Source organism: Thioclava sp. JM3, from assembly GCF_002213185.1.
In the GTDB taxonomy this organism is placed as follows: Bacteria; Pseudomonadota; Alphaproteobacteria; order Rhodobacterales; family Rhodobacteraceae; genus Thioclava; species Thioclava nitratireducens.
Window position 1 is genome coordinate 1 of sequence record NZ_NBOB01000012.1, and the last position, 54,839, is coordinate 54,839.

64 protein-coding genes (1 of these 64 running past the window's edge) are annotated in these 54,839 nt (G+C 61.3%); 36 read left to right on the forward strand and 28 right to left on the reverse strand.

Annotated features, from left to right (window positions below):
- The first annotated feature begins 741 nt into the window (after nt 1-741).
- From B6V73_RS20880 to B6V73_RS17870, 4 genes are all read left to right on the forward strand, one after another.
- On the forward strand, nt 742-918 hold the full coding sequence (locus B6V73_RS20880) for a hypothetical protein (protein ID WP_168174933.1): 177 nt from the start codon (nt 742-744) through the stop codon (nt 916-918).
- A gap of 412 nt (nt 919-1,330) precedes the next feature.
- Complete coding sequence (locus tag B6V73_RS17860; RefSeq protein ID WP_088725993.1) at nt 1,331-1,951, forward strand: helix-turn-helix domain-containing protein; 621 nt, start codon at nt 1,331-1,333, stop codon at nt 1,949-1,951.
- A complete protein-coding gene (locus B6V73_RS17865) occupies nt 1,944-3,872 on the forward strand; it encodes a relaxase/mobilization nuclease domain-containing protein (RefSeq protein WP_088725994.1) in 1,929 nt (642 codons plus the stop codon). Before B6V73_RS17860 ends, B6V73_RS17865 begins: the two co-directional genes overlap by 8 nt.
- A gap of 14 nt (nt 3,873-3,886) precedes the next feature.
- Nucleotides 3,887-5,797 (forward strand): type IV secretory system conjugative DNA transfer family protein, encoded by a 1,911-nt coding sequence (locus B6V73_RS17870; RefSeq protein WP_088726041.1) that lies wholly within the window; start codon nt 3,887-3,889, stop codon nt 5,795-5,797.
- A 104-nt stretch (nt 5,798-5,901) separates the two neighbouring features.
- On the opposite strand, the gene B6V73_RS17875 is transcribed toward B6V73_RS17870, so the two are convergent.
- Nucleotides 5,902-6,189 (reverse strand): helix-turn-helix transcriptional regulator, encoded by a 288-nt coding sequence (locus B6V73_RS17875; RefSeq protein WP_143597940.1) that lies wholly within the window; start codon nt 6,187-6,189, stop codon nt 5,902-5,904.
- A gap of 25 nt (nt 6,190-6,214) precedes the next feature.
- Here B6V73_RS17875 and B6V73_RS17880 point away from each other — a divergent pair, with 25 nt between their 5' ends.
- The 6 genes from B6V73_RS17880 (at nt 6,215) to B6V73_RS17905 (ending at nt 12,542) form a co-directional block, all read left to right on the forward strand.
- The gene (locus B6V73_RS17880) at nt 6,215-7,057 is read left to right on the forward strand and encodes an 8-oxoguanine DNA glycosylase (RefSeq protein ID WP_143597941.1); all 843 of its coding nucleotides are present in this window, start codon (nt 6,215-6,217) and stop codon (nt 7,055-7,057) included.
- Nucleotides 7,058-7,517: 460 nt separating this feature from the next.
- Complete coding sequence (locus B6V73_RS17885; RefSeq protein WP_088725997.1) at nt 7,518-8,711, forward strand: PfkB family carbohydrate kinase; 1,194 nt, start codon at nt 7,518-7,520, stop codon at nt 8,709-8,711.
- Nucleotides 8,708-9,301: a 7-cyano-7-deazaguanine synthase gene (locus B6V73_RS17890; RefSeq protein ID WP_088725998.1), complete on the forward strand. Its 594-nt coding sequence runs from the start codon at nt 8,708-8,710 to the stop codon at nt 9,299-9,301. The genes B6V73_RS17885 and B6V73_RS17890 overlap by 4 nt, the downstream gene beginning before the upstream one ends.
- Nucleotides 9,302-9,975: 674 nt before the next feature.
- A complete protein-coding gene (locus B6V73_RS17895) occupies nt 9,976-10,560 on the forward strand; it encodes a VUT family protein (protein WP_088726042.1) in 585 nt (194 codons plus the stop codon).
- 148 nt (nt 10,561-10,708) lie between these two features.
- Complete coding sequence (locus B6V73_RS17900) at nt 10,709-12,040, forward strand: AAA family ATPase (protein ID WP_088725999.1); 1,332 nt, start codon at nt 10,709-10,711, stop codon at nt 12,038-12,040.
- Nucleotides 12,018-12,542 carry a hypothetical protein gene (locus B6V73_RS17905; protein ID WP_088726000.1) on the forward strand — a complete coding sequence of 175 codons (525 nt, stop codon included), beginning with the start codon at nt 12,018-12,020 and terminating at the stop codon, nt 12,540-12,542. The genes B6V73_RS17900 and B6V73_RS17905 overlap by 23 nt, the downstream gene beginning before the upstream one ends.
- Nucleotides 12,543-12,645: 103 nt before the next feature.
- Here the strand turns inward: B6V73_RS17905 and B6V73_RS17910 are convergent, their stop codons facing one another.
- From B6V73_RS17910 to B6V73_RS17975, 14 genes are all read right to left on the reverse strand, one after another.
- Nucleotides 12,646-13,629, reverse strand: a complete 984-nt coding sequence (locus B6V73_RS17910; RefSeq protein ID WP_088726001.1) for an ATPase, T2SS/T4P/T4SS family — start codon at nt 13,627-13,629, stop codon at nt 12,646-12,648.
- Nucleotides 13,626-15,050: a TrbI/VirB10 family protein gene (locus B6V73_RS17915; protein ID WP_088726002.1), complete on the reverse strand. Its 1,425-nt coding sequence runs from the start codon at nt 15,048-15,050 to the stop codon at nt 13,626-13,628. Before B6V73_RS17915 ends, B6V73_RS17910 begins: the two co-directional genes overlap by 4 nt.
- A gap of 2 nt (nt 15,051-15,052) precedes the next feature.
- Nucleotides 15,053-15,775, reverse strand: coding sequence for a TrbG/VirB9 family P-type conjugative transfer protein (locus B6V73_RS17920; RefSeq protein WP_088726003.1), 723 nt, complete (start codon nt 15,773-15,775; stop codon nt 15,053-15,055).
- A gap of 5 nt (nt 15,776-15,780) precedes the next feature.
- Nucleotides 15,781-16,461 carry a type IV secretion system protein gene (locus B6V73_RS17925; protein WP_088726004.1) on the reverse strand — a complete coding sequence of 227 codons (681 nt, stop codon included), beginning with the start codon at nt 16,459-16,461 and terminating at the stop codon, nt 15,781-15,783.
- 17 nt (nt 16,462-16,478) lie between these two features.
- Nucleotides 16,479-17,492: a type IV secretion system protein gene (locus B6V73_RS17930; RefSeq protein WP_088726005.1), complete on the reverse strand. Its 1,014-nt coding sequence runs from the start codon at nt 17,490-17,492 to the stop codon at nt 16,479-16,481.
- The gene (locus tag B6V73_RS17935; protein ID WP_088726006.1) at nt 17,493-17,918 is read right to left on the reverse strand and encodes a hypothetical protein; all 426 of its coding nucleotides are present in this window, start codon (nt 17,916-17,918) and stop codon (nt 17,493-17,495) included.
- Nucleotides 17,919-17,926: 8 nt separating this feature from the next.
- Complete coding sequence (locus tag B6V73_RS17940; protein ID WP_088726007.1) at nt 17,927-18,694, reverse strand: type IV secretion system protein; 768 nt, start codon at nt 18,692-18,694, stop codon at nt 17,927-17,929.
- Nucleotides 18,691-19,803 (reverse strand): lytic transglycosylase domain-containing protein, encoded by a 1,113-nt coding sequence (locus tag B6V73_RS17945; protein WP_088726008.1) that lies wholly within the window; start codon nt 19,801-19,803, stop codon nt 18,691-18,693. The genes B6V73_RS17940 and B6V73_RS17945 overlap by 4 nt, the downstream gene beginning before the upstream one ends.
- Nucleotides 19,800-20,009 carry a hypothetical protein gene (locus B6V73_RS17950; RefSeq protein WP_088726009.1) on the reverse strand — a complete coding sequence of 70 codons (210 nt, stop codon included), beginning with the start codon at nt 20,007-20,009 and terminating at the stop codon, nt 19,800-19,802. Before B6V73_RS17950 ends, B6V73_RS17945 begins: the two co-directional genes overlap by 4 nt.
- Entirely contained in the window at nt 20,006-22,399 is a 2,394-nt protein-coding gene (locus B6V73_RS17955; RefSeq protein ID WP_206185606.1) for a type IV secretion system protein B4, read from the reverse strand. The genes B6V73_RS17950 and B6V73_RS17955 overlap by 4 nt, the downstream gene beginning before the upstream one ends.
- Complete coding sequence (locus B6V73_RS17960) at nt 22,374-22,652, reverse strand: VirB3 family type IV secretion system protein (RefSeq protein WP_088726011.1); 279 nt, start codon at nt 22,650-22,652, stop codon at nt 22,374-22,376. The genes B6V73_RS17955 and B6V73_RS17960 overlap by 26 nt, the downstream gene beginning before the upstream one ends.
- Nucleotides 22,653-22,763: 111 nt before the next feature.
- Entirely contained in the window at nt 22,764-23,045 is a 282-nt protein-coding gene (locus tag B6V73_RS17965; RefSeq protein WP_040181317.1) for a TrbC/VirB2 family protein, read from the reverse strand.
- 16 nt (nt 23,046-23,061) lie between these two features.
- Nucleotides 23,062-23,595, reverse strand: a complete 534-nt coding sequence (locus B6V73_RS17970; protein ID WP_168174934.1) for a lytic transglycosylase domain-containing protein — start codon at nt 23,593-23,595, stop codon at nt 23,062-23,064.
- Between the two features lie 103 nt (nt 23,596-23,698).
- Complete coding sequence (locus B6V73_RS17975; protein ID WP_007120603.1) at nt 23,699-24,013, reverse strand: hypothetical protein; 315 nt, start codon at nt 24,011-24,013, stop codon at nt 23,699-23,701.
- Nucleotides 24,014-24,145: 132 nt separating this feature from the next.
- Here B6V73_RS17975 and B6V73_RS17980 point away from each other — a divergent pair, with 132 nt between their 5' ends.
- Nucleotides 24,146-24,724, forward strand: a complete 579-nt coding sequence (locus B6V73_RS17980; protein WP_088726012.1) for a hypothetical protein — start codon at nt 24,146-24,148, stop codon at nt 24,722-24,724.
- On the opposite strand, the gene B6V73_RS17985 is transcribed toward B6V73_RS17980, so the two are convergent.
- The 4 genes from B6V73_RS17985 to B6V73_RS18000 form a co-directional block, all read right to left on the reverse strand.
- Nucleotides 24,721-24,918 carry a hypothetical protein gene (locus B6V73_RS17985; protein ID WP_088726013.1) on the reverse strand — a complete coding sequence of 66 codons (198 nt, stop codon included), beginning with the start codon at nt 24,916-24,918 and terminating at the stop codon, nt 24,721-24,723. The genes B6V73_RS17980 and B6V73_RS17985 overlap by 4 nt on opposite strands.
- Nucleotides 24,919-24,994: 76 nt before the next feature.
- Nucleotides 24,995-25,165 (reverse strand): helix-turn-helix transcriptional regulator, encoded by a 171-nt coding sequence (locus tag B6V73_RS17990; protein WP_240504174.1) that lies wholly within the window; start codon nt 25,163-25,165, stop codon nt 24,995-24,997.
- Between the two features lie 253 nt (nt 25,166-25,418).
- A complete protein-coding gene (locus B6V73_RS17995) occupies nt 25,419-26,273 on the reverse strand; it encodes a patatin-like phospholipase family protein (RefSeq protein WP_088726015.1) in 855 nt (284 codons plus the stop codon).
- 21 nt (nt 26,274-26,294) lie between these two features.
- Entirely contained in the window at nt 26,295-26,930 is a 636-nt protein-coding gene (locus B6V73_RS18000; RefSeq protein WP_088726016.1) for a hypothetical protein, read from the reverse strand.
- Nucleotides 26,931-27,217: 287 nt separating this feature from the next.
- On the opposite strand from B6V73_RS18000, the gene B6V73_RS18005 reads away from it, so the two are divergent.
- The 8 genes from B6V73_RS18005 to B6V73_RS18045 all read left to right on the forward strand — a co-directional run bounded on the left by B6V73_RS18005 (nt 27,218) and on the right by B6V73_RS18045 (nt 35,256).
- Nucleotides 27,218-28,066 carry a cytochrome ubiquinol oxidase subunit II gene (locus tag B6V73_RS18005; protein ID WP_143597942.1) on the forward strand — a complete coding sequence of 283 codons (849 nt, stop codon included), beginning with the start codon at nt 27,218-27,220 and terminating at the stop codon, nt 28,064-28,066.
- Nucleotides 28,063-30,114, forward strand: coding sequence for a cbb3-type cytochrome c oxidase subunit I (locus tag B6V73_RS18010; RefSeq protein ID WP_240504175.1), 2,052 nt, complete (start codon nt 28,063-28,065; stop codon nt 30,112-30,114). Before B6V73_RS18005 ends, B6V73_RS18010 begins: the two co-directional genes overlap by 4 nt.
- On the forward strand, nt 30,111-30,689 hold the full coding sequence (locus B6V73_RS18015; protein ID WP_088726018.1) for a cytochrome c oxidase subunit 3: 579 nt from the start codon (nt 30,111-30,113) through the stop codon (nt 30,687-30,689). Before B6V73_RS18010 ends, B6V73_RS18015 begins: the two co-directional genes overlap by 4 nt.
- Entirely contained in the window at nt 30,686-31,006 is a 321-nt protein-coding gene (gene cyoD / locus B6V73_RS18020) for a cytochrome o ubiquinol oxidase subunit IV (RefSeq protein WP_088726019.1), read from the forward strand. The genes B6V73_RS18015 and cyoD overlap by 4 nt, the downstream gene beginning before the upstream one ends.
- A gap of 99 nt (nt 31,007-31,105) precedes the next feature.
- A complete protein-coding gene (locus B6V73_RS18025; protein WP_088726020.1) occupies nt 31,106-31,510 on the forward strand; it encodes a hypothetical protein in 405 nt (134 codons plus the stop codon).
- 131 nt (nt 31,511-31,641) lie between these two features.
- Entirely contained in the window at nt 31,642-32,946 is a 1,305-nt protein-coding gene (locus B6V73_RS18030; RefSeq protein WP_346426033.1) for a phospholipase D-like domain-containing protein, read from the forward strand.
- Nucleotides 32,943-33,653, forward strand: a complete 711-nt coding sequence (locus B6V73_RS18035) for an endonuclease/exonuclease/phosphatase family protein (protein ID WP_088726022.1) — start codon at nt 32,943-32,945, stop codon at nt 33,651-33,653. The genes B6V73_RS18030 and B6V73_RS18035 overlap by 4 nt, the downstream gene beginning before the upstream one ends.
- A gap of 239 nt (nt 33,654-33,892) precedes the next feature.
- Nucleotides 33,893-35,256 (forward strand): IS3 family transposase gene (locus tag B6V73_RS18045; RefSeq protein WP_240504177.1). Its coding sequence is split into 2 segments (ribosomal slippage): nt 33,893-34,240 and nt 34,243-35,256, totalling 1,362 coding nucleotides; the frame shifts between segments, so codons are not numbered across the junction.
- A 30-nt stretch (nt 35,257-35,286) separates the two neighbouring features.
- Here B6V73_RS18045 and B6V73_RS18050 read toward each other — a convergent pair.
- The 3 genes from B6V73_RS18050 to B6V73_RS18055 all read right to left on the reverse strand — a co-directional run bounded on the left by B6V73_RS18050 (nt 35,287) and on the right by B6V73_RS18055 (nt 37,083).
- Nucleotides 35,287-36,333, reverse strand: a complete 1,047-nt coding sequence (locus B6V73_RS18050; protein ID WP_088726024.1) for a YeiH family protein — start codon at nt 36,331-36,333, stop codon at nt 35,287-35,289.
- 105 nt (nt 36,334-36,438) lie between these two features.
- Nucleotides 36,439-36,603 carry a hypothetical protein gene (locus B6V73_RS20885; RefSeq protein ID WP_168174935.1) on the reverse strand — a complete coding sequence of 55 codons (165 nt, stop codon included), beginning with the start codon at nt 36,601-36,603 and terminating at the stop codon, nt 36,439-36,441.
- A 60-nt stretch (nt 36,604-36,663) separates the two neighbouring features.
- Complete coding sequence (locus B6V73_RS18055; RefSeq protein WP_088726025.1) at nt 36,664-37,083, reverse strand: hypothetical protein; 420 nt, start codon at nt 37,081-37,083, stop codon at nt 36,664-36,666.
- Between the two features lie 188 nt (nt 37,084-37,271).
- On the opposite strand from B6V73_RS18055, the gene B6V73_RS18060 reads away from it, so the two are divergent.
- From B6V73_RS18060 to B6V73_RS18080, 5 genes are all read left to right on the forward strand, one after another.
- Nucleotides 37,272-37,772: a sigma-70 family RNA polymerase sigma factor gene (locus B6V73_RS18060; protein WP_088726026.1), complete on the forward strand. Its 501-nt coding sequence runs from the start codon at nt 37,272-37,274 to the stop codon at nt 37,770-37,772.
- Nucleotides 37,769-38,533, forward strand: a complete 765-nt coding sequence (locus B6V73_RS18065) for an anti-sigma factor (RefSeq protein ID WP_088726027.1) — start codon at nt 37,769-37,771, stop codon at nt 38,531-38,533. Before B6V73_RS18060 ends, B6V73_RS18065 begins: the two co-directional genes overlap by 4 nt.
- Nucleotides 38,534-38,645: 112 nt before the next feature.
- On the forward strand, nt 38,646-39,461 hold the full coding sequence (locus B6V73_RS18070) for an extracellular solute-binding protein (RefSeq protein ID WP_088726028.1): 816 nt from the start codon (nt 38,646-38,648) through the stop codon (nt 39,459-39,461).
- A gap of 155 nt (nt 39,462-39,616) precedes the next feature.
- Nucleotides 39,617-40,801 carry a molybdopterin-dependent oxidoreductase gene (locus tag B6V73_RS18075; protein ID WP_088726029.1) on the forward strand — a complete coding sequence of 395 codons (1,185 nt, stop codon included), beginning with the start codon at nt 39,617-39,619 and terminating at the stop codon, nt 40,799-40,801.
- Between the two features lie 58 nt (nt 40,802-40,859).
- Entirely contained in the window at nt 40,860-41,603 is a 744-nt protein-coding gene (locus tag B6V73_RS18080; RefSeq protein WP_088726030.1) for a c-type cytochrome, read from the forward strand.
- Nucleotide 41,604: 1 nt separating this feature from the next.
- Here the strand turns inward: B6V73_RS18080 and B6V73_RS18085 are convergent, their stop codons facing one another.
- The 3 genes from B6V73_RS18085 to B6V73_RS18095 form a co-directional block, all read right to left on the reverse strand.
- Entirely contained in the window at nt 41,605-42,345 is a 741-nt protein-coding gene (locus B6V73_RS18085) for a hypothetical protein (protein ID WP_088726031.1), read from the reverse strand.
- Entirely contained in the window at nt 42,342-42,845 is a 504-nt protein-coding gene (locus tag B6V73_RS18090) for an RNA polymerase sigma factor (protein ID WP_088726032.1), read from the reverse strand. Before B6V73_RS18090 ends, B6V73_RS18085 begins: the two co-directional genes overlap by 4 nt.
- 123 nt (nt 42,846-42,968) lie before the next feature.
- Nucleotides 42,969-43,901 (reverse strand): IS5 family transposase, encoded by a 933-nt coding sequence (locus tag B6V73_RS18095; protein ID WP_088726033.1) that lies wholly within the window; start codon nt 43,899-43,901, stop codon nt 42,969-42,971.
- Between the two features lie 79 nt (nt 43,902-43,980).
- On the opposite strand from B6V73_RS18095, the gene B6V73_RS20565 reads away from it, so the two are divergent.
- Complete coding sequence (locus tag B6V73_RS20565; RefSeq protein ID WP_143597943.1) at nt 43,981-44,301, forward strand: MFS transporter; 321 nt, start codon at nt 43,981-43,983, stop codon at nt 44,299-44,301.
- The gene (locus B6V73_RS18100; RefSeq protein ID WP_143597944.1) at nt 44,282-44,509 is read left to right on the forward strand and encodes a hypothetical protein; all 228 of its coding nucleotides are present in this window, start codon (nt 44,282-44,284) and stop codon (nt 44,507-44,509) included. The genes B6V73_RS20565 and B6V73_RS18100 overlap by 20 nt, the downstream gene beginning before the upstream one ends.
- 178 nt (nt 44,510-44,687) lie before the next feature.
- On the opposite strand, the gene B6V73_RS18105 is transcribed toward B6V73_RS18100, so the two are convergent.
- The gene (locus tag B6V73_RS18105) at nt 44,688-44,900 is read right to left on the reverse strand and encodes a hypothetical protein (RefSeq protein WP_088726035.1); all 213 of its coding nucleotides are present in this window, start codon (nt 44,898-44,900) and stop codon (nt 44,688-44,690) included.
- Nucleotides 44,897-45,649, reverse strand: a complete 753-nt coding sequence (locus B6V73_RS18110) for a TMEM165/GDT1 family protein (RefSeq protein WP_088726036.1) — start codon at nt 45,647-45,649, stop codon at nt 44,897-44,899. Before B6V73_RS18110 ends, B6V73_RS18105 begins: the two co-directional genes overlap by 4 nt.
- A gap of 101 nt (nt 45,650-45,750) precedes the next feature.
- Between B6V73_RS18110 and B6V73_RS18115 the strand changes: the two genes are divergently transcribed.
- Nucleotides 45,751-46,608: a MurR/RpiR family transcriptional regulator gene (locus B6V73_RS18115; RefSeq protein WP_088726037.1), complete on the forward strand. Its 858-nt coding sequence runs from the start codon at nt 45,751-45,753 to the stop codon at nt 46,606-46,608.
- Nucleotides 46,609-46,773: 165 nt separating this feature from the next.
- Here the strand turns inward: B6V73_RS18115 and B6V73_RS18120 are convergent, their stop codons facing one another.
- On the reverse strand, nt 46,774-47,841 hold the full coding sequence (locus tag B6V73_RS18120) for a hypothetical protein (RefSeq protein WP_088726038.1): 1,068 nt from the start codon (nt 47,839-47,841) through the stop codon (nt 46,774-46,776).
- A gap of 299 nt (nt 47,842-48,140) precedes the next feature.
- On the opposite strand from B6V73_RS18120, the gene B6V73_RS18125 reads away from it, so the two are divergent.
- The 9 genes from B6V73_RS18125 to B6V73_RS18165 form a co-directional block, all read left to right on the forward strand.
- Entirely contained in the window at nt 48,141-50,312 is a 2,172-nt protein-coding gene (locus B6V73_RS18125) for a ParB/RepB/Spo0J family partition protein (protein WP_008335691.1), read from the forward strand.
- Between the two features lie 126 nt (nt 50,313-50,438).
- Nucleotides 50,439-50,819, forward strand: coding sequence for a DUF3768 domain-containing protein (locus B6V73_RS18130; protein ID WP_008335689.1), 381 nt, complete (start codon nt 50,439-50,441; stop codon nt 50,817-50,819).
- A gap of 116 nt (nt 50,820-50,935) precedes the next feature.
- On the forward strand, nt 50,936-51,232 hold the full coding sequence (locus B6V73_RS18135) for a hypothetical protein (RefSeq protein WP_008335680.1): 297 nt from the start codon (nt 50,936-50,938) through the stop codon (nt 51,230-51,232).
- A gap of 77 nt (nt 51,233-51,309) precedes the next feature.
- A complete protein-coding gene (locus B6V73_RS18140) occupies nt 51,310-51,693 on the forward strand; it encodes a DUF6878 family protein (RefSeq protein WP_008335679.1) in 384 nt (127 codons plus the stop codon).
- 1 nt (nt 51,694) lies between these two features.
- Nucleotides 51,695-52,171 carry a hypothetical protein gene (locus B6V73_RS18145; protein ID WP_008335678.1) on the forward strand — a complete coding sequence of 159 codons (477 nt, stop codon included), beginning with the start codon at nt 51,695-51,697 and terminating at the stop codon, nt 52,169-52,171.
- 106 nt (nt 52,172-52,277) lie between these two features.
- Nucleotides 52,278-52,922, forward strand: a complete 645-nt coding sequence (locus tag B6V73_RS18150; protein WP_008335676.1) for a hypothetical protein — start codon at nt 52,278-52,280, stop codon at nt 52,920-52,922.
- A gap of 50 nt (nt 52,923-52,972) precedes the next feature.
- Nucleotides 52,973-53,224, forward strand: coding sequence for a type II toxin-antitoxin system ParD family antitoxin (locus B6V73_RS18155; protein WP_037207773.1), 252 nt, complete (start codon nt 52,973-52,975; stop codon nt 53,222-53,224).
- A complete protein-coding gene (locus B6V73_RS18160) occupies nt 53,217-53,516 on the forward strand; it encodes a type II toxin-antitoxin system RelE/ParE family toxin (protein WP_088726039.1) in 300 nt (99 codons plus the stop codon). The genes B6V73_RS18155 and B6V73_RS18160 overlap by 8 nt, the downstream gene beginning before the upstream one ends.
- Before the next feature lie 125 nt (nt 53,517-53,641).
- Nucleotides 53,642-54,839, forward strand: the start of a protein-coding gene (locus B6V73_RS18165; RefSeq protein WP_088726040.1) for a strawberry notch-like NTP hydrolase domain-containing protein. It continues 3,200 nt past the right edge of the window; only the first 1,198 of its 4,398 coding nucleotides appear in the window; its start codon is at nt 53,642-53,644; its stop codon lies off the right edge, out of view.

Below are 54,839 nucleotides of genomic sequence, written 5' to 3' on the forward strand. Positions count from 1 at the left end.
ACTACTACACGCTGACCATCCGCGACCACGGCTTCAACGCCAACCTCGGCAAGGCCGCGAACCAGGACGATCTGTCCATGCAGGCCGTCATCCCCTGGGGGCCCAAAGACGCCGCCTAAGCCAACGGCCAGACCGCTTCGGCGGTCTGGCTTTTTCTCGTTCTGAGGAATGGCAGCAGTTCGGGTCTGAAACCCGAGTCCGAAGGATGCCGCATATTTAGGACGCAGTTGGTCAGTCTGGATAGGTCGCAGATGCTGCCACGATCTTTCTGCTCCGCGACAGCGCGGATCGCGCGAACCCGAGTCGGAACCCAGTGTCTGCAGGGAGAGCTGGCAGCCCGCTGAACGAAGTAAGCGCACCCCTTCTCTCATTCGAGCAACCCGCGTCTGGGTCGTGTTGGCGAAGCTGCCAGGGGCGCCGAACTCACCCTGTGCCGCGAGGGTGTAAACCGCAGATCAACGTCATGCATCCCGGGGCAACGTCTCACACCAGTATCACCGCCGCGCGCCTTTCCGTCGACCTGTTGGCCTTTCAGATCGCTAGCCCGGGGTCGAGCGGTCGGCAACGCCGGGGACAGGTTTCTGGACGGCTGGCGCCTTGAGCGCTGCGGGGCATCGCTCACAACAAACCTGCCCCCGGCGTGCTCCATTTCATTCCGCCCCGTGCCGGGTGCAGCCCGCTCTCATGCCCCCGGTCTTTTCCACGATCCGTCCAACGACGATCAACGGAAAGGATCACACCATGACACTCGAACAATCCATCGACCTCGCCGAACTGCAAGCCGACATGGCCTTCGAGGACTACCTCGCCGCCTTCGACGAAGACGCCCATCCCGAGACCCTCGACAGCCTCGAGACCGAGGCGCTGATCGCCCGCAGCCGCTACGACAACCTGCGCTCTCAGGGACTGGGTCACTGACCCAGGCACCCCTGCGGGTCTTCGAATCCGCAGGGGTCTGACGCCGTCTCGCAGAAGCTTCGTGACGCCCTCAGAGGGTGTAACCCGTGCTATTTCGCGCGGGCCGTATTCGTGTTTCTGGCGCCCGATCCATAACCTGCTCGGGTGCTCGGATAGCCTGACGTCGCGTGCGTCTTGAACATAAGTTTCGGAAGACTTTTCGACCTGGTTGTCCCGCATCGATGAGGGCGGGTCCCGCTCCATGTCGTGCCGCGACGCAGGGTCTTGATGGAGTCCAATGCCAGCAAAAAGACACAACATGCAAAACGTAATATTGCGCAATGTGATGTATTGAAGTATAAGCGAAGGAGAGAAGAGAGACGTTGGCAGGATATGCCCAATGTTTGCACATTTTGTCCGAGGGGTCTGACCCGTGCCGAGGCCAGCGAAAAACCTGAAGCTTGAAGAGCGCATCGAAGTCGCGCGGCGCTTTGCGGCGGGCGAAAGCGCGAAGGACCTGGCGGTGGCGTTCGGCATCTCTCCGCGCCACGTGAACCGGCTCGCGAAAGAGGAGGCGGGCGAGGGGATTGCGGTGCGCGATCCAAGTGAGACGGTGGCGTTCCGGGCAAGCCGCTCCGAGCTGGACGCCTTCGATGCGGAGTGGCGCGAACGGGGCTATGCAAGCCGGTCGCAGGCGCTCAATGCGGTGCTGCGCGGGCGGTGCGGTTTCCTCGATGTGCCGCGTGATCTGGTCTCGGAATTCTGCGCCGCATGGCGTCAGGCGAAGGATGTGAGCGACGCCGGATTGGTGCTCGCCAAGGCGGTCCATCGCGGTCGGCTGGAGGTCTCGGAGCCGGACCGCGCGGTGCTGATCGAGTTGCTCGATCTGGCGCAATCGATGAGCCGTGAATTGGGCCGGATGAAGGATGCGGCGCAGGCGCTGCGTCGTCAGGAGTGGCCACAAAAGGAAGAAGGGCAGGGGGTGGAGAGCGCCGTTCTGGAGGATGGCCCGCGCGCGATCGGGAGCGGTCTGAGGCTGGTGCGCAATGGCTGATCCGCTCGCCCTCTACACCTCGGTCATGGGGCGGCTCTGGGAGGATGAGCGCATCCGGGGTCAGGCCGAGGCGCGGATCGACGCGCGGCTGGCAGGCCGTCGGCAGGGGCGGAGTTTCGCGCACGTTGGTTCCCTGTCGGCGCGCAACGCGCTGAAGGTGGCGTCGGGTCAGAGCCGGGCGGCGGTCTTCAAACGGATCCGGGCGGGGGGCTGCAAGACGCGGGCCTCGCTCGGGGCGCAGATCTCCTACATCAACGACAAAGCGGTCTACACCTATTCGACGATGACCAACGCGCTGACCGATGCGGCGGTGCTCAGCGAGGCGCAGAAAGAGGACATCATCGAGGATTGGGCCGGAACCTGGCGCGGCTCGACCAAGCTCGGGTTCACCTCGCACATGCTGCTCTCGTTCCCGACCGACGTGACGGTCGACCAGGTGCGCGACATCGCGATGGACTGGACGGAGCATTTCTTCGAGAGCGGCGAATATGGCGATCAGTGGGACTATGTTCTCGCGGTCCATGACGACCGGGCGCACAAGCACGCGCACATCATCCTGAACAATCGCGGCGTCGAGAAGGGCACCTGGTTTTCCTGTTGGGCCGAGGGCGTGATGTCGCCGCAGCTCATGCGCGAGAAGCAGGCTGAGATCGCGGAACGCTATGGCGTCATGCTTGATGCCACCACCCGGCTTGAGCGCGGCATCTTCGAGAAGCCCGCCGGAATCGAGGAAATCTACCGAGCGAAGGAAGAGGCGAGGCTGCCGCGCGAGATCGCCCTGACGGCCCAGGAATCCGCCATCGCGCAGGCGCAGGTGGTGGGCTTCGCCAAGGACTACAAGAACCTCGCCGACCTGCTGGACCGCATGGACCAGCGCCACATGGCCCGCGCCGTACGCGGCTTGGCGGACGGGCTTGGCTCGGGCACGCCGTGGAACTTCACCGAAGGAGAGATAGACATGAAGGACATCAAGACCGTCGGTGATGCGATCGACTACTCCGAGCGCACGATCGAGGCGCTGCGGCTCAAGGCCGAGGAGCTGGATCCGGCCGAGCGTGCCGTCTTCGAGGCGAAGGCCGCGCCGATCATCGCGGACCTTTCGCAGATGGTACCGGACCCGGAATTGCGCGCGCGGTTTGGCAAGCAGCTCGAAGAACCTTATCCACCGGGGGCGGGCAGCGAGGTGCTGATCGCCGCGCTGCAGTCCGGCAATGACGAGGGGCTGCGCGATGTGCTCGAGAGCGCAGAGGAGGCCGGAATGGACAGCGAGGAGCTGGTGGCCCGGATCGCGGCGGGTGGCACGCGGAACTACGGCATGGCACAGGACTGGGTCGAGCGGGACATGAACGCGGTGCTGTCGAAGGACGGTCTCAGCGTTGAGACCGCGAGTGACGACCAACTCGATGCCGCGCTCGAGAAGGTCGACGGCGTGATGGACGCGCTGATGGAACGCGCCAAGGAAATGGGTGTCGAGATCGGCCGGACCCTCGCGGACGAGGAACAGGATATCCTGCCGCTGATCGATGAAGACGACCGGACGCCAAATCCCTACCTGCAGGACCTCGCCGACATGTTGCGCGATGGCAAGCTCACCGAGGAGCAGGAAGACACGGTCGAGCGGACCCTGCAATCCGAGCTCTTCAAGGAACTGGGTGAGGAAGGTTTGGCCGAGCTTCGCCGTGGCAACTACGAGGTGCTGGACGCGGTCCTGCCGAGCAAGCTCGACCAGATCACGGTCACGCAGGAGTTCCTCGAGATGACCTTCGAGGAGACCGGCGACAAGGTCTTCACCGACCGCGCCGCCGGGTTGCAGCAGGACAAGGCGACCGAAGTGGCGCGGCTGCGCGGCCAGCAGGAGGCGCAGGAGTTGGGGCGTGATCTCAGTCGGGACCGCGGTCTCGACGACGAGATGGAATTCTGAGGCGGATGACCACCATGACCAAGACACTTCCCCTCTGGGCAGCACTTCTCTTCGGTGTGATCTGCGGAGCCTTCATCGGCACGATCATCGCCGCCTTCTACCTGACCCTGGCCCTGAAAACCGGGTTTCAGAGCTTCGACATGCTGGCGCTCTGGAAGGCCAGCGCCGGCACGCGCGCGGCGCATCCCGAGGCCTTCAAGGTGGGATTTGGTGCCGTCGGCTTCGGGGCCATCGGCCTCGGTGCTTTGGCGCTGGCCTGGACTTGGAAGAAAGAGCGGGACGACTACGGCTCGGCTCACTGGCAGACCAAGCCGGAACTGAAGAAGAACGACATGCTGCAGGCCCCGGGCAAGGGTTTCGTCTGTGGTAAGCTTGGTGCGCCGACCTCCAAGGCCGAGTTCATTTCCTCGACCACCATCCCCCATGTGATGATGGTCGCGCCCACCCGCGCAGGTAAGGGTGTGGGTTTCGTGATCCCGAACCTCCTGAGCTTCGCGGGCTCGGTCGTGGTGCTGGACGTCAAAGGCGAGAATTTTGAAAAGACCGCGCGGCTCCGGGCGCTCAACGGCGACGAGGTCTATCGCTTCAGCCCCTTTGATTGGGCCAATGCCACGCATCGCTACAATCCGCTTGCCCGGATCGCCAAGGCCCGGACATTCGCGCAGCGCTTCACTGAGGTCTCGATCCTGGCCGACCTCTTCCTCGATAAGGACAACAAGCAACTCGACACCTTCTCCGAGGCCGGCAAGTCGATCTTCGTCGCGGCCTGTCTGCTGGCGATCCAGCGTGGCACGCCGAACCTTGGCGAGGTGAACAAGATCGTCGCGGGCGGCGAGTACAAGAACGCGCAATACAAGACCTATGCAGACGAGGCCGAGGAAGACATCCTGCGCGAGCTCTGGACCAATGCGGCCTCTGCCTCATCGCGGCTGCTGACCTCGAACATCCAGGCGCTGATGACCGCCGGTCTCAAGCAATGGGACAACCCGGCGGTGCGCTCGGCCACGCAAGCCAGCGACTTTGATTTCTCGACCTTCCGGAAGCAACCGCAGTCGCTCTATATCGCGGTCTCTGAGGATCACATCGCAACCCTCGCGCCACTTCTGCGCCTGATGTTCGCCGACCTCATTGCCTCGATCCGACTGAACGAGCCGGGCCCGGATGAGCCCTGGCCGGTCATGATGATGATCGACGAGTTCCAGCAGATGGGGGCCATGCCCTATCTCGAGCGCGCGATCCATTCGCTGGCGAGCTACGGCGGCCGGGTTGCGATGATCGCGCAGTCACTGGCCTCGCTTGACCGGATCTACGGGCCCGAGGGCCGCGAAAGCCTCGAGAACGGGGCAGGGCTGAAGCTCTACATCACGCCACGTGATCAGCGGACGGTGAAGGAGGTCTCCGCCGCCGTTGGCAGCACCACCCGCGAGGCAGTGACCCGGATGTATGGCCGCAACAAGGGCTTCCTTGGCGCAACCTCGACATCAGCGCGGCTGGAAGAGCGACCGCTGCTTTCTGAGACCGAAGCGCGCCTGATGGACCCCGACGAGGTCATCATCCTCGCCTCGCCCCAGCATCCGATCAAGGCGAGCCGGATCAAGTATTACGATGATCCCTTCTTCAAGGAGATGCTGGCACGACAGGAGGGCAAGCCCTTCCCCTATCCGCCGAGCGTGCAGGGTGTGGGGCCTTGGGGTAGCGACGGTGGTGACGAGGACGGCTCAGACGAGCAGGCGAAACCAGCCGAACGCGCGCCCCGGGATCGATCACAGCGCCGCGAAGCACGCGCAATGAGCGTGAGGACGATGGAGGCTGGGCGCGGGCAGCCCGAGCCCGAGACGCTCGAGCGGGAAGCGGCGATGCCGAAGGAATGGGAGGCGGCCCTCGATCGACAGGAGGATTTCATCGAGGAGTTGTTGGGTGGGTGATGCCAGGATTTGAAACGATGTGTCGGTACCCAAACTCAAGAGCTGATGCCATTATCGCCCAACGCCTGCCGTTACGCAGTGTTGTCGACCAAGGGCGAGCAACATCAGTCGCTCTTCTTGTCGGTTTCCTCTGCGGCTTCGACGCGCGTGCGAAGCAAATGCATCAATTCGATGCATTTTTTGAGGATCTCGCGGTCGATACTGACTGCCGTCGATTCGTTCTGTTCCAGCCAAGCTTTCATCTTGGCAGCCATCTTGGGTGCCAATGGGACGCGGTTCGCAACCACCTTGCTATACTGTCCCTGCGAAACGCCCATTTGATGAGCGACTTCAGCCTGACTCATTCGAGCGGATTGCCGCACATTTTCCACTTCTGCTATCAGGTCGCTCATTGTCGTCGGGGATTATTCAGGATATATGCATTTTATGCATTCTAGCGCTCACTCGTCAATTCAGACCGTCTATGCAAGGTCGGAGGCAGGCTACGTCGGTCGTAACTTGCCCTCGGCAGATCAACGTCTGGACATAAATGGCTTGGTTTGGGGGTTCGCTGAGGAAATCGGTTCACCCGCATACTGGGCTGCGCAAGCCTGGATGTGGCAAGTTGAGGCGCCGGCGCACTACAAGCTCGGTCGGAGCCTTGAGGAGGAGCTGATTGCTTGCCTGCTCGGAGGTTACGGCATTCCTGCAGAAGTTGGGCTAGCTGCATATGAACGTCTGCGAGCGGTGAACGCCGAAAGCCCATGTCGGCTTTTGGATGAGGAATTCGTCCTTGAGCTACTTGCCGACCCATTGGACCTGAACGGGAGGCTTGTTCGCTACCGTTTCGCAAAACAGAAATCGGCCTATCTTGCAGGGTCGATGCGCGCGCTGCGAAGTTTGGACCGAGAGGCCCCTGATAGAGAGCTGCGAGATGCGTTGACAGCGCTGCCGGGAGTGGGGCCAAAGACAGCTTCCTGGATTGTCCGAAATTGGCGTGACAGCGATTGTGTTTCGATTTTGGACATCCACATACTGCGCGCGGGCAGAATACTGCAGATATTTCCTGAAGGGAAATCTGTCGAACGCCACTATCTTGAGCTGGAAGCGGCATTCCTCGATTTCGCGGAAGCGATCTCTGTCAAGGCTTCCATCTTGGATTCTGTCATGTGGATGAACATGCGTCAGATTCCTGCCGCAATCCTGCGAAGACTGGCCGACCCTTCGGCCGAAGTTTTCTCGCCGAAGGCCGAGCCAGTTCAACTAAGCTTGGCGCTGTAAATTCCATAATCCGTTGATTAAGCACTTTTCTTAAGGTGTGTTCCCCCCTAGGTTGAGGCGGTTCGCGGTGCTTTGGATTTAGGAGGACTAACATGTCAGGTGGTGGTGGAGGGCGTGACGATTACACGCCGCCGAAGATCCCCAATCGACCAGGTGCCGGAGGGGGTGGTGGCGCCGGAGGCGGCGGAGCCGATCCTTGCGCCATTTTTCAGCAAGCGCCCCTGAACAGTCCCCGACCAGCCGTTGTTTCGACCCTTGCTGTTGGAGACGTGTTGGACGTTGTTTTGAACTTAGGTGGTCCGCGTCCCATATTGGAAGTTCACGCGCCTGCCGGTATTGCTGGCGCGTTGACCCATACCGGTCACATGCAAATTGTGGACTGCATTCAAAACGGACACCAATACGTCGCTGAAGTTGCAAGCCGGTCCGGCGCCGCAATTACACTACAGGTCCGGCCTGCATGATTACAATTGCAGGTGGCGTATATCGTGAAAGCTGCATCGAGCCGCATTGGGACGACATATTTGGGTCAGCGGGCCGAGCAGCCGTCGCCTTAGCTGATACAGGCGAGACAATTTCCCTTCATACAGTTCGCGCCAAATCACTGTCAGCGGGAATTGAAAATCTGTCTGCAGCCTTCGGGATAGATGCAACCGGTCCGGAGGTCGAAGAAGGGGTCGAGTTTGAATATATGCACTCGCTCGGTACGCCTAGGATTACGCCTCGACCCGACGCTATTCCTCAGTACCCCCCTTTTGAGGTGGTAGGAGACGTCGTGCTTCGTTTTGGCATGCTTGAGGGGAGTGCCCGAGTTGCCGGGGGCCGGGTTGTCTACGATCCGCAATCGGCATTCGATCCTCGGCCATACCACGAGAATGGTTCCAGCGCTGAGACTCTGGCCGTCATCTTGAACAGGCTTGAAGGCCGCCGCCTTTCTGGGCGGACTGAACCCTCCGAGATCGTTGAACACATCCTTGATGAATGGAAGGCTGACGTTGTTGTCCTGAAAATGGGAGGACACGGAGCGATGGTCCACGTTCGGGGTGAGGCCCCTGTGCCAGTACCATCATACCGAAGCGAGAATGTCTGGAAGATTGGGTCGGGAGATGTGTTCTCTGCAGCTTTTGCCTATTATTGGGGTAAGCTTGAGAAACCAGCTGCGGAGGCCGCGGATCTCGCGTCCAGAGCGACGTCCTATTACTGTGGTACGCGTTCTCTCCCACTGGTGCCTAAAGATACATTGCGCGAAGTGGTCAAAGACGCGGTCGAGCCGAGAGGCGGCAAAGTCTATCTGGCTGCACCGTTCTTCAATTTGGCCGAGCGCTGGATTGTCGAAGAGGTCCGCGAACAGCTCTTGCACATGGAAGTTGAGGTCTTTTCGCCACTTCATGATGTAGGCGTAGGTCCGGGCGATGTGGTCGCGAAACAAGATCTCGCGGGACTTGACGAGTGTTCCGTCGTGCTCGCGATTTTGAATGGAGGCGACGCCGGTACAATTTTTGAGATTGGCTATGCGGTGGCGAAAGGAATTCCGGTCATTGCATTAGCGCAGAATGTGCGGCCAGAAGATCTCAAGATGCCCATGGGCACTGGCTGTCGAGTATACGAAGACTTGGTGACCGCGATTTACCAAACAGTTTGGGCCGAACCATGAGAGCACTTCTCCTGTCCGGAGGCATGGACTCCATTGCCGTCGCCTATTGGCAGCGTCCTGAGATTGCCATCACGATTGACTACGGGCAACGCGCGGCCGAGGCAGAAATTACTGCGGCCAGCCAAGTGGCAAAAGAAATCGGGATGCAGCATGAGATCATTGCGATCGACTGCCGTGCCATTGGTTCCGGTGACATGGCGGGAAACGATGCCCTCGGTGTCGCCCCCGTACCGGAATGGTGGCCATTCCGCAATCAGTTGCTCGTGACCTTCGCCGCTGCTCGGGGAATAGTTCTCGGCGTAACTGAGGTGATGACCGGATCGGTCTCGTCTGATGGCACGCACGCAGACGGGCGTCCTGAGTTCTACGACGCAATGGATAGGGTGACCGCTGTGCAAGAGGGCGGCATCCGCATCTCGGCTCCAGCCCTTACAATGACGACCACCGAACTGGTGCGCCATTCAGGTGTCCCGCGCGAGATTCTGGCATGGGCTCATTCTTGCCACACTGGGAATTTGGCCTGCGGCCAGTGTCGCGGATGCGTGAAACATTATCAGGTGACCAAGGAAATCTACGGTGTCGCCTATTGATGATGAGCCTCGCCCGATACTGCCTCCACAAGCCACCACGAGAGCTAGCTTTCCAGAAAACGGCGTCGTTGAACTTCCGAAGCCGCGACTTCTTCCGGATGTAGGTCTGCCGGACGTCCTGGCGGCCCGTCGGTCGGCAATCTCGGGGCGGGTTTCCCGGCAGCAATTGGGAGACCTTCTCTTTCACCTGACGCGTGAGCGATGTCGAGGCCCAGGGCGGTTCGGTGTCCCGTGGGTTGGCCGAGCAAGTCCGTCAGCGGGTGGATTGCATGTCCTGTCGATACTTTGCATTCCGGTTGGGGAGAATGACCCAGTTGGTGTCTATGATCCTTCCTCGCACGCCCTCAAGCTAGTCCAAGACCCGACCCTTGTGAGAGATGCGAATTCGGATAGCGTGAATTCTCTCTGTTCGGCGACAGCTGGAACGACCCTTCAATTCGTCGCTGATATCGAATTTCTTGAAAGCTGCTACGAGAATAGCGCCAGCCTTATTTGGCGTGACAGCGGTGCGCTCGCCATGACGATTTGCATGGTTGCCACAAGTTTGGGAATGACGTCGGTGGTGCTCGGGAGAGTAGGAAGCTCCCTCCTCGGCGGCAAGAACTTCACCGACCGTTTTGTCGGTGCAGGTGCGGTACATTTGGGCGGAGGATAAAAATGGGAGCCTGTTGCGAGTGACATCGATTTCGAGACGGAAAGCAAGAATTGTGAAAGGTGGTGTGGTCCTCTCCTACATTGGCTTTTTGCTGACGGGACCAGCTTCGAACTGGCTCATTCAGAACGTGGGAACTTATTGCGTTCCCAATGGACCGTGCTTGATACCGGTCTTGCCGGGGATATCTGCGCCGAGCGGCGTTCTAATGGTCGGCCTGGCATTGGTATTGCGTGATCTCGTCCATAGAGATCTCGGTGCGTACTGGGCGCTTTCCGCCATTTTATTAGGAAGTCTCATATCTGCGATATTTTCCCCCCAAGCGCTCTTAATCGCCTCCACAACCGCATTCCTCTTGTCGGAGCTTTCAGATTTCGCGGTTTTCGCCCCGCTGCGCCGGCGCGGATTCGTGGTTGCCGCGTTGGTCAGTAGCACTGTTGGCTTGATTGTTGATAGCTTGGTTTTTCTTTGGCTCGCGTTCGGCAGTTTGGACTATTTGGCCGGACAGGTCTTGGGCAAGCTTTACATGGTACTCGTAACCATCCTAATCATTGTCATTTGGGAGCGTCGAAGGGGAATTTGGGCAAAGCGCCCGACGCCGCTTTAGGCAAAGTCATAATGGGACAAGGCCGCGGCGTTTGAAGTGATCGTGAACCTGGCAGGTGTCTAGGAAACTAGGGGTACCTCAAGGATCGGGCCTGTGCGTACGCGTCCGCTATTGTCATTAGGCATGAAAAGCTCGGAGAATCCTGCACATGGTGTCGGAGAATGAAACCAAGAACGAACCGCCAAATCTGATCGAGAGCTTTCTCATTCCGAAGGCATCCGGTGTTTCACCGCTGACCTTCAAACTTCCGAGCGAAGACGGACGCGGCTCGGTGACTGTTCTTTGCGGAGAAAACGGAACCGGGAAGTCTTTCATCCTCAGAGCTTTGAAGGGGGTGGCAACAGCCAAGCAGTCGTCAAAAAGCTTTCCTGGCTTCAAGCTCAAGACAACGGGTCAAGGTAGGGTTAACATCGTTCGCCCCCACCACCACAAGGAACGCATGACGTCGCTTGGCATCCTGGGCGAGGTCCAGGCAGGAAAGAAGGTCAATCTAGGCGATGAGTATCTGAGGTTGAAAATCGGGCTTTTTGCCCTGCTCATGCCGCATATCTTGGAGGCGATAGAGGCACCAGATGATTTTCAGGCCGAAGAATGGCTCGACAATGAGACCTATCGGCAGTCGGTTCACCAAATGGTTCCGGATGAAGAAGAGGCGCTCTTCATGCTGGATGTCGCCGAGCATGACTTCCTCAGGGTCTTCTTGAAGGTCACCAACGCGGCTCTGGGTTTTCGCAAACATGAAAAGGGCATCGAACTCGTCTTGGTTTGGGGCAACGGTGTGGTTGCGCCCTACCCCGATTGGAGCGACGGCCAGAAGTCACTCTTCACGATCATGACCGAGATCGCGGTCGACCAACCCGACGTGTGTGCCTACGATGAAATCGAGAATTTCTTCCATCCCAGATACATCTCCGATGTGCTGGAGTTTCTCAAAAATCACGTGCCTCAAACCATCCTGGCATCGCATCACCCACATATGATCTTCGGTCGCGCTGTTGATGACGTCTACTTCGTCGAGCTTGAAGATGTACGGGATCCTGTCGGACCTACCCGCATTGTACGCCGCCCATCGCAGCCAATCCCGAAACGCCGTTTCACCAGGCTAAGAGATGATTTCAGAAGGCTTGCCTATACCTACAAGCTCTTCGACATTGCCGATGCCAGATTGCTGTCCCAAGCAGCCTCGAGCACAGAGCTATCTTCCAGCACAGTCAAATTGGCAATGGCAACCGCCTTTGAGTGCTCTGCTGCGCCGGCCCGCGCCAGCCCTTATCCAGACCGGCAGACCGCCCAGATCGGTGCTTTCCTTGAAAAGTACTTCTCCGGGATGACCACCCTTGATGTGGTTGATTGGGGTGCCGGCCTCGGGCGAACTGTCAAAGAAATTCGCAAGACAGGTGCGGCGGAACAGATCCGTTGGACGTTGTTCGAACCCGTCGCTGACACCGGAAAAAAAATTGGCCGAGCTTCATGCCGATGACCCAGGGATCACGATAGTTCCACATGTCGAAGCACTGGCGCATATCTCTGCCGACGTCGTTCTTCTGACGAACGTCCTTCACGTACTTCGCCCCGCTGACATCGCCGAGGCTGTGAGTTGCATCTGGAAGTTACTCGCGGAACGAAAGGGCGTCTTGATTGTCTCGGAGATATTTCCTCTTCTTATGCCAGAGCAGAACGCTGTTCCCGTGCCTGACCATCACCTTGTGATGTTTCTTCGAGAGGTTGGCTTCGCCGTTGCACAGGTCAGTTTCGAGGTTGCAGGTTGCTCGGCCTATTGCCTGGCTGCGAAGGTGAAGCCGGGTTCACCGCTTGCAGCAGAGGCAATTGAGTCCGCGGCCATAAACATGTGGCGGCAGATCAATGCGGAATTCGTCGCGAACTATGCGGATGCTGGCCCAATGACCTCGCTCGAGGATCAAAAGCGGCTGCTAAACTGGGTTTTTGGCATAGCACGAATACAGCACATCTTGCAGTCATAGTTCTGGCGAGAATGCTGTTTTTCAGTCTATGATTTGGGGGTTTTCGAGCGATCCGATTTTGGACGCAGCTAATCCGGTTTCTGTCAATTTCCGCCCAGCGGCGTCATTCCCCCGGCAAATAGAACTCCGTAATCCCCCGCTTGCCCTCGGCCCGCCCGAGCTGCACGATCACGTCGATGGATTTCCGGATGTATTCCCGCACTTCGGCAAATGTCAGCGGTGTGCCAGCCTGTAGCACCATGATCGCCAGCCGGTCGATGGCGAGTTCCGCGGTTTCCGCGTGGATGGTGGAGACCGACCCGCCATGGCCCGTGTTGATCGCCTCGAGATAGGTCAGGGCCTCGGCCCCGCGCAACTCTCCGACGATAATCCGGTCGGGTCGCATGCGGAGGGAGGCCTGCAGGAGGGCGTTGGCGCTGCGTTGCGAACCGGCACCGCGGTCGGCCAGGAGGGCGACGGTGTTCGGCTGGCCGGGGAAAAGCTCGAAGGCGTCTTCGATGGTGATCAGCCGCTCTTGCTCGCTCACATGCATCAGCAGGTGTCGCGCGAACGTGGTCTTGCCGGTCGAGGTGCCGCCGCTGATCAGGACGTTGAGCCGTGCCTCGACCAGGGTTTGCAGCGCGACCTCGAGGTTCTCTTCGGCAAGACTGGCGATGTTCTTCATCTTCTCGGCTCGGAGGGTATCGAGCGAGACGGCCTTGCCGAAGAGATAGGTGGGTATGTAGTCCCGGACGCTGCCCGACGCGAAGAGGCGGATGGTGATCGAGGCACCGCGATCAATGGCTGGCGGCACGGCGACCTGGACCCGGAGGGGCCGGCCTGCATATTCCACCTTGCCGGACACGAGCGGGTTCTTTTCAGAAACGCGGGCCTTGGCATCGCCAACGATGGTCTGGGCCATGTTGAGGGCGGTGGTGCGATCCACAGTTTGGCCTTCGTGGCGCATGGTGGCGTCGCCTGCGACCTCCAGCCAGACCTTGCCGTCCGGGTTGATCGCGATCTCGACCACGTCGTAGCGCCGCAGAAGGTCGCGGAACGGGTCGAGATATCGCTCGAGGTAGGAGGCTGGGCTTTCTGTCCTGGTCAATAGATCACCACATCCCGATCCACGAGCACGGTGACCGAGGCGCCCTGATCGACATAGATCGTCGGCGCGATCGAGACCTGATCCGCGATGACCGAACCGACCGCGTCCTGAAGGTCGCTGCCGACATCGCCCAGGACGATGCTTGTGGTTTCATTGTTGGCGCTTTCCGCCGCCACCGCAGGCGCGGCTCCGATCACGGAAATCAGCGCCGCCCCGCCGAAACGTTCGGCGAACTTAGTGTCGACGAGACCGGTGAGGCCTGAGCGGCCAAGCTGGTCTCCGCCCACGGCGGCGATTTCCATCGAGGTGCCGTCCGGGGTCAGGACGCGGGTCCAGAGGATCAGGATGCGCTTCTGGTGCATCTCGATCCCGGAGCGGTATTGGCCAAAAAGGCGGGAACCCCGGGGGATCAGGATCCGGTCCCCGGAAAACGCCGGAACCGGTTCAGAGACGACCGCGACGACTGACCCCGGCAAGTCGCTGTTGATGGCGGTCTGGAGCGCGGCCTGGATGACGGACCCTTGGGTCAGGGTGCGCTCGGGATGGGAGAGGCGGGCGGCCTCCTGCACCTCGAGCGGGCGCGCACTCTGCAGGAACGCCTCATTACCCGAGAGGACCGGCCCGCCAGTGCCAGCGGCAGCAGGATCGGCCACCGCCGCGCTACTCGCGCCGCCGCGCGGACCGTCGGCATAGACCACGGCAGGGGATTTGATTTGCGCGGTCAGAAGCTCCTCGGCGATCCGTTCGGCCTCGCGCTGGCGTTGCTCCTCTTCCTGGCGGCGGCGTTCTTCGAGCAAGCGCTGATCGGCGATCAACCCTTCGCGGTCGAGCTCGGCCTCGAGCCCCTCGCGCTGCGCCCTCTCGGCATCGAGCATGGCCTGCAAGCCCTCGATGCGGGTCTCGGTCTGGCGCTGCAGGTTGGCAAGCTCGGTTTCCTTTGCTGTCAGGGTCGCCTCGAGCGCCGCCTTCTGCTCGTCGAAGGCCTCGCGCAGGTCCGCAACAGCGGACTGGATTTCCGAGTTGCGGGCGGCCTGGCTGGCGGCAAGGGCCTCGCGCAGCTTGGCGATCTCTGCCAGCACCTCGGTGCTCGGTTCCGGGGCAGGGGCGGCGGGGACATCGAGCGCTTCCTCGACCGCGATCAGCGCGTCATTCACCCTTTGCTCTGTCTCGTCGGGCGGGAACTCCAGCCGCCCGCCTGTGCCGGGGCGGCGGTCCTGGAAGGTCTCGACATCGGAGGTCTCGAGCGCACTATCGCCCTCTTGCAGTCCGGTGGCCAGGAAATACGCGACCCCGGCACCGCCCACGGCGAGGGCAGCGGCGAGCGCGCCGACCCCGAGGCTGTTGCCCCGGCGTTTGGATTTGCCGCGCTGGCTGAACTGATCAAGGCGGTCTTGCAGATCGGGAGGGGTTTGATCGGCCATGGTCAGTTGCTCACGTAGATGGCGCTCTCGTCGCGCCAGGCACAGATGGCCTCGTCGCCGATGCGCAACGTCCAATAGCTGTTGACCCCGAGCACCCGGACCGTGTTGCCTTGCTGGGTCCAGTTCACGGTGCGCTCACGGCCCTGGTCATCGGCCTTGAAGAGGGCGGGCTGGCGACCGTTCTCCGGGAAAACGAAATACGTGTAGCGCCCGTCGTCATAGATATGGCTGGGGCGGAAGTCGCCGATCCCCGAGACGCGGTAGTTGTAGTTGCGCGAGGCCTCGAAGCCTTTGGGCTGGGTTGCACTCGCCGCGCGGCGTTCTTCGTCGGGGTAACGGAAGCGCACCTCGAAGAACATGCCGGTGCGGTTCGGAATCGAGCCCTCGCGCAGATGGAAGGAATAGGTGCGGCGGTTTGTGATGACCGTCATGTTGGTGGAGGCATTGGCCACATGCGGTTTGATCGTGAGCACATTGCCAAGCTCAGGGATTGGATCGACCTGGAAGCTTTCGGTGTCGCCGACGATCACGGCCTCAAACCGCTCCCCCGCCCCGAAATGAATCGTGGTCGAGTGCCGCAGATCGGTCTCGATCCGGTAGACCTGGTTTTCATCATAGACGGCGGTGCGAATGCGGATGTCGAGCGGGCCGCCTTGCGGCGTGGCCTCGGCATAGGCGGCAACAGGAAGGGCAAGCGCCAGGAGGAGCGCGGGCAGGGATTTCATGGGGGTCAGTTCTCCAGGGTCTCGGCGTCGACGCGGTAGGAGGTCACCACGAAGCCCAAGGGGTTGGCCCAGACGTCCTGAAGGCGCTGGCGGGTTTCGGGTTGGAAGTCGTAGCCGACGGTCGCCACGTAGGACCGGGTGACGGTGCGCGTGTCGCGCGGCCGGCGCAGCGTGCGGGTGAAGCGGACCTGGGCCACGCCGCGCTCGATCTGGTTGACGGACTTGATGACCACTTCGATCTTGGCGTCACGGCCATAGACGGTGATCGGATAGTCCTCATTGGTAGAGGACCAGAGATCGCGCAATGTGCGGGCGGCGTCGCCGTCCGAACGGTCCAGCACCGAGTTGATGCGTTGCTCGCCATCGGTCAGGTCATAGGTCTCTCGGTCGTCGACATAGGCCACGAGGTTCGCCTGGATAATGGCGTCGCTCTCGGAAAGCGTCAGCGCCTGGACAGCCGCAACCCGGTCCATCTCGCCGGTCTCCTTGTCGACCACGACCACGAAGGTCTCGGTGGATTTGAGGGGAAAGAGGCTCGCGCCCGCGACCATGCCGGCGACGCCGACCAGCACGCCGGCGGCTGCCACGAACCAGGCGAAGCGCTCGCGCCGCCTGGGCCCGTAGATGAAATCCGCCTCGAAAGCGTCGCGGTCGTGGTTCGCGGAACTGGTCACAAGCTTCTTCAAAGTCGTCGTCTTTCAAATCAGGGTTTTCGGAAGGCCTTGGCGGCCGAGAGAAGCGCGCCGGGGCTTTGCCGGATCAGCTCGCCTGTCTTCACCACTCCTGCATTGGCCATCTGGTTCAACTCGTGCGGAGATTTACCGGTGACGAGGCGTGAGGTCGCTCCGGTGCCATACTCCCGCGTGTTTACGAACCCCTGCCGCGCGAGGCCGGTCAGCCCCACGGCATTCGAGGCAATGCCGACAACGCCGGTGAGGTTGGAGGCGATGTAGGGGACCGAGGCCATGATCCCGGCGCTGAGGATCAGAATGACGAGGAAGGGCAGGATGAGGCTGACGGTCTCGACATCGCCCGGATCGGCGGAAGCATCCCCGATGGCCTCGGCGATGGCCACGATGATGCCGGCGGCGCCTGCGGCGGCGACGGGCATGAGCGCATAGCCGATGGTGGCGCGGGTCCATGCCTCGAAGAGGGACTGGGTCGGCTTGAACAGCGAGGTCACGATCATGAAGGGGGCGATCACGATCATCAGCGCGAAGACGATGCGGGCGAAGGCGATGATCCCGGCAGTGACGGCGGCAAAGACGGCGGAGAGGACAAAGAAGATGGCACCCAGAACCGCGCCGAAGACCCAGCCCGCGCGGTCGCCGATCGTGTCGCCATAGGCGGTGATGCGGGCGACCATGTTGTCGAGGCTCTCATAGACCCCGGCCTCGTCGCCCGAGCCGGTGAGCGCCAGGATCGAGGCGCCGACGGAATCGGGCACCTGCGTAGCGATGCCATAGATGACACTGAAATTATCCCAGCTCTGCGCGAATATCCCCACGAGCGCGATCTTCATGCCGAAAGCAAAGCCGGTACCGAAGGGCAGGGGGCGGAGTTGCATCACGGCGTTGATGCCGAGGAGGACGACAAGGAGCGTCGCGCCCGCCGAGATTACATTACCGACCGAGGCCGCCGAGGAGACAAAGCCGTCCTGCGCCACGGTATCCACCGCGGCGTCGACTTGGCCAAGGATGTCGCGAATGACCCCCATCTACTCCTCACATGCCTCCGCGATTTGCGCCTCGAGCGCGTCGGCTTGCGCGTAGAGATCGAGCACCTTGAACGGCAGGCGCGGGTTGTCCGAGGTCTGGAACCGGGGCAGGGCGTCAAGCGCCTGATCCCAGGGGAACTGATCCAGCAGGCAGGTGCAGCTCTCCGAGGCGAGCGTTTCTTCGGCAATCAGGATGCGCAGGATCGCACGGTATCCGTTGCGGAGATAGGCGGTTTCGGCCAGATCGGCGGGGGGTTTTGGGACACGGCATGTGTCGGCCTCATCCCGCGCGATGGCCATCGAGCTGAAGGGTGTATCGCCGGAAGGGTTTGTGCTTGGGGTCTGGGCCAACGCAACACTGGGCAGGGCGGCCACGACAAGTGCTGCGAGACCAAGAGACAGGATTGGCGCCAAGCTGCGGGTCATGGATTGTCTCATGGATCCACCGCCATCGAGCGGAATTTGCGCTCGTCCGCGAGGGTCGCGGCATCGACGACGCCCAGCTGGCCGGCGCTGACGCCTTGCGCGGCTTCCAGCCGCCAGATCTGGGTCAGGATGATGCCGAGCTCAGCGGTGACGCGGGTGTTGAGATCGACGGCGGCCTTCAGCCCGTCCTGGTCGTCGATGAGCCCGACCATGGTCTCGAGCCGTTCGAGGCTTTGGCCTGCCTCCTCGTGGCTTTCCTGCGCCGCGACGGACAGCATGGCGCTGGCCCCGGCCGAGGTGGCGATGCGGTTGTCGGCGGGCTGATCGGAGCCCGAGAGGGTGCTCAGGCGTTCCGAGGTGAAGCCGCTGCCAGACAGCACGCGCTCGACCGAGGCCGAGAGTTCTGCGCCGGGATTGAAACCGCTCAGGAAATCGCCGCTGGCCAAAGACTGCGCGGTGTTGAGCGGGGCCACCAGCTTGCCGCGCAGCGCTCGGAATTCTTCAACCGTGGCGAAGAGTTCTCCGAGCCCGCTGCCTTCAATGAGCGAGGTCAGTTGCGCCTCGAGGTTCGTCAGCTGCGACAGCTGGGTTTCCAGTTCCAGCCGCATGGTGGCGAGCTGCTGCATTTGCACATTCAGGTCCTCGGCCATGTGTTCGAGCTGTGCCACGAGCTGACCAAGCTGCGATCCATCGAAGGTCGGGACGCCTTGAGCCGATGCGGGCGAGGCGAGCCCGAGTGTGGTGACTGCGGCGACGGTCAGGAGAAGATGTCTCATTCGGAAACTCCCATCTGCATGAAGTCGCGCTCGGCCAGCCGGTCGGCGACGAGGTGCTGCGCGTGGGCCGCCTCGCGCTGCTGGTTGGCGGCCATCAGCCGGACGCGGAGGTTGAGGATGCGGCCGATCTCGGCCTTGGCGTAGGTGTTGAGCTCCCAGGCCGCCTTGGCGTTGGGCTGAGCATCGATCTGCAGGATGATCGCGCGGAGGCGATTGATGACCTGTTCTGTGGTGGCCGAACTGTCGGCGGCGTAATAGACGCCCGCCTCGGAGATGCTGGCATATTCGGCGAGCGCAAAATCCGAGGGCGAGAGCGTGCCGAGCGCGTCGGCACCGCCCACGACAGCCAGGTATTCGTTGTAGAACTTCGAGATGTTTCGGACGTAGCCTTGGGTTTCGGCAAAGGGCGGCACGCCACCATATTCGATGACCCGACCGGGGCCTGCGTTATAGGCCGCAAGTGCATGGGGGATATTGCCGAAGCGGTTGAGCTGGGTCGTAATGTAACGCGCGCCGCCGCGCAGGTTGTCCTTCGGGTCATAGCGGTCGACGCCGAGATCGGAGGCGGTGCCAGGCATGAGCTGGGTCAGGCCATAGGCGCCGACCGGGCTTTGTGCCGCGACGTTGAAGCGGCTTTCCTGCTTGATCAGGGCCTGGAAGAGGCAGCGCCACTGGGTGGCCGAGAGACCGGCGCGGGCCACACCGGGCGCGCCTGCGAACTCGCCCGCGACCTCTACGATCATCATCTCGACCGTCTCGCGTCCCTCGCCGAAGAGACGGCTGTTCATCGGGCTTGGATCGGTATTGGGATAGACCGCCGCTACGCCAAAATCCGCATTGCCTTCGAGGGCGCGGATATCAAATCCGGGGCCGGTGATGGCCGCCGTCATCTCTTCGAGGACGCGCAGTTGGTCGGCCTGGACATCGGCCAGCGTAGACTCGGTCCGATCCTTGTCCCGCTGGACGCCGAGATCTTCGGCGAACGCCGTCACCCGGGCGATGGCGCGGCCAATGGCGGAATTATCCTGCGTCGGGACGCCCTGGGCATGCGCGGGCAGGGCACCAAGACCGAGGCAGAGCCCGGCGGATATGATCGCGGCGCGGTTCATTCCGGACGGGGCAGGGGCTCGAAGGTGCAGTCGGGTTTGGCCGTCTCCTGAGCCGGTGCGCCCATGGTCGAGAAGGAAAGCGCGGACCGCGTCACCTGCGGCGCGCCATTGCGTCCGAAGCAGGGCGAGGTTTTCTCGGTGTATTTCTCGCAAGCGGCGAGCAGGCTAGCGGCGGCGCAAAGCGCGAGGAGGGGTTTTGAACTCATATCACATGTCTCCAGAAATCGGGATTGGCGCGCCAATCGGCGGGCACGCGGGCTTCGCCGGTGGCGCCGCCGCCAAGGATGGGAAGGAGATCGCCAAGTGCTGAGAGGTCCGCATCGACGAAGACGCTGTCGCCCGCCGAGCGCACAAGCGCGATGCGCTGGCCAATGGTGGGCTGCACGAGAAGGGCAGCCTCCTTGGCGTTCACGCGGAGAAAATCGTAATCGGAGACCGTGGCGCGATCGTTCGGGAAGAGGATCTGGGTTGGCACCGTCTCGACGATGGTCTTGCCGACGCGGCTGTCGCGCAGCTGGCTCGGATACTGCGTCATCATGATCACGACGCAGTTCATCTTGCGTAGCGTCACCAACCAGTTTTCCAGCCGCGCCCCGAAGTAGGGATCGTCGAGAAGCTTCCAGGCCTCATCAAGCACGATGATGGTGGGGCGGCGATCCTCGACCACGCGTTCGATCTGGCGGAAGATATAGGAGAGCACCGCCATCCGCTCGGTGGTCATGTCGAGGATCTCGGTCATGTCGAAACCGATGATGTCGGAGGCCAGTTCAAGCCCGGCACCCTGTTCCGGCTCATCGAAGACCCAGCCGTAGCGGCCGCCCGGGGCCCATTCGGCGACGCGGGACTGCAGCTCACCATCGTCATCGAGCGATTGGAACAAGGTCTCAAAGCTTGCGAAGCGCCGGAGGGAGCCCTCGGCATGGGCATTTTGCGAGACCGCGCTCTGGATGTGTCGGGACTGCTCGCCCGTGAGAGTTCCATTGCGTGTGAGAAGTGTCGCAAGCCAATCCGAGAGCCAAGCGCGGCCACGTTCATCGATTTCGGTATCGAGGGGGTTCAAGCCCGAAGGCACCCCGGCACGGATTTCGTTGTAGCGGCCACCAAGGGCGCGGACCGCCATTTCGAGTCCGCGATCCTTGTCGAAGAAGAAGAGCCGCGCGCCGACCCTCTGCGCTTGGGCCGCAAGGAAAGCCGTGGTCAGTGTCTTGCCGGTGCCGGTGCGCCCGAGCACAAGCGTATGGCCGACCGTTGGTTCCTTGCCTGGGCTGCCCGCCTCGTGGAAATTGAACCGATAGCCCGAAGTGCCGACCGTCGGCAGGACCGAGATCGTCTGGCTCCAGGGCGACTGGTCTGGGCCACGTCCTTCGACGCTGCCGTGAAGCGCTGCGAAGTCGGCGAAGTTGATCGAGGAAATCGGCGTCTTGCGGGCGCGATAGCCGAAATTGCCGGGAGATTGCGCGAAGTAGGTGGCTTTCAGCGCCATGTTTTCGCGGACAATCACCGACATGATCTCCTGGCCGACGCGCTTGATCTGGGCGGCGGCACGTTCGAGCGTGTCGCGGTCTGGCGCATAGACGGCGATGGAGAGGTGATGGTCGCCAAAGGCGATGCGGCCCGCTTCCTGGTCGTCGGCGGCTTGGCCGAGCTGTTCCCGCAGGGAGACGGCGGCATCGTCAGAGGCGTGCATCTGGCGGATGATGCGCTGGATGCGTTCGGCCATGATGTTGTTCGGGATCGGGCTGAAGGAGTTCGTGAGCACGATGTCGAGCGGCAGGTCGAGCGCGTCGAGAAGGGTTACATCCGTCAGTGCCGGATAGGTCTTCATCGAGAAGAGCGCGCCGTATTTGACCTGACCGGTCACGGCGTCGGTCAGCGTGACGACGTCGCCGTCGAAGGTCGCGCGGCAGTTGCTCAAGGTATGGGAGAGGGGCAGGGCGCTTTGTCCGAAGCCGATGGGGGAGAAGCTGCCTGCGTTCAGTGTGTTGAGATAGCCCAGCCACTCGCCGCCCGATTTCGTGAGCCTGAAGGGGTTCGCCGAGGCAAGTGCCACCGCGAAGAAGCCCATGACCTCGTTCAGCTCCTGCATCCGCGTCGCGCGGTCCTTGACCCAGGCTTTGCGGGCCAGCGCGCGCAGGAGCGGTATGCGCGCGGAGATGTCAGGGCGCCGGATCACGCTGAGATAGAGTTGGCGTTTGGCCGGGCGCAGGTCTTTGACATGGGCTTGCCAGCGGGCATCGATCGCGGCGGCGAAACTGTCCCCCTCGATCGCACGCATCCCCAAATCCTGTGGCACGGAGATCCGGTGGATGTAGAAGCCGAAAGCGTTGCCGGTCTGGGCAACGATGGCCGCGACCGCGCGTTTGAGCGCGTCGAGCCGGCCGTCCTCAGTGGTCATCGGGTTCAGACCATCAAGGCGGAGGGTCGCCATCAGATCGCCCTCCCGCAGCACCATCACATCGTCATCGGCGAGGGCAAAATACGGCAGGTGTTCGGCGAGATAGCTCTCCCGCGCGAACTCCCCGCCGCCCGCTTGATGCAGGGCTGTTCCGTGAGTGGAAAGTGTGCCCGCATCAAGCGCCAAAGCTGTCACCCCCATGCAGGGCCCGGTTCTTCGTCGAACGCACCGATCCGTAGGAGACGCGCAGCACCTCGAAGAAATGCGGCTCGCGGTCGGCGACGAACCAGAGGATCGGATAGGCGATGAGACCAATCAGGAAGAAGACCATCGACTTCGTCCAGATGAACGGCAGAACGACCCCGGTCGCCAGCACCACGAGGTATCCGACAGGGAGACCCAGATACTTGGGCGGACGGGCGAGTCCCAGAAAAAGGGGGGATCGTTCTGCCATAGGGTGATATTCCGGCTTAGAAGGAAATGTGTGTCCGGAGAGGGACCCGAGGCAGCGTTTGCGAAGCACAACGCGTTCGGGTCCCTCGTAGGACGCTATTTTGCCGGAATGTCACGAGAAACCGTCAACGATGGTGCCGGCCGAGAAGATCAGCACGATCCCGATGATGACCGAGGCGAACCAGCCCCAGTTGAGACGCCCCATCATGCACATGAAGCCGGTGCCGATGACGGCGAGCGTGGCGACCGCAATTCCGATCGGACCGGTGAGCGCGGCCTCGACGGTTTCCAGCATGGTCTGGATCGGCGACAAGTCCTGCGCGAGAGCGGGTGTTGCGAAAGCCGCCAGGGTTGTGGCGACAGGCAAGAGGCGGCTGAGGCGATGTCGAAGCATGCGAAGTTCCCTTGTTTTACTGAAGTTCAATGAGGACCGGCGCGCGGACTGGAACCCGGTCCGCGACGTGAGTGTCCGGCGTGGAAACAGGTGTGCCTGCCAGCCGGGACCGGATCCGATGGATGCGCGCGATGTAGTCGCGGGTCTCGGTGAAAGGCGGGACACCGGAATATTCGACCACGCGGTGTGGCCCGGCATTATAGGCTGCCAGCGCCAGGTCGATGTCCTTGAACGCTCCGAGTTGTGCGAGCAGGTAGCGCGCGGCGCCGTCGAGGTTCTGGGAGGGATCGCGCGGATCGACTCCGAGGCTGCGGGCCGTGTCTGGCATCAGCTGGCCAAGACCGTAGGCACCCTTGGGGCTCACGGCAGTCGGATTGTAGCTGCTTTCGGCCTCGACCAGCGCTTGGAAAAGGACCAGCCAGTCGTCCTCATCGAGGCCGACCTGCCGCAGGGCACGGTTCCCCTGGTGCCGGTCAGCAGTCGTGCGGATCAGGGAGAGGATGTCGTCGCGGCCAGACGGCGGTGTGGCATCCAGCGAGGCAAGAACCACCCCGGCCTCAGCGCTATCACTCAGCCCCACCCACGCAGGCCGCGCGCCATGAAACGTCCAGCCAGAGGTCCGGGCCGCCCCATCACGCCCGAAAGCGATGACGTCAGCCGCGCTCCTCGAGGGTGATGCTGTAGTCAGGACCAAAGCGCAGATCGCGCCCGTCACCGAACTCGAGATGATGTTTGAAGAGCCCCGGCCATATGTTGAAATACCGCGGCTCTGGCCCGTGCGGGGTGATCCGGGTCGAGACCAGAATGGCTTCCGGCTCGCCCTCGCGCAGGTAGATGCACTGGTAGCGCGGCTTGCCATCGTCCGTGAACCCCACGAGTTCATACCGGCAGCGGAACGCTATGCCCTGTTCGGACAGGTCTTTGACACCATCGATGGTGATCAGGATCTGGTTGCGCGCTATCGGCATGTTCGGACTCTCCCCACGAGAGCCCTTCTACTTCACGACACTAAGGCCATAAAGTCATATGGAGTCAATACGACATATTGCAGATAATAACATATTGCACGATAGTTGCCGCAACTTTTGCGGGAGAGCGACATGAGACGACAGGCGATGGCAGCTGCAATGGGGGTGATGGCGGTGTTCGGAGCCCCTGAGAAGGCGCAGGCCTATGACATCGACTGCGCCATCATGCTCTGCATGGCTGGCGGCTTCCCCCCGAGCGCAGTCTGTGCACGGGCCTATCGCACCATGATCCGCCGTATCACGCCCTGGCCGAGCCTGCCGCCCTTCGGGGTCTGCACCTTTGCCCATGTGCCGGTCGAGCTGGGCGGGCCGGGCGGGGAGGGCGAGCTCGACACCAACTTGCCTGAATACGAGTGGCTGAATCGGACCCATGTGATCTGGTTCACCGGGCGCTCCTACGAGCCGCGCGACGAGCCGCGACAGTGGGATTGGTCGATCCGCTCCTGCGATCGCGAGAATCGGACCTGCAGTTACATCCAGCGGGTCTACGGATCCCACACGCCCTGGCCCGCGACATTCATCTCGGAAAGCGGTCAGGAGATCGCCTATCCAAGCGGCGGTGGCCTTTGGTACTTCTATTCCCGCAGCATCATGGTCGAATACGGCGACTACGAGGGCAACATGCGCCACTCGGAGTGGTTCTCCTACTAATCGTGGCTGTCCGGAAGCTTGAGTGAAACTGTCCGTACTACGACAAGTGTATGGTCGTAACTGCATGGATCCACAAACTGGCGGCGGCTCACGCTTCCATCATCCCAGCGGTAGTCGGTAAACACATGGGTTTCGTTCATTCCGTCGATGATAAACCCTTCCTGGAAGGGCCAGCCTGTCTTTTTCTTCGCCATGTACCCGCGCTACTCGTACCGTTCTTGCCGTTTTGACTTTTGAAATTGCGGCGGGATCAAAGCCTCAGGAAGCGGATTAACGCCTCGCGAAGAGCTCTTCGGGATCGACATTGAGCGCCTTGGCGATGCGTTCGAGAAGGTCGAGGGAGGCCGCAAATTTCGAGTTCTCGAGCCTGCCCATGTGACCGCGGCTTACGTTGGCCTGATGAGCAAGCGCTTCCTGGCTGAGGCCGCGGGCGCGTCTCAAGTCCTGTATGTTCAATGCTACACGGTCCCGCAAGTTCATGCCCGCGAAACGGGCACGATGCACGAAATATCGCCACGCGATATATGTTACATTCGGAGGTGAGGGAGCAGAAAAGTCGAAAATCGGTGCTTAGAGATAGAGGACCAATTTGCATGCAGTTCCGGGTACTTGGTGTTGCGGATGCTACTAGGGCGAGTGGTGGTTGCCGTCAATACACCATGACACGAAATAGCGTTTGTACGCATAATGAAGTTTATGTTAATTGTTTACGGCCGTCTGTAGGCGGATCGTCCAGCAAACGACTGATTTCGACCTTGGCTTTCTCGCGAAGCGGCTTCGTCTCCTCCAATATTTGCCGCGCGTGCAAGAAATCGAGCGAGCGAAAATTGTCCACCGGCGGGCGCAGCAATAATGTTTCAGGAAATTTCGCTGCCGTATGCTTTACGATGGACATCTGCATCAACTGGTTGGAAGCGTAAACAGCATCGATCTTGTTCGGTCGCCCAAACGCCTGGCCCTGTGTGCCGCCCGAGACATCGACGGCGACGACGTGATCAGCCCTGCCCTGAACGAGGTCCAGCGGGCACGGGTTCGTCGCGCTGCCGTCAATATAGAAGTGCCCGCCAAACTCCACCGGCAGAAAAACTGCTGGGATCGCCGACGACGCAGCCATCGCCGGCAGCAAATGTCCGGACTCGAATACCGTGGTCGATTGTTCAAAGTAATCCGTGGCGGCGATCTTCAGAGGGATCTTCAGGTCTTCGAACCGTGGTGGCAATTCAGGTGGCAGAAAGACACCAAGAATGCGTTCCAGATTTAGCTCCGCGATCCGTAAGCCACCTTCCTCGAAAAACGTCTCCAGATTGGCCGGCCGCGTCCGGAATACATCGCTGAGCAACCGTCGACGATTGCTGACGCGGTCGAGGACAAAGTCTTTGATCTCGGCGCCAGACATTCCGGCGCATCTGGCACATCCGATGATCGATCCGATCGAAGTGCCGGCGATCATGCTGGGTGAGACTCCAAGGTCTTCGAATGCTTCCAGAACGTGAATATGTGCGAGGCCTCGCGCGCCACCCGCGCCAAGAGCCAATGCGATTGTGGTCAAACCCGTTCCCTACTCCGCTTCTCAATATCTTCCAAAATCAACGCGATCCTGAAACGTGTACGGGTCGAAAAACTCAAGGGGATGCTCGTCGAACTGTTCATACCTCGTGACGGTGTGGGCGGATGTCGAATGGGCACCCGCCTCTTTCAGAATTGCGATTATTGCCGGTTCACGCTCAGGGCGGCTCACGTCGACCGATATGACCAGATGCCCAAACGACAGTTGCTCTTCAAGAAATTTTGCATGGTGCCGGCCAATGAACCCCCGCAGCAAAGTCCCGACACCTGCCCCGGCAGAGGCGCAGGCGGCGGCGGCCAAAGCAGCGAATGCGATCGTGCCTCCACTTGCGACGACGGCCAGACCCGCACCAGCGCCGCCAATATAGGCCGGAACACCGAGGGCAAGCGCCTTGTCGGTTTTAAGGCTCTTGGCATCCTCGAAAATGGGTTCAGGAAGCTGCTCATCCTCAAGGTCTTTTTTGGCTTTGCCGTAAACATGGCTGAGCTTCTTGTTCACAGCGTCGTGGCTTGCCATCAAGTGAATCGCATCCCGATGGATCCCGCTGTCCAGTAGTCGTTCGGTCGCCATCTCGAACGCTTTGGCATTCTCGAAATACCCGAGGACCTCTCTGACCTCGTAGGCTTCCAAATCACCCATCACCAACTCCTAAAGCAATGTCCAATTGTCTCAAGAAGCCCACCAATCAACATCTATCCGCGTGGTCCAGATCAGGAAACATGATCTAATTGCTTCCTCGATGCGGTGGTCAAGAAGTGTGCCCCTCGAGCATTCTCTGGGTCGGTCCGTATTCGGAACCGGCCTCCTCAGAAAGATCGCTTACCACCGCGCATGGTAGCAAGCGCAGAAACTTGAAAAATTCGTAAGGTGCAATGTCCGGACAGTATCGCCTATGGTCTGACGTTATGCACCTCGGAATATCTCCCTTGCGCTTCGCAGGCACTGCATTGATTTCGACCTTTCCAGCCAACCTTCTGGCGCAAGGGTCCCTTCTGGAACCAGTGGGGCCCGTCGCGGCCAGTGAACTTGCGCTGCTGAAGGAGACACTGTTCCTCATGCTGCCGGTTCTTGTCGTGGTTGTGCTCGCCATAGGCATCATCGCATGGCGGTTTCGGGCGCGCACGCCGGTAGGACGGCATACACCTGATGCGGACGGATCACGCCCGCTGGAACTGGCAATCTGGGGGCTGCCCTCAGCAATCGTCATCGCGATTGGCCTGCTGGTTCTGACCAGCACCCGTGCCCTCGATCCGACACGACCCATCGGTGACGAGCCGCCGATCGAGGTCGAGGTTATCTCCTACGACTGGAAATACCTCTTTCTTTATCCTGAGGAGGGAATTGCCAGCGTCAACACACTGGTTTTCCCGGTCGGTCGCCCTATCCGGCTGCGCATGACGTCGGACGCCACGATGTCGGCGTTGATGGTTCCGGCGCTCGGTGGACAGATCTATGCAATGGCCGGAATGGTCACGGTTCTGAACCTGGAAGCGCTGGAACCTGCGGTGCTGGAAGGCCGCAATGCGCTTTACAACGGTGATGGGTTCGTAAACCAGCACTTCCGTGTGCAGGCCCTTCCACCGGACGACTTTGAACAATGGGTCGCGGCCGCCCGGTCAGAACCGGCCTTAGGCGATGGCGCCCTCAGAGATCTGCGCCGTTCAGGCCCGGCCGATCCGGAAATTTTCGGAAGCTATCCAGCGGGCCTTTTCGAAACCGTGCTCGACCGCTACGCCTCTCCCGTCAAGATCGTGCAAGAGAGGCGACATCCATGATGGACTGGTCCACTCTGTACGGGCGGCTGGATTACGGCGCTCTGCCCTTCTACAGCCCGATCGCATTCGCAGGTGCCGCTGTCACAGTACTGGCGGGAGTTGCCGTGGTCGCGATCGTACTCTGGACGCGGTCACTCCCGATGCTCTGGCGAGACTGGCTGACATCAACCGACCACAAGAAGCTCGGCATCATGTATGTGGTGCTCGCACTTGTCCTGCTGCTGCGCGGTTTCGTCGATGCGCTGATGATGCGGGCACAGCAGGCTTTCGGCCTGAACGATGGTGGTTACTTGCCGCCGGAACATTACGATCAGATCTTCTCGGCGCACGGCACGATCATGATCCTCTTCATGGCGATGCCATTCCTGACAGGGCTAATGAACTTCGTCGTGCCACTCCAGATCGGCGCGCGCGATGTCGCCTTTCCGCGACTCAACAATATCAGCTTTTGGCTGACCGCCGCGGGCGCCGGGCTGGTGCTGATTTCACTGGTGTTGGGCAAGTTCAGCCAAGCGGGCTGGACGGGCTATCCGCCGCTCTCCGAGCGGGAGTTCAGCCCCGATACGGGCGTGGATTACTGGATTTGGGCGCTGCTGGTCAGCGGTGTCGGTACGACGCTGACGGGGATCAATTTCATCGTCACCATCGTCAAGCGTCGCGCCCCGGGGATGACCTGGATGCGTCTGCCGATGTTCACCTGGACGGCGCTCTGCGCCTCGATCCTAATCGTCTTGGCCTTCCCCGCCCTGACCGTCGCGGCCGCCCTTCTGGGCCTCGATCGCAATCTGGGGATGCACTTTTTTACCAATGACGGCGGCGGTAATCCTATGCAGTTCGCCAATATCATCTGGATGTGGGGGCACCCGGAAGTCTACATCCTGATCCTGCCGGCCTTCGGTGTGTTTTCAGAGGTGGTCGCAACATTCTCGACCAAGCGGCTCTTCGGCTATGCCTCGCTGGTCTGGGCGACGATGGTGATCGCCATTCTTGCCTTCACCACTTGGCTGCACCACTTTTTCACGATGGGATCGGGGGCGAGCGTCAACGCCTTTTTCGGGATCACGACCATGATCATCGCCGTGCCGACCGGGGTTAAGATCTTCGACTGGATCTTGACGATGTGGGGCGGGCGGGTTCGGTTCGAGCAGCCGATGCTGTGGACGCTCGCCTTCCTGATCTCGTTCACCATCGGCGGAATGACAGGCGTGATGCTGGCTGTGCCGGCGGTGGACTACGTGCTGCACAACTCCACCTTCCTTGTCGCCCATTTCCACAACATGCTGGTGCCCGGCGCGCTCTTCGGGTTCTTCGCGGGATACACCTACTGGTTTCCGAAGGCTTTCGGGTTCCGGCTCGATGACCGCTGGGGGCGGCGGGCGGTATTTTTCTGGGCGACAGGCTTTTGGGTCGCGTTCACGCCGCTCTACTGGCTGGGCCTGAAGGGGATGGTGCGGCGGATGCAGAGCTACGACGTGCCCCAATGGCAGCCCTGGCTGGTGCTGGCGGCGGTTGGCGCGGTCCTGGTACTTTGCGGGATCATCTGCCAGATCATTCAGCTGAGGGTCAGCATTCGTGACCGCGTCGCCTTGCGCGATCCGACCGGCGACCCCTGGAATGGGCGCACTCTGGAATGGGCAACCCCATCCCCCGCACCCGCCTGGAATTTCGCGCACCCACCGCAGGTTGACGGGCGCGACGCATTCTGGCGCAGCAAGGCGCGCGGGATAGCCTATGCCGATGCGAGACCTATCGAGGCGATCCACCTCCCGAGGGGCACTTTGTGGGGCATCATCATTGGCGGATTGGCCTTCGCGCTGGGTTTCGGCGTGGTCTGGTGGATGTGGTGGCTGGCGGTCGCCGCAGTCATCGGACTTGTCGTCGCGATCATACTGATATCCCTGCGCCCACTGGAGGAGGTGACCGTGCCGCAAGAACGCATTGCCGCAGCGGATGCCAGATGGCGCAAGGAGGCCGCAAGCGGATCGCGATGGGACGGCGATCCGCTGAGTGATCACCGGCACGAACTTGCGGCCGAGCCCGCCCAATGACAGCGCACCACGATACCACCTCCGAGCAGGCCTTCGGCTTTTGGCTGTTCCTCATGGGAGACGTGGTGATCTTCGCACTGCTCTTTGCGACATATGCCGTCATGGCTCCCGCGACGGACGGTGGACCGGCGGCGGGCGCGGCACTCTTTTCGCTGGGCAAAACGGCAACTTATACCGGGCTGTTGCTGACCAGCAGCCTGACCTTCGGCTTTGCAACCCTTTCTTTCCGCGACAACGACACAGGGCGCTTCGTGCTCTGGACAGGCCTTAGCTTTGCGCTCGGCCTTGCCTTTCTTCTCATCGAGTTCGATGAGTTCAGGGCGCTGATCGGCGACGAAGCGGGGCCGGGACGAAGCGGGTTTCTATCTGCCTATTTTACGCTTGTCGGCACCCACGGGTTGCACGTCGCAATAGGGCTTTTGTGGATGGCCGTCGTGACCTGCCGCAGCCTCGTTTCGCCTGCCGATCCACATCTTGCCGCAAACGTCGAGCGGCTAGCGATGTTCTGGCATCTCGTCGGGCTCGTCTGGGTCGCGATCTATTCCATCGTCTATCTTCCGGCGCTTGTACCATGACCGATATCAAACGACACCGCGCCGAACGAAGCAGCTATCTGACGGGCTATTTGCTGGCTCTCGTGCTGACGGCAATTCCCTTTTCACTTGTTCTTTTCGGCGGCCTGTCCAGACCTTGGACAGACGCGCTGATTGCCTTCTTTGCCGTCGCACAGATCGTCGTGCACCTGCGATATTTCCTGCATATCGATCTGACCCACACACCACGGGAAAATCTGCTGGCGCTGGCCCTAACTGCCTTGATCGCCGGCATCATGGCCGGCGGCAGCTTGTGGATCATGGCGAGCCTGTCACGGCAAATGGCCATGGGCGGCTGAACCGTCTCTGCGGTTCAGAACCTTGCGTATCTGTAAAGTGACAAACGCGCGGTCACGGTCATGCTTTAGGCACATACAATCAATCCGGGAATCAAATCGATGATCAGACAACTCATTCTCTCGACCGTGACAGCCCTGATGGTGCCGGGCATCGCCCTCGCGACCCCTCTCGACTGCCCCGTCCCGTCAGAAGTCCTTGCTGCCGCTGGGGGAGCGGCCGACGGGATTTCAATCGACAAACTCGGGGGCACGATCGGTTCGACCGTTGCTGTGGGTGGCGATATCCATCCGATTGCGAACAGGTTGAAACAGGACCTGTCTGGCACACAGGACGCTGAAGTCGCCAACATAATGATTGCGGCCTACTGCCAGTATCTTCAAACAGCTGATCTTGGTGGACAGGACAAACCGGAGCTTCTGACCCGTTTCGAGCAGATTGCTTACGACGCCGTTTTCAGCCCGCCGACCCAGGAAAAGCACGAGGGCGGATGGCTTTTTGATTGACCACCGCGCTCGGCTAAAGGTCCATCCTGATCCGAGTAACCCGCCTAGGCCCACACCACGGGCTAGAAATAGAACGGAGACGAACGCTGCATTGGCTCACACAACACGGATTGATTGTCGTCGGCGTCCTTGTGGTCGCAGTCGCCATAGTCTTCGTTCTACAGCAGCGCCGGACTCCGCAATCCGCGGCGGCCTGGATTCTGTTCATGCTGATCCTGCCCTACGTGGCTATCCCGCTGTTCCTGATGCTGGGGTTCCGAAAACAAGGCTCTCGCTTCCCCGCCATCCAGTTCACGAACTTTGACGCGGGAACGGTTGACGCCCCTGCCGCTGATCTGTTGCGCCAGATGGGTGCGCCGCAACCGACCGGTGGCAACACGCTGACCCTTCTCGACACTGCCGACACCGCGCGGGCCGCGCTCGATGAGTTGATCAACGGGGCGCAAGAAACACTTGATATCCTGTTCTACATTGTGGCGCCCGATCCCGTTGGGGAACGTTTCGTCGAGAAACTGACCACAAAGGCAAAAGCGGGCGTGAAGGTGCGGTTGAACATCGACCGCCTCGGCACCTTGCGCAGGCCGCACCGTGCGCTTGATGCGCTGCGGGCAGCGGGCGGAGAGGTCCGCTATTTCTCTCCGTTTCTACACCCACCCGACAACGGGCACCTCAATCTGCGCAACCACCGCAAATTGGTGATTGCCGACCGCGCGCGGGTCTGGACAGGCGGGCGCAATGTCGGGGCGGAATACCTCGGGACCGGCCCGGATGTCTGGACTGATCTGAGCTTTACCGTCACCGGGCCTGCTGTGCAGCCTTTCATCGACGTCTTCGCCTCCGACTGGGATGTCACCGGCAGGGCAGTGAGCGGAGATTTGCATCGCGCCGAGACGACAGGGGGCACCGCGGTCTTGCAGGTTGTCCCCTCCGGTCCTGACGAACCGGAAGACGTATTGCATGACGGGTTAGTGACATTGATCCATCGGAGCCGTGCGCGGGTTTGGGTCGCAACGCCGTATTTCGTACCAACCGAAGAACTGCAGGCCGCGCTTGCGTCAGCGGCACGCCGCGGCGTCGATGTGCGTCTCCTGCTGCCGGATATATCAAACCAGCGCACAGCCGATTTCGCCCGTGGCCCCTATCTGCGCGAGCTTCAGGCAATTGGTGTCAAGATAAACAGGTTCACCGCAGGTATGCTTCATGCTAAGGCCGGACTGATCGACGATGTCGCCTGGGCCGGGTCCGCGAATTTTGACGTCCGGTCGCTACTGCTCAACTTCGAGCTTGCGCTATTCTGCCACGACGCGCCAACAGTCAGACAAATCGAAGACTGGTATCTTGCGAAGAGCAAGAATTGCGAATTGGGTGTCAGCGAGGCATCGCTGCCGATGCGGATCGTCGAAGGCGTGTTTCGGCTTGGAGCGCCGGTTCTGTGACGCAGACGATCCGGGTGGCGTCCTACAACATGCGCAAGGCGGTCGGCACCGATCGTCGCCGCGACCCCGAGCGCATTTTGCGGATTATCAGCTCGTTATCGGCAGACATCGTTGCTTTGCAGGAGGCGGACCGGCGGCTGCCGCCACGCGAACCCGTGCTCGACCGAGATCAGATTTTTGCATCTACAGGCCTAGTTCCGGTCGCTTTTGATCATGGACGCAACAGCCTGGGGTGGCACGGGAATGCCTTGCTGATCCGTCCCGACTTCGAAATCCTCGACCGGTCCCATTTCGATCTGAAGGGAGGAGAACCACGCGGCGGGGTATCCGTCAGTCTGGTGACCGATCTTGGCATGCTCCGGGTCTTCGGCATTCACCTCGGCCTGTTGCGTGGCACCCGCAGACGCCAGCTTTCTGCGCTGAAGGCGGCAAGCGAAAAGACGAAGAAACCCACAGTCGTACTGGGTGACTTTAACGAAAGGTCGCTTCGCATTGGTCTGGGTCGAATGGCGCGAGATTACCACATACGGGATGCCGGACCGACCTACCACAGCCGTCGGCCCGTCTTCGCACTGGATCGTATTGCGCATTCGCATGACATTCGAACGGTTTCGATCGGCCGGATGCTGGATGATGATGCGCGAAAGGGCTCGGATCACCTGCCGATTTTTGCCGATTTGGACCTACCGACCGTTCCCGCGCTATAGGCCGCAAATAGTCGAATCTCGAAAAGCATGGCGTTACCTTACATTTTCGTAAGTGGTGCAGGCATCCAAGAAGGTGCACGATGGACCCGTGCCCTAAGCGCAGAGGGATAAGGTGTATAGGGCGGTTGCAAATTAGGCCACGGTAGCGCCGGTATGTCCCCCGTCAGCGCCTATGGCACAGATTTGAGGTTGTGATTTAAGGATGGTTTGGGCTTCGTCGCAGTGACGAAGGAACGAAGATGAAGCCCAAACCATCCAATACAAAATCGCCGACCAAGCCTCCTGCAGAGCGAGTGGTCAAAGACATCCGGCGTCAGACCCGTCGCCATTTCTCTGCCGAGGACAAGATCCGGATCGTGCTGGAAGGCTTGCGCGGTGACGACAGCATCGCCGAGCTGTGCCGTAAGGAAGGGATTGCGCAGAGCCTGTATTACAGCTGGTCCAAGGAGTTCATGGAAGCCGGCAAACGCCGCTTGGCCGGAGACACCGCCCGCGCCGCGACCACCGGTGACGTACAGGACTTGCGCCGCGAAGCCCGTGCGCTGAAGGAGTGCGTGGCGGACCTGACGCTGGAAAACCGCTTGCTTAAAAAAAGCATGATCGCGGATGGGGGCGACGACGAATGAGGTATCCCGCATCCGAGAAGCTTGAGATCATCCGGATCGTCGCGCAGTCGCATCTGCCGGCCAAGCGTACGCTGGACCAACTCGGCATTGCCCGCCGGACCTTCTATCGGTGGTATGATCGCTACCTCGAAGGCGGGCCGGAAGCGCTGGCGGACAAACCTTCGGCGCCGAGCCGGGTCTGGAACCGCATCGGCAAGGATATCCAGGACCAGATCGTCGAGATGGCGTTGGAGGCGACCGACCTAAGCCCACGCGAACTGGCTGTGCGCTTCATCGATGAAAAACACTACTTCGTGTCGGAAGCAACGGTTTACCGGTTGCTCAAGGCCCATGACCTGATCACGAGCCCGGCTTATACGGTGATCAAGGCGGCCGATCAGTTCCATACCGAGACCACGCGGCCGAACGAGATGTGGCAGACCGACTTCACCTACTTCAAGATCATCGGGTGGGGCTGGATGTACCTGTCGACGGTGCTTGACGACTTCTCGCGCTACATCATCGCCTGGAAGCTATGCACCAACATGCGGGCCGAGGACGTGACCGACACGCTGGACCTCGCACTCGCCGCCTCGGGCTGCGACAGCGCCACGGTGCTGCACAAGCCCAGGCTGCTATCGGACAATGGCCCCAGCTACATCGCTGGCGAACTGGCGGACTACATAGAGGCTCGGAAGATGAGCCATGTCCGCGGCGCCCCGTGTCATCCCCAGACCCAGGGCAAGATCGAGCGCTGGCACCAGACCCTGAAGAACCGCATCTTGCTCGAAAACTACTTCCTGCCCGGCGACCTCGAGGCCCAGATCGAGGCCTTCGTCGAGCACTACAACCACCAGCGCTACCACGAGAGCCTGAACAACGTGACGCCCGCCGACGCCTACTTCGGCAGGGCGCCGGCCATCCTCAAGCAGCGTGAAAGGATCAAACGACAGACCCTCGAATATCGGCGCTTGCAGCACCGCAAGCTCGCCGCATAACATCATCCCGCAGACGAGGCCCGCTCTCCGCTAATCTACGCCCAGAGTTGCGCCAAATGTTCTGACGACGGACACAAGCGACAGGCTGAGCAATACGATGAAAATCCAGGATGCGGCCCCGAGCAATGCGGGACGCACGCCTTCCGCCGCCAACTTTCGGATGTCAGTCTCCAGCCCCATTGCCGCCAGCGCCATCGCAAGCAGAAACTGCGTGAGGCCTGTTGTCCACGGCTCCACGACTTGTGGCACCCAACCGGTCGAGGCAATTCCGACCATGCCGACAAAGCCAAGCACAAACCAAGGAATGGGTGCGCCCCCGGCCTGTTTTCCGTTGGCTTGCTTCGCGGCAAAATAGCCGAGGATCAGCACCATCGGCGCCAGCATCATGACGCGTGTCAGCTTCGCGATTGTTCCGAAATGCCCCGCCTCTTCGCCCTGCTGGAAGGCGGCGGCAACGACCTGCGCAACTTCATGGATCGAGGCTCCGGTCCAGAGGCCGTAGGCGTGCGGCCCAAGCTGCAGGAACGTTTCGGCGACCGGGATGAGGACCATAGAAAGCGAGCCGAATACGGTCACGCAGGCAACCGCATAGGCCACGTCTTCGTCGCTTCCGCGGGTCACGGTGTTCGTCGCGATCACCGCCGAAGCGCCGCAGATGGATGTGCCCGCCGCTATCAGCTCTGTCAGTTTCGCGTCAAGCCCGAGTTGACGGCCCAGCCATTTGGTGAAGAAGAAAGTAGCAACGAGCGTGGCCACAATAACGCCGACGCCGACCCAGCCCACGGCGGCGACCTGTGCAAAGGTCAGCTGCAGCCCGAGCAGTATGATACCGGCACGCAGTATCTTTTTCAGGCTGAATGTCACACCGGGTTTTGCGGCGGCGGGGGTTCCGATCAGATTATGCACAGCCATCCCGATCAGAATGGCCAGGATCAACGGAGATAACAGATTCAAGCCGGGAAGATAGCGCAAACCGAATGCAGCCATTGCAATTGCGCCCGTCAGCGCAAGTCCGGCCCAAGGAGACCGGGGCGCGTTTTGTTCGGCGGTATTTTCAGGAAGTACTGTTTCGGTCATTTCGCCCTCATTCAATCATTTGGAATCGGACATCCGCATAGATCGGGGGCGTCTATGGCTACAATCCAATCACACTCTTATCGCCATAAATGGCTGCAAACGTTTCTATTCCGAATGTTCGATGTCTTTTGTGGCGTCGTTCGGTAGCGGCTCCGAGGCATCTTCATAGAGCGCGGCAAACAGCGCAAATGCGACGGCCGCCGCCATGCCCGCCAAAGGGATCCAATGCCATCGTTTCGATTTCTCGAAGTCCGGTTCCTGGTTCGACATATTGTACCTCCAAAAAACGATCTGGCCGGGCGATCCGAAGAGCACCCGACCGTGAGAGGTTCAGTCGTCGATCGAGATCGGGCTGACCAATGGGCCACCATCGACGACCACCGGCTTGTCGTTCGCTGTGCTCTCGGGCCCGAATTCATAGACGCCGAGTTCGCCATCATCGACGTGAAGCATCGCGATGACCTTGTCGCCATCATATTCACCGGTCAGCGGCACATAGACGTTCTCGGTCATGCCGGCCTTGACATAAGTATGGCCGATCGAGGCCGGCACGACGGGCTTGCCGTCCTTGATTGCGTGGATCACGACCCAGCCATCTGCGGCGGCGGTCACGGACTTGACCACGACGGCGTGACTCAGTTCCTGTTCTGCGGTTTCGAGCGCATTCGACGCATGGCCGTCAGCCAGGGCGACGGACGCGGTGGCGGTCAGGGCCGCGATTGTGGCGATAATCTTCTTCGTGGTGTTCATTAGAACTCTCCTTTGAATTCGGTCGGAGCGCCGCTTTGGGCGGAGCTTGCAAGGTTCACGCCTGTCCGCTCGAAAACCTTCCCAAGTTTTTGTTCACGAACCCGTGATCTATATTCTGGAAAAGATTTCTGGGAATAAACCGGCAGGCTCAGGCGTCACTTTGGTGAATGCATCCAAGCGGAGGCACCATGCCGACCCACCACGCCCTTGCCCAAGAGGCCGACGCCATGAAGCGGTACGCGATCACGCTGACCCGTGACGTGCACACCGCCGATGACCTCGTGCAGGATTGCATGGAACGTGCCTTGCGGAAGTGGACGCTGCGGCGCGAAGGCGTGCCGCTTCGGGCCTGGCTCTTCACGATGATGCGCAACCTGCATGTCGACGGGTGGCGGGGCGCGAAACGACGTCAGACGGATTCTCTTGAGACCATGACATCTCCGCCAGAGATACCGCCGACACAGGAAAACCACGTCGAGTTGAACCGGCTGCTGGCGCGCGTCATGTCTCTGCCCGACGATCAGCGGGCGGCTTTGATACTGGTCAGCATCGAAGGCTTCACCTACCGCGAGGCCGCTCAGATTCTTGGCGTGCCCGAAGGCACGATCCTGAGCCGCGTGAGCCGGGCCCGCGCCGCTTTGCGCGAGGCAACAGATGAGGCCGCCCCCAAACTAAGGAGCGTGACATGACGAGCGCGCTAAAGGATATTCGTGAAGAAGATCTTGTCGCCTATGTGGACGACGCTCTGACGCCTGATCGGAGAAGCCAGGTCGAAGCCTATCTGAACGACACACCAGATGCCGCGCGCCGGGTGGAGGCTGACATGGCTATCGCCCGCGATCTGGGCCGTGCCTTTGCGGGGTTGGTTAGCGATCAACCAATGGGGGCGCTTCCGGCTAATGACCCGCGCAGACACATGCCTTTTGCATGGGCTGCGTCGGTTGCGATGGCGCTGATTGTCGGCGGTGCGGCAGGTTGGGTCCTGCGCCCCGACACAGCTCCGCAACCGACGCCGGGCCTTGTGGCCGAAGCCTTCGCCGCACATCGCACCTTCGTTGTCGAAGTGGCGCACCCGGTCGAGGTCGGAGCCGACAACAAGGGCCATCTGGCCACCTGGCTGACCAATCGGCTGGGACGTCCATTTGTTATCCCCGACCTGCGTGTCGCGGGCCTGTCGTTGGTCGGTGGGCGGCTCCTCCCCTCGCCCACCGAACCAGCGGCACAATTGATGTATGAAGATGGCAACGGTCAGCGCCTGACGCTCTATCTGCGGCGAGGAAGCGACAATGACCCGAGCTTCCGATTTGCCGAAACGGCCACCGAGCAGGCGTTCTACTGGAGCGATACCGAGTTCGCCTATGCCCTGACCGGCGCTCTGCCCCGCGCGCGCCTTCTGGACATTGCGCATCTGCTGCAGGCGCAATTCGAGGATGCCGGCGCGCCGACATGACCTCACGGAGGCGTGAACATAAAATAGGGAAGGGTACTGGATGTCGGTCCGTCAGTCCTGTGAAGACCAACTCGACCGGAGGTGGTCGATACACGACCTGACAGGAGATACCATGCGACTGACAACGCTTCTTGCCACCACGATCCTTGCCGCCGCGCCGGCCTTTGCAGACATCGCCGCCGATCGGCGCGGGGATACACCCTTCAATGATCCATCCATCGAACACGCGCCGAAGGACGGCGTCGTGAAGCTTTACGGCGCTGGCGGACCGCACACGGCGTTCCGGAAGGTCGCGGCCGTATTTGAAGAGCAGACCGGCACCAAGGTCGAAGTGATCGCGGGCCCGGAGTCAAAATGGACCGCTGATGCCCAGGCCGATGCGGATATTCTCTGGGGCACGTCGGAGCAGTCGATGACGGCGTTCCTGCTGACATATACCGCCTTCGATCCGGCAAAGGTCGAGCCGATTTATTTGCGTCCGACGGTGATCGCGGTGAAGGCCGGCAACCCGCTGGGCATCGAAGGCTTCGATGACCTTTTGGCCAACGGGGTGCGGGTCGTGGTGACCGAGGGCGCAGGGGTCTACAACACCTCGGGCACCGGCACATGGGAAGATGTGGCAGGGCGATTGGGCAGCCTTGACGACATCGCCGCCCTGCGCCGCAACATCGTGGCTTATGCGCTCGGGTCCGGTGCTTCGTATGGTGTCATTTCGGGCGGTGATGCCGACGCCTGGATCACATGGCCCAACTGGCCGATCACCAAGGATGACCTGGACATGGTTGAGCTTGCCGAGGAACGGGTAATCTACCGCGACGTGAACGTCGTGCTGTCGCCCGATGCCGACCCGGAGGCACAGCAATTTCTCGATTTCCTCGTCACCGAGGAGGCGCAGGAACTCATGGCGACCGAAGGCTGGCGTCGCTGATCCACTCTTGAAAACCGGAACTCAGGAAATCGGCCACACGCGTGGTCGATTTTTTTTGCGGGTGGCGGGAATAAAGACAGTCAGCCGGACGCCTCTCAGTCATACGGGTGCTGTATGCCATGGAATGCGGTGCCTTGAACCATGGGAGGAAAGCAATGAACATCCAGACACAAGTGAAGCGTCGCCACTTTCTGATCGGCTCGGCCGGAACAATGGCCGCGGCTGCGGTCGGCGGTTCGGTAACGGCGCAGAACGCGACCGATCCGCTGCCCGAGTACGTGGCCTGGAAGGACCCCGACGATTTCATCATCCATTCGAAGCAGACGCTTGAAACCAAGCGCGCGGTACAGGGGACTGAACTAATCACGCCGAGCGACGAGCTCTACATCCGCAACAACCTGCCCGCACCGTCCGAAGATATTGTGGCCGACCGCGATACGTGGGAAATCGAGATCAACGGGGTCGCGAACCCGGGAAAGATGACCGTGGGCGACATGAAGACGCTCGGCGTCGAAACGGTGGTCTGTGTGCTGCAATGCTCGGGGAACGGACGCGCCTTTTTCGACCATGAAACCAGCGGCTCGCAATGGTCGGTCGGGGCCGCGGGCAATGTGGTCTGGACCGGCGTGCCGGTGCGCGCGGTGATCGAGGCGATGGGCGGCGCGGATGCGGACGCCGTGTTCCTGACCGGTACGGGTGGCGAAGAGATCCCGGACGGCCTGCCACCCGAGACAATTCAGGTTGAACGATCGGTTCCAAAGGCAGCGATGGATCAGGCGATCCTGGCGTGGGAGATGAACGGTGAGCCTTTGCCGCTTGCCCATGGCGGCCCCCTGCGGCTGGTCATTCCGGGGTACTACGGCGTGAACAACGTCAAGTATATCAAGCGTCTGGCAATGACGGTCGAGGAATCGCCCAATAAGATCCAGCAAACAAGCTACCGCGTGCGCCCTGTGGGGGAAAAGGGCGATCCCTCGCAGCCGTCAATGTACGAAATGGTCGTCAAGTCTTGGATCACTGGGCCTCTGATGGATGCGGCGACGGGTAAGGTGCAGATCCACGGCGTCGCCATGGGGGGAGTCAGCGGTCTGGACAAGATCGAGGTGTCGACCGACGGCGGGCAAAACTGGGCAGAGGCACAGTTTCTTGGCCCGGACCTTGGCCCATATGCCTGGCGGCCCTTCGTGATGATCACAGAACTGTCCGAAGGCACACATATGCTGGCAAGCCGCGCCACTAACGAAGCGGGCGATAGCCAGCCCGAGACCTTTCCGCCGAATGAACGCGGCTATGGCAACAACGGCTGGCGCGCCCATGCCGTCGACGTGACCGTCAGCTGACCTCAACAACCGGCGACACCCGTTGTCGCCGGGTCGCCCCCAATCCGGAGACATATCTATGACCAATCTATCGACGCCGCCTCTCGGCGCCGTAATGTTCGTCGCCCTGATGTCCAGCACCGCAAGCGCCCAATCCGATCTTGATGCCGGCCGGACGATCTTTACCGAAACCGCGAAACCGGCCTGCGCCCTTTGTCACGCTCTGAAAGATGTAAGATCAGAGGCGGAGATTGGCCCCAGCCTTGATGAATTCAAACCGACGGTCGAGCAGGTCCGCGCTGCCGTGACAAGCGGTATCGGTGTTATGCCGGCTTTCTCAGAAACCTTGACCAAGGAAGAAATCGAAACGGTTTCGAAATACGTGGCCCAGGTCACGGGCGGACTAGGCACCGCGACCGAAAGCGAAACCGCGGACGAGTCAGCTGAAGCTGCCAGTGCCCAAGAGTCGGAAAAGCCCGACAACGAGGTACTGACGCAAATCAACACGGTTGCGGGCGAAAAAACGTTCAGAAAATGCAAGGCTTGCCATACGGTAGATGAGGGTGGGGCCAATCGCGTCGGTCCCAACCTATACGGCATCGTCGGTGCACCCGTGGCAGCGGCCGACGGTTTTCGCTATTCAGACGCACTCATCGAATACGGGGGCGACTGGACACCTGACCGGCTTGCCGCGTTTCTGGCCAGCCCCCGCAAGGCCGTTCCCGGCACGAAAATGAGCTTTGCCGGACTTCGCAAGGCGCAGGATCAGGCCGATGTGATCGCGTATCTCGACAGCTTGACGGACACCGCGAAAACCAATTGACCTAGCCGACGCAGGACCGCGCCGTCCGGATCGTCTCCGAAAGCGACGCCATGACGCTTTCGGAGGCACGCTCGCTGGTTTCAAGCTTGAGATAACTGGCGATGGCATCGAACCGCGTGCGGTCCATCCCTGTCGCGACAATCATATAGCGAAGTTGATCCTTGGACAGCCAGGTTGCCATCTGCTGCCCTGGCGTGTCATTGCCCTCTGGGGAAACGAACGTGCCTCGAAAATAGGTCAATCTGCATCCATTCTGACCCGCGTAGTGGACAATTTCACCGTTGTCCGATGTGCGGAAGAAAACAGCCGTCAGGTGTGCGACGGAAAGGTCGGGTATCCCCACCGCGCCGCCTGCTGCGGCGGACCGCAGCTCCGCGGACTCGACGTCAAATGCCTCAGCCGCCAGTTCGGCGTGAATTTCGAAAGCTGTCGGGGTGGTATCAAAAGCCGGGCCGAAAGCCACAGCTAAGGCAATTGCCGCAGCAACGGCACCGACCGCAAGCAAGCGCCGTGGGTGCCAGTTACTGTTTGCGGAACTGGTATCCAGCGCAGAGGCCGATTGCACCAGGCTTGGCCGCAAGGCCGCCAAGCTGTCAGAGACGTTCCGCACGTCCTCAAGCGCTGCAGCAAGCGCGGGCTCGGACGCAAGCCGACCCTCGAATGCGTGTAAGTCTGCTGCGCACAACTCACCATCGTGGTAGGCGTTGACCTGTTCCCAGTCCTTGTCGTGCAGTTCATTCATGTCTTCCGCGTCGCTTCCTGCTTTGACGTTTCGGCTCCATCGACGATTTCCAACAGCGCCTTGCGGGCACGGCTGATCCGGCTCATCACCGTTCCATTCGGCACATCCATCACTTTCGCCGCCTCGGCGTACTTCAACCCCATGATATCAACGAGACACAGAACCTCGCGGGTCTCGGGCGGCAGTTTTTCAAAGGCCAGCCGGATCAATACGTCCCGCTCGGTGTCCGATGGACCCGTTTCAGTGGATAGACGTTTTTCGGCCGCGAAATATTCCCGACGCACGCGCCTTTTTCTCAGCTCATCGTAATGCAGGTTGCGAATGACACGGAACATCCAGGGCCGCAGCTCATCCAGCAAAGTCGGCTTCCGGTCCGACCGCAACCCCCGCTCGACCGCATCCTGAACAAGGTCTTCGGCCTCGTGGCGGGAATGGCAGATGGCAATCGCATAGGCCCGAAGTTCAGGCAATAGGATTTCAATGGAAGTCAGCTGCGCCATGACGAACCGTACCGCGTTTGCAGGCCGGGTCAAAGCAAACAAAGCGCGCTGGAAATCTCAGGCCAGGGCGGCGTTGTTGCAGAACTCACGCCTGAGGCATGACTTCCCCTTACCCCGCTGATGTTATGCCACGCGAACGATCTCGGCGGTGCCGAGGGCATTGAAGCGGTTCATGAGGGCGACTCGGATATGGATCTCGGCGGTTTGGAGGTCGGGGTCTTTCGCGGCGATGCGCTCGCCGAATTCCTTGATACCTCGCATCTTCGCCTCCACCCGGCTTCGAGCGTGGAATCCGGTCCAAGTATTCCAGAATGCCTTGCCGTAGTGCTTGGTGGCGCGCAGCGTCTCGTTTCGGGCCTTTGCCGCCGGGCCGTTTTCCTTCCAGGGGCGCCCGTTCTTGCGGATCGGGATGATCGGAACAGCCAGCCGCGCGGTGATGGCCGCTTGGCAGCGGCGCGTATGGTAGGCCTCGTCGGCGGTCACTGTGCCGATTTGCTCGTCCTTGGGGATCTGGCCGAGCAGATCAGGTTGGATTGGGCTGTCGCCATCTCCGCTCGGAGTGAACTCGATCGCCCGAATGTCGGAAGTGGCCGTATCCATGGCCAAATGCACCTTGCGCCACTGGCGGCGGCCACGGACGCCGTGCTTACGGGCCTGCCACTCGCCGTCGCCGAGGAACTTGATGCCGGTGCTATGCACGAGCAGGTTGAGTCGGCCATCGACACGGCGATACGGTATCTGAACCACTAGGGTCTTTTGCCTCCGGCACAAGGTGCTGAAGTCGGGCACGGTCCAGTCCAGACCCGCCAGCCGGAGCAAGTGGGCCACCATACCGGCGGTCTGTCGCAATGGCAGCTTGAACAGCACCTTGACCGACAGACAGAACTGGATGGCGGCATCCCAGAAGACAGGTGAACGGCCGAGCCGCTTTTCGGGCGGTGCAAACCAGGCCATCTTCCGGTCGATCCAGATCAACATCGAGCCGCGCGTGCGCAGCGCCTCGTTGTAGCTGGACCAGTTCTTCATGCTATAACCGGCGGGAAGAGGCTTGTTCATGCGGCCCGACTAACCGACTGGACTCACACTGTGAATCTCACCCAGTCAGAGTTCTGTATCAACCCGTGGTGCGACGCTGATGGCGCTGCCGTTCTACGTCGTGGCCTCCTCTGAACGCGGAATTGACGCGGCTGATACCGGCATCCTGCTCGCGGCGCAGACCGCTGGCGCGCTGATGTACAATCCGCTTTGGGGCTGGCTCGGGGACGGTGCAGGTAAACGGACGATGCTGCGGATCGTCGCTTTTGTGAGAATGATACCGCCGGTGATTGTTTTGGGACTGCTGCAAACAGAATCTGGGTTGGTCGGTTTTGTGCTGCTCGTCGTGGTGATCCGGGGCGATGATGAAGGGCGTGACCTTGGGCTATCTGGACTACCTGATGGAAATCTCTCCCGATGATCGCAGGCCCGCCTATTCCGCTTATTTCAATGCGCTAGCGTTTCCCGCAGCACTTCTGCTCCTGCTCCTGCTCCTGCTCCTGCTCGGGGCCGGGTTCGTTGCGGTGATCTCGTTCCACGCGGTATTCGTGGCGGCCATTCTCGTGGCGCTCTGGCAGGTCTGCCTGCTCTCCCGGATTTCGCGATTGCTAAGGTATGCTGCGCCATGATCCGAGTATGGTGCGCTTTCACGCGACCGAAGACGTCGAGGGCTGGCGTCGGGGCCTTTCTGGCTTCAACGGTTCAAAGTCATGCAAGCATTGGCAGACGGATGAAGGTCCGAGTTAGTCTGGCAAGCTTGCACCCCGTCAAAAGGCCTCTTGGTTGAGTGCACACTGCCGTCCAAGGTCACTTGCGACGACGCGTCTCGCGCAGTACCGCTTCGCCGAGCACCAGCACGCATCCGGCGGCCAGTGTCAGGGCCGCCCCAATCGGTCCCAGAACCCCCTTGTCTGTTAGGATGGCCACCAGGACCACGCCGCCGACGACCGCCAGCGTGAGCCGCAGGTCGGCCACGAACATCTTGAGAAGTTCCTTGAAGACTTCGCCGAGGATGGTCATGCGAGGCTCCTTCCTGAAGTGGTGCGCGCAAGACGCGCAAGGCCGATGCCGGATAGCAGGAACAGCGCCGCCAGAGGCAGGAGCGCAAGGTCGGCCCCGGGCCATTCCGCGCCCAGCCCTTCGCCGGTCCAGAAGACACCGAAGGCGGACAGCATGACGCCCACACCGAACTTCAGCGTGTTCTCGGGCACCTGCGACAATGGCTTGTGCACGGCTGCGCCCACGATCAGGACGAGAGCGCAGGCTGCCAGGGCACCGAGCGAAGCCTCCCACAAGAGACCCTTGCCGGCGCCGACGGCGACGACGATGAAGGCAACCTCAAGCCCTTCCAGCAGCACCGCCTTGAAGGCGGCGATCCCTGCGATCCACTGCAATGTCCGCGGCGACCCCGTCTGCGACCGAAGCTCCGCGGTTTCCTCGTCATAGGCCAAGGTCTCGTCATGCAGAGCGATGACACCGGCCGAGCGCAGGACGGCTTTCCTGAGCCAGCCCATGCCGAACAGGAGCAGCAGCATGCCGACGACCAGTTGCAGGGCCTGGATCGGGATGAAGCGCAGCGCCGGCCCGAGGATCAGGACGACGAGGCCAAGGACGGCAAGCGCCGCGGCGGTCCCGACGATGGCCGGTCGCCATCCTCGCGCGGTGCCGACGGCCAGCACGATGGTGAACGCTTCCACCACCTCGACGATCGAGGCGAGGAAGGCCGCCGTGACGGCGGGAAACAGGACAGTCCAGAAATCCGGCGGCATGGGATCCTCCCCATATTGCGCTTGGCTACGATTCGGTTGCGACTCGCTTGTCGTGATTACTACATCTTGCTTGTAGCGTTTACAACAGGTATGTAGTGAACATGAGCAAGGCCACATTCTCCGACCGGATCTCCACCCTCGACGCGGCGGTTTCGCCCGCCGAGTCGCGCCTCATCGACTGGTTCGCCCGCAATCGCGAGACCGCCCTGCATGCCTCGGCCGCAGAGATCGCCGAAGCCGCGGCGACCAGCGACGCCACCGTGATCCGCACCGCGCGCAAGCTTGGCTATGCCGGGCTGGCCGATCTGCGCCACGCCCTGGCCGAGGATTTGCGCCGCGACCTGACGCTGGCGGACCGCATGGCGAGCGAACTGGCGCGGCCTGGCGCGGTCCCGGGCCTGCAGACATCGGCACAGGCCTTGCGCGCTTCGCTGGACGCCATCGAGGCGCTAGAGGAATCGGTCGTTTCGGACATCGTCAGGTCAATTGCCACCGCGCGCCGGATACACGTCTTCGGCATCGGGCCGTCGGGTTTCATCGCCGGGTACTTTGCGGCGCAACTGGGGCGCCTCGGTTTCGATGCGCGGGCCTTGTCGCGCACCGGCCTGCAGTTTGCCGACGATCTCGTGGGGATTGGCGCCGGCGACGCAGTCGTGGCCCTGGCCTATGATCGCCCCTATCCCGAGGTGCGGGCTCTGTTCGACCGGGCCTCGCGCCTGAACCTTCGCTCCCTCCTGATCACCTCGAACGGGCCGCGCCTTCCCGACCCGCGCGCGAGCATCCTCGTGCGCGCGCCCCGCGGCCGCACAGGCGGTTTCGGCCTGCACGCGGGAACGCTCGCCTTGCTCGAGGGTCTCCTCCTCGCGATTTCGGCGGCCGAACCCGACAGGACGAAGGCGGCGCTCGAGGATCTGAACGCCGCCCGCGAAGCACTTTCGGGGTCTGGCATGGGATTGTGAAATCTTCGGGCGCTTACTGTAACGGTGCGCTTGAGCAAGCCCGTTGAAGACTGCCACTTTGGCACGGCAACCGGGCAACTGACGCTGGCACACACTGGTTCGAAGTCTTTGTGCTTCTATGCTGATCAAATTGAGCGTGGGTCTATTGTGACGCACAGCACCGTGTCAGATTGCAGCCCGCCACATCCGAAAACGACCCTGACCTGTGACTTCCTGGACCAAGCTTTTGTTCTCCAACCAGGTCAGGTTTCGCTGAACTGCGGCCCGGCTCGCACCGGTCATTGCCTCGGCCATTGGGGCGGAGACAAGTGGCCACTCCGTCAGCATCTGGCGTAGCGCTCGCGGCGTTTTCCCCGAAAGCATTGCAGTCATTGCCTCCGCCCGCGTCGCCCAAGCTTCGATATCGTCCAAGTGACGCATCGCCGTTAGAATAGCGACGTTCAATCCGTCCAGCCAGTGGGCCAACCGTTCAGGTGGCAAGCCAGAGGCGCGTAGCCCCCCTGCTCCGCCCATGGCGAGAGGTGCAAATATGGCACCCCTTCCGTCGCTGGCCGCGATCCTCGACGCGGTGACGGCGGCCTCGATCTGGTCGCTGTGTTGTCCGAGGCCCGCCAGACTCCAGAGATGAAAGCCCATGCAAGCCCGGGTGATTGGGTGAAGCTCGGCTGCGGCTGTCATTACGTCCAGCCATCCGCCCGCGCGATCTTCGAAACGCTCAGCGCTGTCTTCAATAGTCTCGGGATCGCGGCGATCCAGGAAGGCGGCCAAATCAGCCTTCGGTCCGGGACCGCCTGTCAGGCGCCGAACAGCCCATCCAACTCTTGCAAGGGCATTTGGGTCATCCTGTGCGCCCGAGAGCCGCATCGATATCCAGAGCGCCAGACGATCAGAACTCACCCGATCCCCTGCGAACCAGCTGAGGTCCGCTGCCTCGATAAGAGCGAGGCGATGCCGCCAGCCTTCCGGGCCACGCAGCAGCCGGTCATCCAGAGCACCCAGGCGTCCAGCGACCCGTGCCAGTCGCGCAGCGTGAACGCCTTCTGCCTTTGTCCAGTCTTCGATGACAGCAGTGTCGGGCGGTTCCGCCCGTGTCCCGGGAGGCAAATCATCCGGTTCTTCTTCGAGTGGTCCCGGCAGAAACCAGAGATCCTCTTCGCGAGCCTCTTCATCCCCCTCGATGGTGATGAGGGGGTTATTGAAATCATCAGTAAAAGAGAATGCTTGGGTCTTCATATGTGCAAAATACTGTTCTTTTGCACATTACCCAAGTGACTTTGTGGCGGTTGCCTTCGCTCTTTATTTAGTATGCGCGCGCGACTGCCGGTGAAACCTCTCAGATCGCGCTCAGCGCAAGGAAACCAAGGGTTTTTGGACGAGCGCGACGAGAGATCACCTACTTGCATTCGTTTACAAACGGTCGATTGGTGACGTGATCCGCAATTGGAAAAAGCCAGAGAAAGGGAAGCCCGGGTGCCGGGCTTGATAGGATAGAGAGAGTCTCATCCGGGTCCGGCGTAACAAGGACCCTGACCATGGCCAAGACCTCAACCCGCCCGAAACCCGCCACCGTGAAGAAGACAGAAGCCGCCGCATCGGCAACGGCTGACGGAGCGACCGACATTCGTCTGATCCCGCTCGACCAGCTGGAGCCCAGCCCGCTCAACGTTCGCAAGGTGGCGCCGAGCGCCAGCGTCGAAGCCGAGCTTCTCGCAAGCATTCGCGAAACCGGCATCAAGCAGAACCTGGTGGTTCATGCGCTGTCTGAGACACGTTTTGCGGTTGATGCCGGCGGTCGCCGCCTCAAGGCGCTGAAGCAGCTCGCCGATGACGGCGTGATCCCAGTTGATCACCCCGTGCCCTGCCTCGTCGAGGACGAGCGCAACGCCATCCTCACATCTACCACGGAAAACCTCCAGCGCGCGGCGATGCACCCGGCCGACCAGTTCGAAGCTTTTGAGGCGATGATCGCCGAGGGGCGCAGCGAGGACGAGATCGCGCTGAAGTTCGGCGTCTCGGTCGACCTGGTGCGACGTCGTCTCAAACTCGCCCGTGTCGCGCCCGAGATCATCGAACAATTCCGTGCGGGCGATCTGACCCTCGAATGCGTGATGGCTTTCACGCTGACCGACGACCATGACCGCCAACTGGCAGTTTGGAACGCGGTGAAGGGCGGCTATCACATCCACCCACAGAGCATCAAACGCCAGCTGACTGAGACCGCGCATTCGGCGAACTCGGCCCTCGGGCGCTTTGTCGGCATCGAGGCGTATGAGGCGGCAGGCGGCGTTCTGCTGCGCGATCTCTTCGACGATCGTGCCAGCGCCCATATGGAAAACCCCGAGCTCCTGGAGCGCCTCGCCATCGAGAGGCTGCAGGCTGCGGCCAAGACTTTTGAGGGGATGTGGAAATGGGTCGAGGTTCACCTCTCGGTCGACTACGGCGCGTTTCGCAGTTTCGGGCGGGTCTATCCGCAGGATGTCGATCCCGATCCGGACTTGCTCGCCGAGGAGGAACGTCTCATCGCCCGCGAAGAGGAATTGGCGGCGCAGAACGACGGCGAGGATTGGTCTGAGGCGGAGACGGAGGAATACTACGCAATCGAGCCGCGTTTGCGCGAGATCGAAGCCCTGCAGCGCGAACGGCAACCGTACGCGGACGAAGATCGTGCCATCGCGGGCGTGGTTCTGACCATCGGTCATGACGGGGCGCTACGTGTCGAGAAAGGCCTCGTGCGACCAGAAGATATCCCCGCTGCGACCGAGCCGGGCGAGGATAGTGCTGAAGCGGGTGATGCCCCATCCCCTGCCCGCCCGCACGTGACGCCGCCAACCTCCTCGACGCCGGTGCCAACCTCCGATCCGGCGGCGACCTTGCGCAAGGCGGATGGGATTTCGGCGAGCCTCGCCGACGATCTGCGCGCGACGCGTCAGCACATCCTGCGGGCGCATCTGGCGGCGGATTTCGAGGTGGCGTTCGATGCGATGCTCTACGCGCTCTGCGAACAGGCTTTGGGGCGGTCCTACAACAACGAAGCGCTCGACATCTCGATCCGGCCTTTCCAGGCGCAAGACCGCGAGGTGCTGCATGCGGATACTGTCGCCCAGAAAATGCTCGAGGCACTGGAACAGGACCTCGCCACCGACTGGATGAAGCTCGAGAAACCAGAGGACTTCCGGGTGATGTCGGCGCTGCCTCTTGCCGATAAGCAGGCGCTTTTCGCCTGGGCGACGGGTCTGGCGGTAAAGCCGCAGCTCTCCTCCGACAATCGCCCCTCCCCAATCATCGAGGAGATTGGCGCGCGGCTTGATGTCGATGTGGCGGCCTGCTGGCGCCCGACCGCGCAAAACTACTGGGGTCGAGTCAACAAGGGCCATGCAGTCGCGACTGCGCTCAAGCTGATCAGCGAGGACTACGCCGAAGATCGCAATCGCGAGCGCAAGGGCGATATCGCGGCCGCGATGGAGCGGGCTTTCGCGGAAACCGCCGGCGAGACGGAAGGGTTCGGCGCGGCGACGGTTGCGAAGACGACGCGCTGGCTGCCCGACGGGATGGCGTTTGCCGGTGCGATGGACGCTGACGCCGACATGGGTGACGATGTGCCCGAGGCCGAAGAAGGCGACCAGCCCGCCTCAGATACTCAGATCGATGCCGAGAACGACGAACCGTCGTCCTTGCCAGCCTTCCTCAGTGGGGATGCTGCCTGACGAAGCGACCACCGACCTGAACCTGACATGATCTCTGGGCCGTCCTCACATCGAGGGCGGCCCTTTCCGGCTGGCGGGTTGACCACAGCCGATAACGGATCAGCTGGCCCGTCCCGGAGAATTCCTATGACCACCACACTCGACCTCGACCCCGTTCAGGAAGCCGCACTTATCGCTGCGCAGAATGACGCCTTTCGCCGTACCATCCTTGGCAATGCCCCAGTTGCCGATGCCCCGCAGGGCCAGTTCGTAATGACACGCGGCGTCGCGGCGCTTGGGCTCGATGTGCAGCTGGAACTCACCCGCCGCGTCGCCGCTTTCGACACCTTCATTGCCGACAGCGACCCCCATGGCTGGCACGAGATGGGTGTCATTGAGCTTGAGGACACGACGGTCTGGTTCAAACTCGACCTGTACGATGTCGACTACCAATACGGCTCCCCCGAGCCCTCTGACCTTGCGCAAACGCGTCGGGTCCTGACCCTGCTGCTGCCGTCGGAATACTGACGCCCCCCATCCCTAGTCACCGCCCCGGACCGCCCTTGCACAAAGGGCGGTCCTTTCAGGCTGGCGGGTTCCAAAGGGCGCGATACCCGCGTCCGGCCCGCCACAGGAGACCAGAGATGGCCAAGACACTCGACTACCAGATTACCCTCTATCCCGCGCATCGCGATGGCGCCTTCGTTGTCACTCAGTTCCAGATGATGGCGAGCTACCCCGAAAAGCGCATCCAGGCCGCGGGAATGGATGACCTGATCGACAAGGTGACGCAGTTCGCAATGGAGCACGGCGAGAGCTGCAGCGCTTCGGTGCGTTGTCTCGCCCCGCGCAAACCGCCGGGGTTCAAGCGCGCGACCGAGAACCTCTATTTCAACCTGGTAGATCGGACGGCTGAAGACCGCGGCGACGCTGCGGCCTGAAGCCCCGCAGGAAACTTCCTGGGCGACCCCGCGTAATGGTCGCCCTCCCATTTCCTCAATTCCAAAGGATCAAAGACATGACACAAGAGACTGATTTCTACGCGCAGATACTCGAATCCCAGAGGCGTGCTGCCGAACAGCGGGTAGAAACCCGCGCGACGCTTCTTTCCGAACTGCGCACCCTCGGCGTAACGAACATCGAGGTGCAATACGAAGGCTACGGCGATTCCGGCAATGTCGAGGATGTCGTGGTGACCCCTGACACGATCATCCTGACGGAAGACCTGCGGCGCCGGGCCGAAGATTTCGGCTGGGACTTCGCCTATGCCCTGTGCCCCGGGTTCGAGAACAACGAGGGCGGCTATGGTGAACTGACTTGGTCGCTTGAGACTGACAAGATCGATGTCAGTCATTCGAACCGTTACATCGAGACCAACACCACTGAACACGAGGGGCTCTGACATGGCACACCCCCTCCATCACGCTGAAAGCTCAGCCCGAAAGTTTGGCGGTGTGCCAAACGATTACCAGCATGTGCATGACTGGTTTGACTCATCCAAAGAGCACCTAGGTCTCTTTGTTCACAGAGCCCAAAAACATCATACCGTTGGGATCTATGATGCTGAACGCCACTTCGGTCGCAGCCTGACCAACAGCGCGGGCCGGGTTGTTCCCATCCGCTGGATCGGCGAGCAGCATGTGCGCGAAGACTGCCAAGGACGCATCCCGTCGCTGGCGGACTGGCTCGGGCGCATCCAGCCAGAGCCGTGGATGGCCAATGGCCGGATCGACAACGACCCGACACAGATTGTTGGCGATCCGCGCGCAGTTTGGGTCGCGGCGGTGGTCAATCACCAGACCATTCTCGGCTTCGAGGACTGGCTGCTGAAGGTTTCGGTTGAGCACATCCAAGATCGTCAGAACCGCGCTGCTGCCTGATCCACCGGACGGCAAACTCGCCGACCACCTGACCACGTCCAAATCGACCCGCCTGCGGCCTCAACCGGCTCGGCGGGTCGATTGCGTTTCAAGAAAGGATATCGAAATGCAAGACCCTGTCTACGAGGAGGCCTACCAAGGCCATACCATCAAGATCTACCATGACCCGGATACTGAGAGCCCGAGGGAGTGGTCCAACCTCGGGAAACTGATCTGCTGGCACCGGCGCTATCGGCTGGGCGACAGCCATCCCTTCGACAGCCCAGATGCGCTCCTGCGCGATCTCTCGGGCGTCACAGACCAGAGCGACCTCTCGATTGAGCAGCTGCGCGAGCGCGCCGAGCGCAAGGCGATCTTATTGCCCGTGTTTCTCTACGATCATTCCGGTCTCGCGATGAACACGATCGGGTTTCACTGCCCGTGGGATTCCAGCCAAGTCGGCTATGTCTACGTGACGCTCGACGCGGTCCGGGAAGAGTTCGGCGTGAAACGCGTCACCAAGGCGATGCGCGAAAAGGCCAAAAACATTCTGCGCGCTGAGATCGTCACCTTCGATGCCTACCTCGGCGGCCAGGTTTATGGCTATGTCGTCGAGCGTGACGGCGAGGAGGTCGATGCCTGCTGGGGGTTCTTCGGGCACTATGAGTTGGACTGCCTGTCCGAGGCACGAGCATTTGTAGATCACCTGACTTTGCGAGAGCTGCACAGACCTGCCGGCGCCGAACAGGGCGCAAGCCCACCCCCGAGTTGAAATGCCCGAAATACTCATATATCTTATTCATGCGTATTCTGGAGATGAGCATGGCAAGCACAAGCGTCACACTTGGCCCCCATTGGGACGAATTCATCGCCCTGATGCTTAAAGAGGGGCGTTACGGGTCAACCAGCGAGTTGATCCGCGCCTCTCTGCGCCTGATGGAGGAGCAGGAAGGTCAGCGGGCGCGGCTTCGCGTTGCGCTGATGGAGGGCAAACAATCCGGTGACGCCGGTCCGCTTGACATGGATGAGATCAAGCGCGAGGCGCGGAGCCGCTCTGGCGCTTCTGATGCGTGAAATCCATCACTCCCAGGCGGCAAAATCCGATCTCGTCGATATCTGGGTCGAGACACATCGACAATGGGGCGAGGCGCAGGCGGACCGCTATCTCGACGATATCGAGCGTGCTCTGAAGGGACTGATCGCCAATCCTCAAATGGGGTCTGACTGTTCCGATCTCTTGCAGGGCGCGCGGAAACTGATCACGGGTCGGCATCTTGTGTTCTATGAGGTGGACCCGGACAGGATATTCGTGATCCGGGTTTTGCATCAATCCATGGACGTGCCGCGGCATCTGCGGTCGTTCTGACACCGGACAAATACGCATCGGGGCTTTGCCAGAAAGAGCGAGAGGCAGGGCGGGAGGGGTGACCCCTCCCGGGTGAGAGAGTGCGCGCGGGGCTCGGGGCCAACCCTCAACCCCGGAGATTGCCGATGAACGCTCACCCCCATTCCGCCCCGCTTGCGCCCGAGCCCGAGGCCCCTGCCCGCCCGGAAGCCTCGCGCTTCGCCCAAAACCTTTTGCTGGCTGCGAAAACCCTCGTCCCCCAGTTCGAGGCGGGCAAGCCCATCGACGCCGCTGCCCTGCGCGCCGCGATGGAAGAAGCTTCCGGTGCCAGCGACACCAGTGGTGCCTGGGTCTGGAAAGACGCCTATGAGGCCGCCGAGGTCGCCCAGATTTTGATGCTGTCGCGCTATGGCGCACTGATGCAGCGTCAGGCACCTTCGCCACAGGCCTTCCTCACCATGATCGAACGTCTCGCCGGTCTGGCGCCTTCTCACACGCGGCGTTCTGAGGACAGCGTCCGTCTGCAACAATTCTCGACCCCTCTTCCGCTCGCGGCCATTGTTGGGCAGGCGGCAGGGTTTCGGGTCGAAGATCTGGTGCTCGAGCCATCCGCTGGCAACGGCCTTCTGGCGATCTTCGCCCGGATTGCGGGCGCGCACCTGGCGTTGAATGAACTCGCGGAGACCCGCCGCGCGTTGCTGGGACAGCTGTTCCCTAGTGCCGTCGTCTCGGATCACGATGCCGCCTCGATCGATGACCGGCTGGATCGGTCGATCACGCCCTCGGTCATCGTGATGAACCCGCCGTTTTCTGCGGCGAACCATGTCGAGGGTCGGTTCCGGCATGCCACCAGCCAGCATGTACTCTCCGCCTTGGCGCGCCTCGCGCCGGGCGGACGTCTCGTTGTCATCACTGGCGAGAGCTTCCGACCCTCGACGAAATCCTTCCAGTCGACGTTTCAGCGGATTGGCCAAAGCGCCGACGTGGTGTTTTCCGCCGCCATCGACGGCAAGGTCTTCGCACGGCATGGCACCACGATCGACACGCGGCTGACGGTAATCGACAAGCGTGTAGTCTACGAAAGCGAGACCGCACCTGTCGACAACGCGACCACCTACCATCCGATCTGCGCGACAACGGCCGATCTTCTCAACGCGGTGCTGACCCACTGCCCGGAGCGCCGCAGCCCCCCACCCTGCCCAACAACATCGGCCCTCTCGGACCCGTCTCGGCCAACCCGCACCAACCTCCATGCCCTGCGCAATGCCGCCCGCAGAGAAAGCCGTGCGCTGGCTGCAGATCGCGCCAAACATCCCTTTGATGAAATCGAGACGACCACGCTCG

Excerpts from the sequence above, each read along its gene's own strand:
- B6V73_RS20880 (WP_168174933.1), top strand. The coding sequence starts at position 742 with ATGACACTCGAACAATCCATCGACCTCGCCGAACTGCAAGCCGACATG.
- B6V73_RS17865 (WP_088725994.1), top strand. The coding sequence starts at position 1,944 with ATGGCTGATCCGCTCGCCCTCTACACCTCGGTCATGGGGCGGCTCTGG.
- B6V73_RS17870 (WP_088726041.1), top strand. The coding sequence starts at position 3,887 with ATGACCAAGACACTTCCCCTCTGGGCAGCACTTCTCTTCGGTGTGATC.
- B6V73_RS17875 (WP_143597940.1), bottom strand. The coding sequence starts at position 6,189 with ATGAGCGACCTGATAGCAGAAGTGGAAAATGTGCGGCAATCCGCTCGA.
- B6V73_RS17880 (WP_143597941.1), top strand. The coding sequence starts at position 6,215 with ATGCATTTTATGCATTCTAGCGCTCACTCGTCAATTCAGACCGTCTAT.
- B6V73_RS17885 (WP_088725997.1), top strand. The coding sequence starts at position 7,518 with ATGATTACAATTGCAGGTGGCGTATATCGTGAAAGCTGCATCGAGCCG.
- B6V73_RS17890 (WP_088725998.1), top strand. The coding sequence starts at position 8,708 with ATGAGAGCACTTCTCCTGTCCGGAGGCATGGACTCCATTGCCGTCGCC.
- B6V73_RS17900 (WP_088725999.1), top strand. The coding sequence starts at position 10,709 with ATGGTGTCGGAGAATGAAACCAAGAACGAACCGCCAAATCTGATCGAG.
- B6V73_RS17915 (WP_088726002.1), bottom strand. The coding sequence starts at position 15,050 with ATGGCCGATCAAACCCCTCCCGATCTGCAAGACCGCCTTGATCAGTTC.
- B6V73_RS17920 (WP_088726003.1), bottom strand. The coding sequence starts at position 15,775 with ATGAAATCCCTGCCCGCGCTCCTCCTGGCGCTTGCCCTTCCTGTTGCC.
- B6V73_RS17930 (WP_088726005.1), bottom strand. The coding sequence starts at position 17,492 with ATGGGGGTCATTCGCGACATCCTTGGCCAAGTCGACGCCGCGGTGGAT.
- B6V73_RS17935 (WP_088726006.1), bottom strand. The coding sequence starts at position 17,918 with ATGACCCGCAGCTTGGCGCCAATCCTGTCTCTTGGTCTCGCAGCACTT.
- B6V73_RS17940 (WP_088726007.1), bottom strand. The coding sequence starts at position 18,694 with ATGAGACATCTTCTCCTGACCGTCGCCGCAGTCACCACACTCGGGCTC.
- B6V73_RS17945 (WP_088726008.1), bottom strand. The coding sequence starts at position 19,803 with ATGAACCGCGCCGCGATCATATCCGCCGGGCTCTGCCTCGGTCTTGGT.
- B6V73_RS17950 (WP_088726009.1), bottom strand. The coding sequence starts at position 20,009 with ATGAGTTCAAAACCCCTCCTCGCGCTTTGCGCCGCCGCTAGCCTGCTC.
- B6V73_RS17955 (WP_206185606.1), bottom strand. The coding sequence starts at position 22,399 with ATGGGGGTGACAGCTTTGGCGCTTGATGCGGGCACACTTTCCACTCAC.
- B6V73_RS17960 (WP_088726011.1), bottom strand. The coding sequence starts at position 22,652 with ATGGCAGAACGATCCCCCCTTTTTCTGGGACTCGCCCGTCCGCCCAAG.
- B6V73_RS17965 (WP_040181317.1), bottom strand. The coding sequence starts at position 23,045 with ATGCTTCGACATCGCCTCAGCCGCCTCTTGCCTGTCGCCACAACCCTG.
- B6V73_RS17975 (WP_007120603.1), bottom strand. The coding sequence starts at position 24,013 with ATGCCGATAGCGCGCAACCAGATCCTGATCACCATCGATGGTGTCAAA.
- B6V73_RS17980 (WP_088726012.1), top strand. The coding sequence starts at position 24,146 with ATGAGACGACAGGCGATGGCAGCTGCAATGGGGGTGATGGCGGTGTTC.
- B6V73_RS17985 (WP_088726013.1), bottom strand. The coding sequence starts at position 24,918 with ATGGCGAAGAAAAAGACAGGCTGGCCCTTCCAGGAAGGGTTTATCATC.
- B6V73_RS18000 (WP_088726016.1), bottom strand. The coding sequence starts at position 26,930 with ATGGGTGATTTGGAAGCCTACGAGGTCAGAGAGGTCCTCGGGTATTTC.
- B6V73_RS18010 (WP_240504175.1), top strand. The coding sequence starts at position 28,063 with ATGATGGACTGGTCCACTCTGTACGGGCGGCTGGATTACGGCGCTCTG.
- B6V73_RS18015 (WP_088726018.1), top strand. The coding sequence starts at position 30,111 with ATGACAGCGCACCACGATACCACCTCCGAGCAGGCCTTCGGCTTTTGG.
- cyoD (WP_088726019.1), top strand. The coding sequence starts at position 30,686 with ATGACCGATATCAAACGACACCGCGCCGAACGAAGCAGCTATCTGACG.
- B6V73_RS18025 (WP_088726020.1), top strand. The coding sequence starts at position 31,106 with ATGATCAGACAACTCATTCTCTCGACCGTGACAGCCCTGATGGTGCCG.
- B6V73_RS18050 (WP_088726024.1), bottom strand. The coding sequence starts at position 36,333 with ATGACCGAAACAGTACTTCCTGAAAATACCGCCGAACAAAACGCGCCC.
- B6V73_RS20885 (WP_168174935.1), bottom strand. The coding sequence starts at position 36,603 with ATGTCGAACCAGGAACCGGACTTCGAGAAATCGAAACGATGGCATTGG.
- B6V73_RS18055 (WP_088726025.1), bottom strand. The coding sequence starts at position 37,083 with ATGAACACCACGAAGAAGATTATCGCCACAATCGCGGCCCTGACCGCC.
- B6V73_RS18060 (WP_088726026.1), top strand. The coding sequence starts at position 37,272 with ATGCCGACCCACCACGCCCTTGCCCAAGAGGCCGACGCCATGAAGCGG.
- B6V73_RS18065 (WP_088726027.1), top strand. The coding sequence starts at position 37,769 with ATGACGAGCGCGCTAAAGGATATTCGTGAAGAAGATCTTGTCGCCTAT.
- B6V73_RS18070 (WP_088726028.1), top strand. The coding sequence starts at position 38,646 with ATGCGACTGACAACGCTTCTTGCCACCACGATCCTTGCCGCCGCGCCG.
- B6V73_RS18075 (WP_088726029.1), top strand. The coding sequence starts at position 39,617 with ATGAACATCCAGACACAAGTGAAGCGTCGCCACTTTCTGATCGGCTCG.
- B6V73_RS18080 (WP_088726030.1), top strand. The coding sequence starts at position 40,860 with ATGACCAATCTATCGACGCCGCCTCTCGGCGCCGTAATGTTCGTCGCC.
- B6V73_RS18085 (WP_088726031.1), bottom strand. The coding sequence starts at position 42,345 with ATGAATGAACTGCACGACAAGGACTGGGAACAGGTCAACGCCTACCAC.
- B6V73_RS18090 (WP_088726032.1), bottom strand. The coding sequence starts at position 42,845 with ATGGCGCAGCTGACTTCCATTGAAATCCTATTGCCTGAACTTCGGGCC.
- B6V73_RS18095 (WP_088726033.1), bottom strand. The coding sequence starts at position 43,901 with ATGAACAAGCCTCTTCCCGCCGGTTATAGCATGAAGAACTGGTCCAGC.
- B6V73_RS20565 (WP_143597943.1), top strand. The coding sequence starts at position 43,981 with ATGGCGCTGCCGTTCTACGTCGTGGCCTCCTCTGAACGCGGAATTGAC.
- B6V73_RS18100 (WP_143597944.1), top strand. The coding sequence starts at position 44,282 with ATGGAAATCTCTCCCGATGATCGCAGGCCCGCCTATTCCGCTTATTTC.
- B6V73_RS18105 (WP_088726035.1), bottom strand. The coding sequence starts at position 44,900 with ATGACCATCCTCGGCGAAGTCTTCAAGGAACTTCTCAAGATGTTCGTG.
- B6V73_RS18110 (WP_088726036.1), bottom strand. The coding sequence starts at position 45,649 with ATGCCGCCGGATTTCTGGACTGTCCTGTTTCCCGCCGTCACGGCGGCC.
- B6V73_RS18115 (WP_088726037.1), top strand. The coding sequence starts at position 45,751 with ATGAGCAAGGCCACATTCTCCGACCGGATCTCCACCCTCGACGCGGCG.
- B6V73_RS18120 (WP_088726038.1), bottom strand. The coding sequence starts at position 47,841 with ATGAAGACCCAAGCATTCTCTTTTACTGATGATTTCAATAACCCCCTC.
- B6V73_RS18125 (WP_008335691.1), top strand. The coding sequence starts at position 48,141 with ATGGCCAAGACCTCAACCCGCCCGAAACCCGCCACCGTGAAGAAGACA.
- B6V73_RS18130 (WP_008335689.1), top strand. The coding sequence starts at position 50,439 with ATGACCACCACACTCGACCTCGACCCCGTTCAGGAAGCCGCACTTATC.
- B6V73_RS18135 (WP_008335680.1), top strand. The coding sequence starts at position 50,936 with ATGGCCAAGACACTCGACTACCAGATTACCCTCTATCCCGCGCATCGC.
- B6V73_RS18140 (WP_008335679.1), top strand. The coding sequence starts at position 51,310 with ATGACACAAGAGACTGATTTCTACGCGCAGATACTCGAATCCCAGAGG.
- B6V73_RS18145 (WP_008335678.1), top strand. The coding sequence starts at position 51,695 with ATGGCACACCCCCTCCATCACGCTGAAAGCTCAGCCCGAAAGTTTGGC.
- B6V73_RS18150 (WP_008335676.1), top strand. The coding sequence starts at position 52,278 with ATGCAAGACCCTGTCTACGAGGAGGCCTACCAAGGCCATACCATCAAG.
- B6V73_RS18155 (WP_037207773.1), top strand. The coding sequence starts at position 52,973 with ATGGCAAGCACAAGCGTCACACTTGGCCCCCATTGGGACGAATTCATC.
- B6V73_RS18160 (WP_088726039.1), top strand. The coding sequence starts at position 53,217 with ATGCGTGAAATCCATCACTCCCAGGCGGCAAAATCCGATCTCGTCGAT.